Raw genomic sequence first — 57,671 nt, forward strand, 5'->3', positions numbered from 1 at the left:
TTACATTATTAAGCGGTCGTTTTTGAGGAAATTTTTGCAAATTTATCTTCAAAACCGACCGCTTACTTTTTATGGCGTTTCATTATAAAATAACGACCTTTTATAACCTTGAGGATTTATTTTATGACATACCCTGTTTGCCCTAAATGCAAGAGCGAAAATACTTATCACGATTCCATCCAATTCGTTTGTCCAGATTGTGCGTACGAATGGAACGGCGAAGAAATTGAAGAACAAGATGAAGACCAATTAATCGTTAAAGACAGCAACGGCAATTTATTAGCTGACGGTGACGATGTACTTTTAATTAAAGATTTGAAATTAAAAGGCTCGTCCGAAGTATTAAAAAAAGGCACTAAATTCAAAGGTATCCGCTTAGTAAACGGTGATCATAACGTAGATTGCGGTAAAATTATGCTTAAATCGGAATTCCTGAAAAAAGCCTGATTTACTCGTTATTTCGACTCATTTTAAACGCTCACTTCGGTGGGCGTTTTTCTTTCATTGCTTATACTTATCATTGAGATAGTTATTATAGATTAAAACTATTGACCAAGCTCAAAAAATATATCGCTCTTTTTAGGGATAATGTAATCTCGATTTCAAGGAGATTTATTTATGAAAAAATATTTACTTTCGGCAATTGCCGCCGCCGGCATCGGCTATTTTTCACTTGTGGGCTACGCCTATTGGTTTGATAAAGAGCAAGCGCCAAAATTATTAGCGTCCGCAGACTTACCCGAATCGCATAAAGCGGTCGCAGGAGTCATGTTTGAAAACGGCTGCCAATATTGCCACTCGGCTAATGCGGAATTACCGGCTTATGCCAAGTTACCAATCGCAGACCAAGTGATGGCTGAAGATATTGAAAAAGGTCTTAAGTTCTTCCGTCTTGATCATCTGATTGAAGGAATGAAAGATCCGAGCAAACTTTCAGAAGCCGATCTTGCTAAATTAGAACAAGTAATTCGCAATGACGAAATGCCGGTTGCTAAATATATTCATATCCACTGGGGTTCTCGTCCTGACGAAGCTCAGAAAAAAATTATCTTAGATTGGATTACCGCACAACGCCAAGCACACTTCTTACCAAAAGCGGAAGGTGCGGACGCTACTCGCTTGGTTCAGCCGATTCCTGATCAATTACCGACCGATCCGCATAAAGTAGCTTTAGGTGAAGGGCTTTATTTTGACGGACGTTTATCTGATGACGGTACGATTCAATGCCATACTTGCCACCAATTAGCGCAAGCCGGGGTCGATAACTTACCGGTATCGGAAGGGATTAACGGCTTAAAAGGCGGTATCAACGCGCCTACGGTGTTTAATGCGGCATTTAATAAATGGCAATTCTGGGACGGTCGTGAGAAAACCTTAGCGGATCAAGCGGGCGGCCCACCGGTAAACCCGGTTGAAATGGGTTCAAAAAACTGGGATGAAATTCTCGCCAGACTAAGCAAGGACGAAGAATTTATGAAACGTTTCCACGAGATTTACCCGACTCTTACGCAAGCGAACGTCACCGATGCAATCGGTGAATATGAAAAAACGCTTATTACGCCGAACAGTGCATTCGACCGCTTCTTAAAAGGCGAGCAAAATGCGCTAACCGATGTACAAAAACGCGGTTACGAGCATTTCAAAAATGCGAAATGCGATACTTGCCATACCGGTACGGCAATGGGCGGACAATCATTTGAATATATGGGCTTATATGCCGATTACTTCAAAGATCGCGGTACGGAATTAACCGAAGCGGATCACGGTCGTTATGCGGTAACTAAGGATCCAAGCGATATGCACCGTTTCAAAGTGCCGACTTTACGTAACGTGGCGTTAACTGCACCATATATGCACGATGCAAGTGCGAAAGACTTAAAAGAAGCGGTTCGTATTATGGGTATTTACCAAAGCAATAAACAATTCTCTGAGACAGAGCTTAATGAGCTAGTTGCTTTCTTAGAATCACTGACCGGTGAATATAAAGGCAAATTACTAACTAATGAAAAAGTGAAATAATTTCACATAAACAAGCGGTGGGATTTCTGCAAAATTTTGCAAACATCCCACCGCTTTCTATTTATTCACAGCAATGCTTCAATTTCCTTCGGAATTAATTTTGGCTCTGGCACAAACAATTGTTTATGTCGTTGTAATTCGCCTTTTTCTAACACAATACTGCTTTTGGGCACTTTAAATAGCTTACTCAAATATTTCAGCAAATGCGCATTTGCTGCACCGTCAACTGGCAGGGCAGTGATGGCAATTTTGAGCTCGTTATCGTGTAAGCCGACAATTTGATCGCGACTTGCCTTTGGTTGTAAAAAAATCCGCAGGCGGATGCCACACGGATTTTCAATACGTTCTACCGCTTCCATATTAAGCAATCGCCCAAAGCACGCCAAATACGCGATAGAAAAGGTTATTGAGCAGAATTAAGCCGAAACCGAGTACCATCACCGAAAAATCTAACATACCGGTACGCGGTAATAATTTACGGATAAAGCCTAATACCGGCTCGGTAATTTGTGCCACCATATAATCTAACGGGTGATCACCACGTGTGACCCAACTCATTAAGGCACGAATTAAAGTGGTGAAAAATAGGATCTTACCGAAGGTTTTCACGACACCTAGTAAGCCGGCTAATACAGCCATTGCAACGGGTACGCCTAGCACAAATTTCTCGAATGCAAGCAATAGTAACGCAATCAGTAATGCAGCAAAATTGATGTTTTTTACGGTCGGGATCACTTTACTTACCGGATTCACTAAGGGTGAAGTAAGGCGTAAAAGTGATTGTGATAACGGCATATAAGGATCGACTCGGCAGAATTGCAGCCAAGTACGCAAAATTAATACGAAGCTGAAAAAGCCGATAATGATTGAAAGAACAGGGGCTAGAAATTCCATCTATCTTCCTCTTATAAATATCTCTATAAACTATTCGGGCGGGAATACACCCGCCCTCATGATAGAAAGCGGTCGGATTCTGCAATTTTTTTGCAAAATTTAACCGCTTGTCGCTAAAGCATTAGCCTTGAACCGGGTAGTCCCACCAAATGTCGAATAAATCGCTGACTTCAACTTGAGTTAAGCCATTGTTTTCTAACCAAGTTTTTACTAATTGCTGGTGAGATTCATCACATTTGCCTAATTTTTCTAAGCAAACTAAACCTTCCCAATGTAAGTAACCGCTACCTTCATAAGCTAAACCGTTTGGTTTAATCACTTCTGCGATGAAACGATCTACGGTTAAATCAATTTGATCAATACCTGTGTTTTCCGCAAATTGGAATTTTACTAAGAAGCCTAATTCTTGGAATTCTGCTAAGTGCATTTTTTTACGCTGACGCGCGTTACGTTGAATAGCCATTTGTATCTCCCCTTATTTAATGAGAATGGATAGTTAAAATCAATCGTTAAACCAATTATGCTTGTTTAACGAAATATAAGTCCCACACACCGTGTCCAAGGCGATGACCACGTTCTTCAAACTTGGTTAAAGGACGGAAATCCGGGCGTGGAATAAAATCGTTAGTTTCTGAAGTATTGCGTAGTTCTTTATCGAATTGACGTAACACTTCCAACATATGTTCTGCGTAGTTTTCCCAGTCTGTTGCAAAATGAATAAAACCATTATCGCCTAATTTAGTCAGCACTCGAGTGATAAATTCCGGCTGTACGATCCGGCGTTTATGGTGTTTCGCTTTTTGCCACGGATCCGGGAAATAAAGTTGTAAACCGCCAAGTGAACCGTCAGCAATCGCATCACGTAAGATTTCCGTTGCATCATGGCAAATCACACGCAAGTTTTTCACGCCTTTTTCTAATGCATAAGCGATGCAAGCGCCGACACCCGGCGTATGTACTTCAATACCGATATAGTTACGATCCGGATTTTGTTCCGCCATTTCAACCAATGAACGTCCCATACCGAAGCCGATTTCTAACACGACCGGATTGTTGTTACCGAAGATCTGCTCAAAATTAAACGGCGTATTTTGATAATCCAAACCGAGATTCGCCCAGTTATTATTCATCATATCACGTTGGTAATCGCTCAAACGTCCGGTACGTAATACGAAACTACGTACTTTACGAAGATAGCGACCGTCTTCGGTGAATTCGGCTTGTTCTACCGTTTTACGTTTTTTATCTGCAAAAGTTTGTTTTTCTGACATTTGTAAAAATTCTATCTTTTTTGACCGCTTGTTAGAAACGAGATTGGTTAAAAACGAACAAGAGCGGAACCCCAAGTCCAGCCGCCGCCAAAGGCTTCAAGCAACAATAATTGACCGCGTTGAATACGTCCGTCACGCACCGCTTCATCTAATGCAACAGGCACGGTTGCAGCACTGTTATTACCGTATTTCTCAACGGTCAATACCACTTGCGACATATCCATTTCGAGTTTCTTCGCTGTTGCGGCAATAATACGAATATTCGCTTGGTGAGGAACTAGCCAATCTAAATCCGATTTTTGTAAGTTATTGGCTTCAAGGGTTTCTTCCACCACACTTGAAAGCTGACCTACCGCCAATTTAAAGGTGGCGTTTCCTTGCATTTGAATAAAGCCGGATTTTTCATCACCACGCTTTTGTGCCGGTAAAGCAAGCATATATTCAGTATCGGAAGACGAATGTAAATGAGTCGAAATAATACCCTGCTCTTCACTTGCTTCAAGAATAACCGCACCGGCTCCATCACCGAATAACACCACGGTACTGCGATCGGTTTCATCTAATGCGCGAGAATTTAAATCCGAACCGATGACCAACGCTTTTTTTACTTTGCCGCTACGTATAAACTGATCGGCAACACTCAACGCATACACAAAACCGGTACAAGCGGCGGCAACGTCAAACGCAATCGCATCTTGGATATCTAACATACCTTGAATTTGGCAAGCCGCACTCGGATAGGCGTGAGAGTTGGTTGTAGTTCCCACAACAATCAGATCAATTTCATTGTGATCGATATTCGCTATTTCCAGTGCATTTTTAGCCGCTTGCGCGCCCATTGTCGCAACCGTTTCATCTGTGGCGGCAATACGACGCTCTTTCATACCGGAACGAGTAAAAATCCACTCATCGCTAGTATCGACCATTTTTTCTAAATCAGCATTAGTACGAATTTGAGCGGGTAAATAACTACCCGTTGCTAGAATTTTGCTGTACATATTTCGATTCTCTATAAATTTTGATGTAATCTGTTTAAACCTTGTGAAATTTTATCAGGAATTCCGCTCCGAATCTGCCCGATTGCGTGATCTATCGCATAAAAATATGCATTTACCCCTGCTCCGCCATGGCTTTTTACCACAACCGAAGATAATCCGAGTAAAGTTGCGCCGTTATGACGATCCGGATTGATTTGCTGTAATTTTCGGTAATAACGATAGAAAATCGCACGCAATAAATAACGTTTGGCCGTTTGGCAAAGATGAGAATCGGGCGTCGGCTTTTTTAATAACGAAAGAATATTTTTAGCCGCACCTTCCAAAGCTTTTAAGGCGATATTACCGCTAAAACCGTCACAAATAATCACATCCGCAAAATGATTCATCAACTTATCGCTTTCAATAAAGCCGATATAGTTTAAATCATACCGTTGCTTAAGCAGCTGATGCGTATCACGAATAATTTGATTACCTTTATTCTCTTCGGTACCGATATTTAATAATGCCAAGCGAGGATGAACCAAATCCAACATCACTTCGGCAAAAATATTGCCCATTTCCGCAAATTGACATAATAATTGACTGTCAGCTTCCACATTGGCACCGAGATCCAACATCACGCTCGATTTGCCGTTCATACTGGGAATTAAGGTCGTTAATGCGGGGCGTTCAATATTCGGCAAAGGCTTTATCAATAGTTTTGCCAGCCCCATCAATGCTCCGGTGTTTCCGCCGCTTACGCAACCTTGCGCCTCCCCTCTCGCTACGGCTTCCAACGCCAGTCTCATCGAACTGCCTTTACTCTGACGTAACGCTTGCGTAAAAGGAATATCCGCCTCGATAATACGAGAAGTATGCACAAAAGTAATTCGTTGTTGCTGTGTTGTCGGAAGAGAATTAAATAATGGGGAACATTGGCTCTGATCGCCGAATAGAACAAAAGATAACATTGGATTCTTTTCCAATGCTAAAGATAATGCCGGGATAGTAATACGGGGACCAAAGTCCCCGCCCATCACATCTAACGCAAGGGTTAGACGATTCAACTGATACCTCGAAACTAACCGAGATTATTTGTTGATTACTTTACGACCACGGTAGTAACCGTCAGCAGTTACATGGTGACGTAAGTGAGTTTCACCAGTTGTTTTATCTACTGAAACTGCTGCTGTTGTTAATGCATCATGTGAACGACGCATATCACGACGTGAACGAGATTTTTTATTTTGTTGAACAGCCATTGGCTATACTCCTAGATCTAGTTTTTCTTTAAATTAGCTAATACAGCGAACGGGTTAGGTTTTTTCGCCAATTCTTCAGGCAATTCGCCAAACACCTGTTCACTCACGGACACTTCACAGTGTTCTTCACTATGCATCGGGACTAGAGGCAATTCGATGATAAATCCATCTTCGATCATATCTAGTAAATTTACTTCACCGAACTCGTTTACTTCGATTGGTTCATAAATTTCGGGCAAATTGTCCGCCTGATCCATATTGGACACCGGACTGAAACAAAACGAACAGTCAAGCGTTTGTGTAAACGGGTTACCGCATCGTTGGCAATCGAATTCCACTTCCACTGTCGCCGTACCTTTAATAACGGTTAAGCGTTGCGGATCGATATATAACGAGAGAGTAACTTGTGCATCGCTTAGCACATTGCTCACAGATTCACCCAAACGATTAAGCAGACTACGTGAGATGTAGCCTTCGTAATCCATTCGACGCTGAGCGTCTTTATATGGGTCAATGGTGAGGGGTAGTTTTACCTTTTGCATAGGGTGTGCATATTACAGATAGAAAGCAAAATAGTCAAAGAGAAAATCGGATTTTTAAAAAATATCTCATAAGCTAAACTAAATAAACCGAACCGGTTTGATATAAGGTAAACTTATAGAAATTTTTCACGTCTAACCATAGCAAAAAAGCGATAAAACTGGTAATTTGACTATTCGTATCTGAAAACTATTCTTATTTTTAATTTAAACGGGATGACAATGTTATTTGCGATTTTAGCAATGCTGGCTTATGCTGCCGCATTATTATGGGTTACCCCCACACTCGTCAATTTAGAAAACCAAACCGGTGATAAAAAACCGAATCTTAAAGCGGTTTTTGGATTCGGCTTACTTGCCGTATTCTTTCACGCAATCAATTTATCGCAAGAATTGGTGCTGAGCGAGGGCGGTCAGAATTTCTCACTTTCTAACGTAAACTCAATGATGAGCTTATTGCTGACGGCTGTCGCAACACTTGCCTTACCGCGTTGGAAAACCATTTGGTTTCCGTTAATGGTGGTTTATACCTTCGGCATTTGTAGCGTAGCGGCATCCGCATTTGCCAGCGGTAACTTTATTAAAAATATTGCGCAAAATACCGGTCTGATTTTCCATTTAGGTATTGCGATTTTTTCCTACGCACTCTTTTTCTTAGCGTTAATTTATGCGTTCCAATTAAAATGGTTGGATAATAAACTGAAAAGCAAAAAAGCCGTGTTTTGCAGTATGTTACCGCCGTTAATGACGGTAGAACGCCACTTTTTTACGCTGACGTTAGCCGCTCAAGCGTTATTAACGATAACCCTGATTTCGGGAATGATTTATTTACATAACTTTTTCGCACCGGAACAAATCCATAAGGCAATATTTTCTTTCCTTGCTTGGATTGTTTACAACATCCAACTTTTAGGGCAATGGAAATTCCGTTGGCGTGGAAATCGGGTGCTAATTTATTCGATTTTAGGTACAATGTTATTGACCATCGGTTATTTCGGTAGTCATGTGATCTAAATATCACCTTAGGAAGCGGTTGGATTTTCAGCGTTTTTTGCAAATTTTTATTCAAATCCGACCGCTTAATTATCCACTTACATAGGACATTTATTTTGGACAGTATTCCCCTGAGTACTCTTTTTATTTCACTCGCAATTCTCTTATTCCTTTCTGCGTTTTTCTCAAGTTCCGAAACGGGACTAATGTCGCTCAACCGCTATAAAATGCGCCACCTTGCCGAAAGCGGTCATAAAGGGGCGAAACTTGCGGAGAAACTCCTTAACAAAACGGATGTTTTACTTAGTCTTATCCTTATTTGTAATAACTTAGTCAATATCGCCGCCTCCGCGATTGCTACCATGATCGGTATGCGTTTAGCCGGCGATGCCGGTGTGGCGATTGCCACCGGTGCGCTGACTTTTGTGATGCTGGTTTTCTCGGAAATTCTGCCTAAAACCATTGCGGCGATTTATCCGGAAAAAATCGGCTTTTTCGCCAGTTATATCTTAACGCCGTTAAAAAAATTATTAATGCCGCTTGTGTTCTTGATGAATTTAATCATCAGCGGCTTAATGAAATTATTACACGTTAAAAAAGATGAAAATACCGGATTAAGTGCGGAAGAATTACGGGGCGTAGTATTGGAAGCGGGCAAATTTATTCCGACCGAACACCAAGAAATGCTAATTTCCATTTTAGATATGGAGAAAGTGACGGTTGAAGATATTATGGTGCCGCGTAACGATATCGGTAGCATTGATATTGATGACGATTGGAAATCGATTATGCGCCAACTTAACCACGCCGCTCACGCCCGAGTCGTGCTTTATAAAGGTAATATGGATAAAAACATCATCGGTATGCTGCGCGTACGAGAGGCGTTCCGTTTACTTTTAGAAAAAGACGAGCCGAGTAAAGAAACGCTGATTCGAGCGGTTGATGAAGTTTATTTCATTCCCGAAGGGACACCTTTAACCACCCAATTAATGAATTTCAAAAGTAATAAAGAACGTATCGGTTTAGTGGTGGACGAATACGGGGATATTAAAGGCTTAGTCACTTTGGAAGACATTCTTGAAGAAATCGTCGGCGAATTTACTACCTCGACCGCACCGACGATAGAAGAAGAAGTCAAACCGCAGTCCGACGGCTCGGTGATTATTGAAGGTTCGGCAAATTTACGTGATCTGAATAAGCTATTTGATTGGAATCTGCCTGTTGATGAAGCCAGAACCTTTAACGGATTGATCCTGGAACATTTAGAGAAAATTCCGGACGAAGATACTCAGTTTAGCTTATATAACCTGAAAATAACGATTCTTGAAGTGAGCGATAATATGGTTAAACAAGCGAAAGTCGAGCCTATACAAAATTAATCCTCGTCTTATACAAGCGGTGGAATTTGCAAAAAATGTTGTAAATTCCACCGCTTTTTTATTAACCAGAAACGATTAAAGCATATTTTTTAATCAAACAAGTTTAACGCGATTATGCTAATTTAATTAAACGGCATTGATACAAGAAACTACCTAACAGATAAAAATAGTTTTTTAAACTAAATTATCAACATAAACATAGAATAAAATTCTATTAACACCTCTATAAAAGCCTCCTTAATTTTATTTTTCTCTATTTACTTCCCAATAAATCTTAGGCATATTCACACCGTATTAACCTATTCTTGATGACATATTTTCATTGCGAATAACTCTTACAAATTTAGATAAAATAAAATTATATTTGAGGTATATCTCATGTCTTCCAACACTACATCTACCGTAAAACGCGCTACATTTTCCGGTCGAAACGCCTTTATCATTGCCGCAATCGGATCTGCGGTCGGCTTAGGTAATATTTGGCGATTCCCCTACACAACTTATGAAAACGGCGGCGGTGCATTTATTATTCCTTATATCGTTGCGCTTTTAACCGCCGGTATTCCGTTATTATTTTTAGATTTTGCAATTGGGCATCGTCACCGTGCGGCGGCTCCGCTTTCTTTCCGCCGCTTAAATCAACATTTTGAAGTTTTCGGCTGGTGGCAAGTTTTAGTCAATGTCATTATCGGCATTTATTATGCCGTCGTACTCGGCTGGGCAGCCGTTTATACCTACTTCTCTCTGACGAAAGCTTGGGGGGATAAACCGGTTGATTTCTTTGTCGGAGAATTTCTTAAAATGGGGGATATTGCTAACGGTATCAGCTTTGATTTTGTCGGTATGGTTGTCGGTCCGCTTATCGCCGTATGGATTATCGCCTTAATCGTATTGGCATTAGGAGTAGAAAAAGGGATTGCGAAAACATCAAGTATTTTAATGCCGGTTTTAGTCGTGATGTTTATTATCTTGGTGATTTCGTCGCTATTCTTACCGGGAGCGACCAAAGGTTTAGATGCGCTATTTACTCCGAATTGGGAAAAATTGGCGGATCCGAGCGTATGGATTGCCGCATACGGGCAGATCTTCTTCTCGCTCTCTATTTGTTTCGGAATTATGATCACTTATTCGTCTTACTTGAAAAAGGATTCCGATCTTACCGGCACCGGTATGGTGGTAGGGTTTGCCAACTCCAGTTTCGAGGTATTGGCAGGAATCGGCGTATTCGCCGCTTTAGGCTTTATGGCGTCCGCATCCGGTCAAGAAGTCAGTGAAGTCGCAAAAGGCGGTATCGGCTTGGCCTTCTTCGCCTTCCCGACTATCATCAACGAAGCACCGATGGGAACCTTACTCGGCGTATTATTCTTCGGTTCATTAACTTTTGCCGCTTTAACCTCATTTATCTCGGTAATTGAAGTGATTATTGCAGCGGTTCAAGATAAATTAAAATTAGGGCGTATTGCTTCAACCTTTACGGTCGGTTTACCGATGATGTTGGTGTCCGTTATCTTATTCGGTACCACAACGGGGTTACCGATGTTGGATGTAATGGATAAATTTGTGAACAACTTCGGGATCGTAGCGGTTGCATTCGTTTCGTTAGTGGCAATTATTGCCAAAGGTAAACTAAGTACGCTCGGACATCATATTAATAAAACCTCTTCGCTCAAAGTCGGCACACTATGGCGTTTATGCGTCATTATCACTACCGGTGTCTTGGCATTTATGTTATTCAGCGAAATTATTAAAGTCGTTCATGAGGGCTATGAAGGCTATCCGAGCTGGTTTATTAATATTTTCGGCTGGGGAATGGCAGTCAGCTTAATCTTAGTCGCCTTCTTACTCTCTCGGTTGAAATGGCAGAATGAAACCGAATTTAAAGTAGAACAATAGGAGAAAGCAAATGAGTACTTCAGCAGTTATTATGATGTGTGTTGCGTTAATCATTATCTGGGGCGGATTAGCCCTTGCCGTAAAACGATTACCGAAAGAATAACTTTCTCATATCTATATCTTCAAACGAATACCGTTATTCCTTATAAGAATAGCGGTATTTTTTTGTGTTTTACTCACTTCACTGCAGATAATTATTTTTATAAGTAAAGTTAATGAATTGTATAGATTTGGTTATATAACATACAAAAACATCTTTTAAATGAGATACTGATCACAATTTAGAAAATTCACAATTGTTTTGTGTAAATTTTTATCTAGAATTTACTCCGATTTTCACTCTATTTGAAAAAACAGTTTCTAAAAAATCCCATTAAGGAGTAAAAAATGAGTATTGCTATTATCATAGCAACCCACGGTGTCGCCGCTGAACAGCTGCTCAAAACGACCGAGATGCTGATTGGTGAACAGTCCGATGTTGCTTATATAGATTTCGTACCCGGTGAGAATGCTGAAACCATTATGGGGAAATACCAAGCTAAACTCGCTAACGAATTGGCACACTGTGATGAAGTATTATTTTTAGTCGATACATGGGGCGGCAGTCCGTTTAATGCGGCAAATCGAACTATCGACGGTAAACAAAATATGAATATCGTTACCGGTGTTAATGTGCCGATGTTAGTCGAAACCTTTATGGCGCGTGATGACGGTCCGTCTTTAGATGAGTTAGTAGAAATCGCTTTAGAAGCCGGTCGTTTAGGCGTTCGAGCATTAAAAGAGCAAGAACAAACGGCGGTAGAACCGGAAGTTAAACCCGCTCCGGTCGCTCAACCGACAACGGTACAAAATAACGGAGTCGGGCATTTAACAATCGGCTTGGCTCGTATTGACGACCGATTAATTCACGGACAAGTTGCAACACGTTGGACAAAGGAAAGCAGAGTCACTCGCATCGTTGTCGTTAATGATGATGTGGCTAAAGATACGGTACGTTCAACCATGCTGAAAAGCGTTGCGCCTCCCGGGGTAACCGCACACGTAGTACCGGTCGATAAAATGATTCGAGTGTATAACAATCCCGAATATGCCGGCGAACGTATGATGTTACTTTTCACTAATCCGACCGATGTCGTACGTTTGTCGGATGCCGGCGTTACGTTCGAATCGATCAATATCGGCGGTATGGCGTATAAAGACGGTAAAAAAATGATAACTTCCGCAGTAGCGGTGGATGATCAAGACATTGATGCCTTCAAAACATTAGACGCTAAAGGCATTGAGCTGGATGTGCGTAAAGTGTCAAATGACGCTCGTCAGTATATGATGGATTTATTAAAGAAAAACAGCTTAATCTAAAAGGAAACTAAAATGGAAATTTCAACTTTACAAGTCATTCTTGTCTTCCTCGTGTCCTGTATTTGCGGTGCGGGCTCTATTCTTGACGAATTCCAAACGCATCGCCCGTTAATCGCTTGTACCTTAATCGGTTTGGTATTGGGTGATGTAAAAACCGGCGTTATCGTCGGCGGTTCTCTGGAATTATTAGCCTTAGGCTGGATGAATATCGGTGCGGCATTAGCACCGGATGCGGCACTCGCGTCGGTTATCTCAACCATCTTAGTCATTGTCGGCGGACAAGATATTGCAACCGGTATCGCCGTCGCCATTCCGTTAGCGGCAGCCGGTCAAGTTTTAACGTATGTGGTTCGCGCCATTACCGTCGGTTTCCAACACGCCGCCGATAAGTCGGTATTAGACGGTAATCTTAATCGCTTAGACTGGATTCACTTCGGTGCATTAATGTTACAAGCGATGCGTATCGCTATCCCTGCGTTAATCGTTGCATTAACCGCTGGTACCGATGTCGTACAAACCATGTTAAATGCCATTCCGGAAGTCGTGACCACCGGTCTGAAAATTGCAGGCGGATTTATTGCGGTCGTCGGTTACGCCATGGTCATCAATATGATGCGCGCCGGTCATTTAATGCCGTTCTTCTATGCGGGATTCGTCATTGCAGCATTTACAGACTTCAACCTAGTTGCGCTCGGCGTACTCGGTACGATTATGGCCGTGCTTTATATTCAAATTCACCCTAAATATAACAAAAGCCAACAAGTCGTCGTTGCGGCAAACCAAGATAACGACCTTGATAACAGATTAGATTAATGGAGAAAATAAAATGACAAACGAAATTAAAAAAGTAACGCAAAGCGATTTAAATGCAGTTGTTCTCCGTTCTAACCTGTTCCAAGGTTCATGGAACTTTGAACGTATGCAGGCACTTGGTTTTATGTATTCCATCTCACCGGTGATCAAACGTTTATATCCGGATCCGAATTCGCAAGAGCGTAAAGATGCGATTAAACGCCATCTCGAATTCTTTAATACTCAGCCTTTCGTTGCCGCGCCGGTATTAGGGGTGACCATTGCAATGGAAGAAGAACGAGCTAACGGTAAAGCGATTGATGATGCAGCGATTAACGGTATCAAAGTCGGTCTTATGGGACCGTTAGCCGGTGTAGGCGATCCGATTTATTGGGGAACCGCCCGTCCGGTATTCGCCGCACTCGGTGCGGGTATTGCCTTAACCGGTAGTATTTTAGGTCCGATTCTATTCTTCGTACTCTTTAACCTTGTCCGTTTGGCAACCCGTTATTACGGCGTGACTTACGGCTATAAAAAAGGTTTGGATGTCGTACAAGATATGAGCGGCGGCTTATTACAGAAATTAACCGAAGGGGCTTCTATACTAGGTTTATTTATTATGGGTGCGCTTGTTCAGAAATGGACCAGTATAAATGTTCCGCTTGTCGTATCCACGATTAAAATGCAAGACGGTGTCGAACAAACCACGACAATCCAGCAAATCCTAGATAGCTTAATGCCGGGATTATTACCGTTACTTCTAACGTTCGCTTGTATGTGGTTATTACGTAACCGTGTAAACGCACTTTGGATTATCCTTGGTTTCTTTGTCATCGGTATCTTAGGCGCAGCGACAGGCGCATTAGCTTAATAAATATCTAAACCACTAAGCGGTCATATTTTTATCAAATTTTGCAAATTTTTGACGAAAAATGACCGCTTGTTTCTTTTTATTTTCGGATCGCACAAATGACAAATTTTATTCTTTTGGTGGGTATTATTGCCGTGATACTGTTCGCTATCTACGATCAAAGTATTATGCCTAAGTTAAAAGGTGAAACCAAACTTGCCGTACGCTTACAAAAACAAGTTAAAGCCGATGCATGGATCCTAATCGGTTTGATTATCTTGCCGATCATTTACGGTATTCAAAACGGGATTGAAGCATTAACCATTTACTTGTTAGCCTTTTCGGTTATACTCTGTATCTATACTGCCTTTTTACGTTCGCCTTATTTGCTATTAAAAGAGAGCGGCTTCTTCTTCGGCAATATCTTTTTCGAGTATAAAAATATCGTACAAATTAATCTGGCTGACAATAATATCTTAGTCATCGATTTAAAAAGCGGTAGACGTTTACTCGCGCGTATTCAAGAGAAAGAAGATATTGAAAAAGTCGTGAACTTCTTTGGAGGATATAAACAATGATTTTTAAACTAAAAGGGAAATTTCAGCATTATGTTTGGGGAGGTATGAACTTTATCCCGAATTTCCTTAAGTTATCCGATCCCGATGACAAACCTTATGCCGAATATTGGCTGGGTGCGCATCCCGTTGCCCCTTCCGAAATCCTGTTTGAACAAAATTGGCTTCCTCTGGATAAAGTGATTGAAACGACACCCGAATTACTCGGGGAAAAAATTCGCACCCAATTCGGCGACACATTGCCTTATCTATTGAAAATTTTAGATATAAAACAACCGCTTTCCATTCAAGTTCATCCGACTAAAAATGAAGCCGAGTACGGATTCGAACAAGAAAATCTGCGTAATATTCCGCTTAACGCACCAAATCGAATTTATAAAGACGTCAATCATAAACCTGAAATGATGATCGCATTATCGGATGTCTGGGCGTTGCACGGCTTCAAACCGATTATCGATATTCAAGCCGCGCTTCAAGTACACGACTCGCTCAAACCGATTGCTCAAGCCTTGGAAGAAAAAGGGCTGCCGCTTGTGTATGCGGATATTATGCAAGCCGATAAACAGCAACTTGCCCAATGGATTTTACCGGTCGTCGAAGCCAAACGCGAAGAATATCAAGCGGATAAACTGAAGTTGGATAATCCCGATTATTGGGTGTGTTACATTGTAGAAAATATGCAATCGCCGCTTGAAGAAATCGACGGCGGTTTAATTTGTTTCTATTTCTTCAATATCGTGCATATGAAAAAAGGCGAAGGTTTATATCAAGGAGCCGGTTTACCGCACGCTTATTTGCGCGGGCAAAATATTGAATTAATGGCAAATTCGGATAACGTTATCCGCGGCGGCTTAACTCCGAAATATATTGATGTGCCGGCGTTATTACATTCGATAGATTATCGCCCGATTACCCCGAAGATTATTCCGCCTTATCAAGAAAACGACGGTTTCATTCATCTTTATCCGACGCCTGAAGCGAAAGATTTTGCATTGCAACATATGCAATTCAACGCATTTGACGAAGAAAACTTTACGGCCGACTGTGCAAGTATCTTATTGGTGATGAAAGGCAGTATCTATATCGACCTCGGTGAAGAGTCCATTTATCTCCAACAAGGCGAAGCGATTTTCATTGCGGCGGAAAGCCAAGTCGAGATTATTGCCGAATCGGACGGTTATGCGGTCATTGCAACTGTGCCGTAAATCTGACAATATATAGCGTAATATATCAAGTCGGCTTTTAGCTCTCATTACGAGGTGAATTATGAAACACATTAAATTACTTAGCACGGCGGTAGCATCATTCTTTTTAGCGTTTAATGCTCAAGCTGAAGGCAATAAAATTCAACCGACGGTTGAACATAAATCAGTAACGAAAAATGCACCTCTTTCGGCTAAAGAAAAACGCCTTAAACAATTTAATGACAGTATCGGGTTACGTTTTTTCGGTTATGAATTGGCTAAAAATAAAGAAGGGCAGCCGATGGTTAGCTTTAAATACAGTATTGAAAATAAAACCAAACGCAATATTCGTATCGTTCAATGGGCGGTAAACTATGTTTACAATGATAAAGTTATCCTCACGCAAGATGCGCCCGTTACCTTTAAAGATAACTTAAAACGCCAAACCACGGCGGAACTTGCCTTTGCCGTACCGGTTTCAGACTTACCGCAAGAAGCACAAGCCGTATTTCTAAACCCGCAAGCACAGCTCTCCGCTCAATTTGAAGCTCGTCAGATCGTATTTTCTAACGGTGCTAAAATTATTGTAAATAAATAGTCTTTTACAAACGACAAGCGGTCATATTTCATACGTTTTTTGCAAAAAAGTAAGAAAATATGGCCGCTTGTTTTATCTGCTTTAGCGTTCTCTTAAACTCTCCGAAACGGATTCTTCCAACGGACTGAGTAAATAACTAATAACGCTACGTTCTCCAGTTTTAATTTCCGCCGTCACACTCATACCTGATCCAAGTTCAATTTCTTTGCCGTCTTTGCCGGATAAAGTTTTTCTATCAATAGAAATAATCGAGTTAAAAACTAGACCGAGTTGCGGATGTTCGATGGCTTCCAGCGTGATATTTTTTACTTTACCCATTAAATAGCCGTAACGAGTATAAGGAAAAGTTTCTACTTTAATCACCGCATCCTGACCGACCTCGATAAAACCGATATCCTTATTTTGAATTAACGCCGTTACCTCTAAAACATCATCTTCCGGAGCAATTACCATCAAGGTTTCGGCAGTCGTCACGACGCCGCCTACCGTATGGGTTTTAAGTTGCTGAACCGTACCGGAAACCGGCGCACGAATCACCGAAGCAATTTGACGCTGCTCATTTTTTTCTAATTCGAGCGAAAGCTGTTTCTCCGCTTCAACATTTTGTTTCAACTTCTCCAGAATATCGGCTCTAAACAACTGAGTTATTAAATGTATTTCCTCTTTGGCTTGACGTAAGTCACTTTCCACTTCATTCAACCGAGATTTATACACCGCCAACTCATTTACCGCTTCGATATGACGATTTTCTTGAGTCAAGACATCATGTTTAGAAGTCGATTTCGAATTAAATAATTTTTTAAGATCTTTTAATCTTTCATTTTCAACTCGACTGATTCCCTCATATTTACGAATATTAGCTAGAACCGTTTGTTTTTCTGCTTCTCTACGTTGCAAAGCTAATTCTTTTTGATACTTTTGCTTTTGCCAAGCTTCAAATTGCTCGGTGATCAAATAGCGAATTCTGGTTTTATCTTCTTCCGTAGCATGTTTAAATTCATCCTTTGTCAGTTCAATGAGCGGCAACCTATCCGCCGCAACCGCCTCTAATAAAATTTCATAACGATAACGTTCCAATTTAGTCAGCGATAACGAACTTTTGGTTTTTTGTTGATCCGCATCGGCTCCCAATGCGGTCAAGTGTAACAGCAACTGATCTTTCTCAACAAATTGTCCGTCTTGCACAAAGATTTCTTTAACCAAGGCGTTTTCAATCGGCTTAATTTCTTTGCTACGTCCGCTAAACGCTAATTTACCCGTTGCGGTCGCCACAATTTCTACGTGACTGACAATTGAAATAACTAATGCCAAAAATAGGAACAGCATAATTAAATAAGCGATCAATCTCGGTTTTTTTGACACCGGTGTTTCAATCAGCTCTAAGTGTGCAGGTAAAAATTCATTTTCATCCTTTTCTCGATCCGGCGTATCCAATTGATGACGAATTTTCCAGATCTCCGTCCAAACCGTTTTATAGCGTTGGAAAAACTCATATAAACCCATTAGCCATGTTTTCATAAGTCCTCCTATTCCGATTGTAATTGGTGTAAGTAGTGATATAAGCCGTTTGGATCAGCAAGCAGCTCTTTATGCTTACCTTGTTCCACAATCTGACCTTTTTCCATCACAATAATACGGTCGGCATTTTTTACCGTAGATAAACGGTGTGCAATGATAATTACCGTTCTCCCTTTACAAATCTGGTGCATATTGCGCATGATAATATGCTCGGATTCATAATCTAATGCGCTGGTCGCTTCATCAAAAATTAAGATTTTCGGGTTATTCACCAAAGCGCGTGCAATCGCAATACGTTGGCGTTGCCCGCCAGATAGCCCCGCACCTTGCTCACCAACAATCGTGTTATATCCCTCACGCAATTCAGAAATAAATTCATGTGCGCCGGCTAATTTTGCCGCATGGACAATTTTTTCCATTGGCATACCCGGATCCGCTAAGGCAATATTATCTCGAATACTACGATTTAATAGTACGTTATCTTGTAATACCACCCCGACTTGACGACGTAGCCAGTTCGGATCCGCCAATGCTAAATCATGCCCATCTATTAATACCTGACCGTTTTCCGGAATATAAAAACGTTGAATTAATTTCGTTAAGGTGCTCTTCCCTGAGCCTGAACGTCCTACGATACCGATCACTTCACCTTGCTGAATCGATAAATTCACATCATTTAAAATCACCGGCGCATCCGGTTTGTAGCGGAAGCGTATATTACGGAAGGTAATATCGCCTTTAATTTCCGGTAACGCCAATTTTCCTTGATAGCTCTCGGTCGGAGAGTTTAAAACATCACCTAAACGCGTTACCGAAATTCCCACTTGTTGGAAATCTTGCCAAAGTTGCGCTAAACGAATCACCGGTGCAATCACTTGACCGGATAACATATTAAATGCGATTAATTGTCCGATACTTAAATCGCCTGAAATCACTAAATGTGCGCCTAGCCATAAGGTAATAACCATCACGACTTTTTGAATAAATTGTACACCTTGCTGTCCGATAGTAGCTAATGTGGTTACACGGAATCCCGCCGATACATAGCTGGCTAATTGCTTATCCCAGGTATTAGTCATTTGAGGGGTAACCGCCAACGCTTTAATCGTATTGATTGCAGTCACCGATTCCACTAAGAATGACTGATTGTCCGCACCACGTGCGAATTTTTCATCTAAACGGCGACGTAAAATAGGGCTGATAAAAATCGACCACCCCATATAAAACGGTAACGAGCCTAAAATCACAAGAGTAAGTTTAGGGCTGTAATACCACATCACTGCAAAGAAGATAAAGGAAAACATTAAATCCAACACGGAAGTAAGTGCCTGCCCGGTTAAGAAGTTACGAATTTGATCGAGTTCTCGTACACGAGCCACCGTATCGCCGACTCGACGATTTTCAAAATAAGAGATTGGGAGTGCTAATAAATGTCTGAATAATCTTGCTCCCAACTCCACATCAATACGGCTGGTACTATGCGCAAAAATATAGGTACGTAAACCGTTTAGCACAATTTCAAACAGCACGACGATCGCTAATGCCACCGTAATCACATTTAAGGTTGAAAAACCTCGGTGTACCAAGACTTTATCCATCACGACTTGGAAAAAAAGCGGTGTAATTAGTGCGAAAATTTGCAAAAAAATTGAAACAATTAACGTTTCAATAAAAATCTTACGATACTTAATTACCGCCGGTATAAACCAAGTGAAGTCAAACTTTGCCAGCTTACCTACGATGGAAGCTCTTGATGCAACTAAAATCAGTTTTCCTTGGTATAAGCTCTCGAATTCCGCTTGTTCCAAAATGCGAGGATTATGCGTTTCCAAATCAAAAATTAAATATTTTTTTGCTTCATTATCAATTTTAGTCAAAATAAAATGTTTACCGTCTTCTCGCCATACAAGTGCCGGTAGTGCGATAAACGCCAAACGATCAATCGCTTTTTTTACTTGTTTTGCTTTAAGTTCTAATGATTTTGCGGCTAATAGCCAAGCGGTTAGATCTAAGCCTTTTCCTTCAAGGTCGAATTTATGTTTTAGTTCTTCCGGATTTACAGCAATATTATGGTACTGGGCTAAAATCGTCAGTGCGTATAATCCGTAGTCTTCTTCCCGATAAAAATCCATTTGCTCCTCCATAAATAAAATAGCAATCCTACACACCTAATATATATAGGATTGCTATTTATCATCTAAAAATAACTATCTTAAGCTGCTTGTGCTAAAGAATAACTCAAAGAATTTGCTACATTGTTAGCTGAGTTATTATAGACTAACGGTCCGCCTGAGCCTACAGATACTTTTCCGTGATCACCGGTAAATGCACCCGTAGATGAAATGATTTGTTCAATATCTTTTCTGAGTTGAGGAAGTGCATTATATCCTTCTCCATAATACAATTTTTCTTCTAACCCATTAAAGTAATTGATACCTCTTCCAGGAGCTGTCAGTTCAGTCAGATATTGGCTTAAAACATAAGCTCCATCTTTATCAACGATTTTTTCAATTTTATTATTTTGTCCTTCTTTACCTTCCTTGAACCAATCTTTAATCGTGAGCGCATTCCCATTGTAATCTTCATGGTAATACAGTGTTCCTCCGATTCTTTTATTCACAAGAAGATCATCACCGATTCTGATAAATCCTACATCTTTAAAACTAAGATCCGATAACAATAACGTATCATCATCACCGCCTTTCTCAATAATGATATGACGACCGTACTCCTTACTGTAGCGATAAATATCCTTACCTAAACCACCGTAGATTTTGTCATTGCCTACACCACCGTCAAATAAGTTAGTACCATCGCTGCCATACAGAATGTCATTACCCGCACCACCTAATAATACGTTGTATTGACCCTCAAAGACCTGCAACTCATCGTCACCATCACCGCCATTAAGGAAATTATTACCTTTTCCGCCGATTAATCGGTCGTTTCCGTTACCACCAACAAGATGGTCGTTACCGTCACCGCCATGGATTACATCATTACCGTCGTCTCCGTATAAGATATCGTGGCCGTCATTACCGTAGATTTCATCATCGCCTTTCGCACCATGGAAAATATCGGTAAAGCGACTACCAAAGAATTTGTCTTTACGATTACTACCGATAATTTCTTCAACAGAATGTAATTCATCTTTAGCTCTGATACCGTTCCCAAGTTCGAATGGGCTTAACTCATAATCACGATATTCTAATTTTTCACTGCGTTTTCCAACTGAAATATCCTGAGTTTTAACCACTTCTTTTAAAACTTTTACATCAGCTTTAAGTTCTTTAGTGACAATATATTCACCGGCTTTCTGTGCACTTTGTCCGTCAAATGTTAAGTAACCTGTATCGGTTTTATCGTAATATGCTACATCATGTCCGTTACCCGCATATACGATAGATGAACCGGATGAAAGATATATACGATCATTTTTCTCACCCAAATGAGATTCAATGGTCACTTGACGTTTTTCACCTTTTTTATCTATCGCTAATTGGATAAGATTCGTATAGTCATAAATCGCATTATGTGACTGCACACCGGTTACCACCCATTTTTCTTTACCTTTAACGAATAATTCGGTCATATATTCGTATTTACCGGTTTGCTTACGCTCACGAATCTCTTCACCTGCGGTAAAGACCGGCGTAACAAATTTCAATAAAGTGGTTTTGTTAATTGAAGAAAGGTCGATTTTACCTTCAAGCGGATCAAACACTTTTTTATCAAAACGATCCGGTTCTTTCTCTAAAAGTTTTCCTTCTTCAAAGAAATCAACGTAAGCTTTACCGCTTTTCGTATCAGAACCTTTGCGAGTAATGCCGGCAAGTTCACCGATATTGACATCCCAACGCTGTTGCGTAATAGCAACGACACGCTCTACCGAATACTCTTTATTGTATTGTGATAACAATTCAAAGGTATCTTCTAAGAATGCGGAATGGCGGGCGTCATAACCGTTTTCAAAATAGTTTTTACCGTGTTTTTTCTCCCATTCGTCAATCTTATTCGCTAATTTCGTTGCAACTCGTTCGAAGATTGCCTGTTTAGAAGCATCTAAAATACCTGAAATAATACCGGTGATTGCACTAACTAAAGCTGCTACCGGCGCACCGACTAATGAGCCGGTTGCAGCAGCCCCAACACCTGCGGAAGCCGCACTTAACACACTGTTAATCGTGGTTAATGCCGCTTCAATCGCACCGGTTTCACGGTAGAATGAAGCTAATAAACTATCACCTTCATAACCGAACTTTTTAAAGCGCTCCGAATATTGTTCAAGCTGTTTCGCACGTTCAAACTTATCCGCAACATTTAAGAACGAAAGCGGGCTAATCGCTAATGCTACGACCGAACCGATTAAACCACCGGTTGCCGCAGTTGTGGATAAGCCTGCCGCCACACGTTGCGCAATAATATATTGAGAAACCGCTTTACCGATATTGCCTAAGATTTTAGTTGAGATTTCAATACCTGCCGCCGCTTTTGTACCTGCATCGGCATCTTTATTACTTAAAATGAATGAAGCCGAAACAACAGATAAGATACCTGATACGGCATCAAACCCAGGTCCTGCAAGGCTTAAATCTGGAAGGTTATTTAACTTACTTGCTAAACCGCTTAAGCGAGTGTTAGATAAGGCATTGCCCAATTTACCTAATTGTTCGGCAAACGCATCCACCGTACCCGTTGCACTTGCAATGTTATCCACTAACTGAGCGGCTAGATCCACACCTGCTTTAGCTAATTCCGAACCACTGACGTCCTCACCGTTTCTACGGCGACGAAGCAGGCTATCAAGATCCATACCCGCAATAGCCGTACCTAAGAAACTTTGTAAGGCTGAAAGTGCCGTTTGCGTTTTATTTAAACGTTGTCCTAATGCTTCCGATGAACCGCCGAGCGATTTACTTAATTTTTGGTTCTTATTCAGTAACTTATCAAACTGAGGTGCAAATAATGCGATGCCTCGTTCCGAGAAACCTAATAGTTTTTCCGTTGTACCGAATAATTCTTTCGCTAGTGCGGTACCGTTTTTTTCCGAGCGATGTACTTCGATCCCTAAAGCCTCCGCCGCTTTCACTAAATCATTAAGACTTGAGCCGGTACTAGCTTGATAATCTTTCGGAATATATAAAATTAATTTCTGCCCTGCTTGCTTCACCTGTCCCAAACCATTTTTTAATGCGCCGGCACCTGATTTAGCTGCACTTTTTGTATGTTGATTAAGTGAATCAATCAATCCTTTGACTCTATCGAGCTGAGAGTTAGCCATGTTGTCTCCTTAGCTATTTACTAATGAAAATTTAAAATTTTGTTTATTTTTTAGCTCACTCATTAATTCAAAGTGATATTGTTGAAAAATTTTACTTGCCAGTTTCTTATCAATTTTTCCTCCATGAAATTCTGAAATTTTCCCTACTCGAGAGTCCGGATCAACTCGAATAGCCCTAAACAGCTCATTCGGGAAGTTATCTCGCATATGTTTGTATAATGCGGCACTGTCTCCGAACGGTGCTATCCAATCTATAAACCATCGACGATCGCCGGAAGTCCAATCATCCGCAACTAGCGAGGCAACATCATCAAGGTATTTAATTTCATTTTCCAAATTCAAATTTGCCCAGCTACAAAATGCAATAGGAAAACCGTCACGCTTTAACAAAACATATTGATTACTCTCAATCGCAGGTAGCACATTAATTGCTAACAAAGAAAGCGGCCACTTTCGATGTAAAGGAGAACTTGCCCATAACCATGCCACCTCTCCTAAAACCTCAAATCCATTAATTTTTTTACTCATTCATCCCCCCAGATTTATAACAATATTGCCGTTTGTCTGACTTGATTGTAAATACTTACCGATAAAAATAAAAAAAAGTAAGTTTTTTGATTATTTATATAATTTACCAATTCATTACAAATGAGGTTTACATTATGATTTTATAACAATATCGCTCATTAATCTCGTATTTTGTGAACTGCTTCACGGTATTTTTTATTCAATTACGGTAAATTAGTTCCAATAAGAAAAATGCTTTCGATTATATTCGCGGCATTTTGTTGATTTATGCTCAATATGAGGCTTTGATTATGAAATTTGGAAAACTTTCTTTAGCGGTTTCAACCGCATTACTTGGTGCGGGCTTAATGTTCAGTTCGGCGGCTCAGGCAAAAGGACGTTTAGTGATTTACTGTAGTGCGACCAATGTGATGTGTGAGAATGCGGCAAAAACATTCGAACAAAAATATGATGTGAAAACCTCTTTTATCCGAAACGGTTCCGGCAGTACCTTTGCAAAAATCGAAGCGGAAAAAAATAATCCGCAAGCGGACGTTTGGTACGGCGGTACTTTAGACCCGCAATCGCAAGCGGGTGAATTAGGCTTATTAGAAGCGTATCGTTCGCCGAATATCGATCAAATTATGCCGAAATTCCAAGATCCGGCAAAAGTAAAAGGCAATTTAAGTTCTGCAGTATATATCGGTATTTTAGGCTTTGCGGTAAATACAGAACGTTTGAAAAAATTAGGCATTGAAAAGATTCCGCAATGCTGGAACGATTTAACCGATCCGAAATTAAAAGGTGAAATTCAAATTGCCGACCCGCAAAGTTCAGGTACAGCCTATACCGCTATCGCAACTTTCGCTCAACTTTGGGGCGAAGATAAAGCGTTCGATTACTTCAAACATCTCCATCCGAATATTTCTCAATATACCAAATCAGGTATCACACCGGCACGTAATGCTGCTCGTGGCGAAACAACAGTCGGTATCGGCTTCTTACACGACTATGCATTAGAAAAAGAACAAGGTGCACCACTTGAAATGGTTGTGCCGTGTGAAGGTACTGGTTATGAATTAGGCGGTGTAAGTATCTTAAAAGGTGCGAGAAACTTAGATAACGCTAAATTATTCGTTGATTTCGCGCTTTCTAAAGAAGGTCAGGAAACCGCATGGAAAAAAGGTCAAGCGTTACAAACGCTAACCAATACCACGGCTGAACAATCTCCGCTTGCTTTTGATCTGACTAAACTAAAATTAATTGATTACGATTTTGAAAAATACGGTGCAAGTGACGAACGTAAACGCTTAATAAATAAATGGGTTGATGAAATAAAATTAGCGAAATAATTATTCGCCTTTGATAAGCGGTCGTTTTTCGCAAAAAATTTGCAAAAAATCAGCGAAAACGACCGCTTGCTTTTCAATATTTTTATTAGTTGTTGTGAGGCTATATGGATTCTATTACAAATAAAAGATCGCTGTTTGAATCTAGCCACTTTTGGATTCTGCTCTCACTTATTGCATTTATTGCTCTCCCGTCCAAAGCTCTAGATTACGGCTTATTGGAGAGTACCGCAGATGAATTTCTCGATGCGATGGGTTGGTCTTCCGTCAATCTGACGATACTTTGGTTTTTACCTTTGATCGGTTTTTGGCTACTGCCTTCTTTAAAACTTTCGACCGAAACGCAAGCAAAAGTCGAATTAGGTTTAATTTCTTTCATACTATTATTCGCCTTTATTTCGGCAACGATTTATAAGGTCAGTATGGGCTATTCGGTTATCGTATTAATTGCCACCTTAACCGCACTTGCCACCTTTGCTTTTGCTAAACTCAAAATGATGCAAGGCGATAAATTTATTATTGCCGCATTGCTCAGTATCATCTTGCTGATTTTCTTTTTTATCGTTTATCCGACCGTTGCGATTTTTATTTCGATGTTTTATGACGGAGAAACGTTCGCACCGGAACAAGTGGTCAGAATTTTAGGGCAGGGTTATATTGTTCGAGTAATCAGTAACTCTTTATTCCTTTCCGGCTTTGTCGGCATTGTTTCAACCGTTTTCGGTTTAGCGTTTGCGCTTTATACTACTCGTATCGCTCACCGTACCGCCTTTATCGGGAAAATTTTCTCAATCCTACCGATTGTGACACCGCCGTTTGTGGTGGGTCTTGGCGTAACTTTAATGCTTGGTCGTTCGGGCTACGTGACCGAATTTTTAGATACCTATTTCGGCTTTAAAGATCATAACTGGCTGTATGGTTTTAACGGGATTGCGATTGCTCAGATTCTTGCTTTCGCCCCGATTTCATTTATGATTTTAGACGGTGCGTTAAAATCAATTCACCCTTCGATTGAAGAAGCGTCTTATACGTTACGAGCAAACCGCTATCAAACTTTCTACAACATTATTTTCCCGTTATTACGTCCGGCATTGGCAAATTCATTTTTAATCGTGTTTATCCAATCGCTCGCCGACTTCAGTAACCCATTGGTTTTAGGCGGTAGCTTTGACGTAATCGCTACTCAAATTTATTTCTATATTGCCGGCTCACAATTAGATTATGCTTCGGCAAGTACCTTAGGTTCGATGTTGCTGATTTTCTCATTACTGATCTTTATCGTTCAGTATATGTGGATTGGTAATCGCTCTTATGTGACCGTTTCCGGTAAATCTTATCGTGGCGATGTGCAAGATTTACCAAGCGGTTTGAAATATACCATTATTGTAATGTTGGGCTTCTGGGTCGTCTTTAACTTTGCGTTATACGGCAGCATTTTCTACGGTAGCTTCACGGTAAACTGGGGGGTAGATTACACCCTAACCTTAAATAACTATGCGATGTTATTCGGGCAAGGTTTAAGTGACGGGGCGTGGCCGTCTTTAATCAATACCATGATTTACGCCGGTATTGCCGCACCGCTCACTGCGTTATTCGGTTTATTAATCGCTTATATTGTGGTGCGTAAAGATTTCCAAGGTAAGAAAACTCTTGAGTTCTTAACTATGCTGTGCTTTGCCGTACCGGGTACGGTTGCCGGTGTGTCTTATATTCTCGCCTTTAATGATGCGCCAATGTATATTACCGGCACCGGTATCATCATTATTATTTCAATGGTAATGCGAGATTTACCGATCGGTATGCGTGCGGCAATTGCGGGACTTGGGCAGTTGGATAAATCATTGGATGAAGCCTCATTATCATTAAAAGGCAGTTCGTTAAAAACCATTTGGTTTATCGTCTTCCCATTATTGAAACCGGCATTGTTATCCGCATTAGTGACCAGTTTCGTACGTGCGATGACAACCGTGAGTGCGATTGTGTTCCTTGTGACCGCAGATACTCGTGTTGCAACCGCTTATATTTTAAACCGTGTGGAAGACGGTGAGTACGGGGTGGCTATCGCATACGGTTCAATCTTAATTGTTGTGATGATGGCGATCATTTTATTCTTCGACTGGATTGTCGGGGACACTCGTATCGCAAAATCAAAAGCGAAAAAAGCAGATTAATTCGTCCCGGGCGGTATTGTCGCTCGTGTATAAAAGGCAAAATATTATGAACAACGATTTCTTAGTACTGAAAAATATTACCAAATCTTTCGGTAAAGCAACGGTAATTGATAATTTAGATTTAGTGATTAAACGTGGCACGATGGTCACTTTATTAGGGCCATCCGGCTGCGGTAAAACCACCGTATTACGCTTAGTGGCAGGGCTTGAGAACCCGACAAGCGGTCAAATTTTTATTGATGGCGAAGATGTAACCAAATCTTCGATTCAAAATCGAGATATTTGTATTGTGTTCCAATCTTATGCACTATTCCCGCATATGTCGATTGGCGATAACGTCGGTTATGGTTTACGTATGCAGGGCGTAAGTAACGAAGAGCGTAAACAGCGTGTGAAAGAGGCATTGGAGCTGGTGGATTTAGCCGGTTTTGAAGATCGATTCGTTGATCAAATTTCCGGTGGTCAGCAACAACGTGTTGCATTGGCTCGTGCCTTAGTGCTAAAACCGAAAGTGTTATTATTTGACGAGCCGTTAAGTAACTTGGATGCCAACTTACGCCGTTCGATGCGTGAAAAAATTCGTGAATTGCAACAACGTTTAGGCATTACCTCGCTTTATGTTACGCACGACCAAACCGAAGCGTTTGCGGTTTCGGATGAAGTTATCGTGATGAACAAAGGCAAAATTATGCAAAAAGCACCGGCAAAAGATCTTTATTTACGACCGAATTCTTTATTCCTTGCGAATTTTATGGGCGAATCAACCATTTTTGACGGTAACTTAAATCAAGGTACGGTATCTATCGGCGATTATCGCTTCCCGTTACATAACGCCGCTGATTTTAGTGTTGCGGACGGTGCATGTTTAGTCGGCGTACGTCCGGAAGCAATCCGACTCACCGCCACAGGCGAGACCAGCCAACGTTGCCAAATTAAGAGTGCGGTTTATATGGGTAATCACTGGGAAATCGTAGCGAATTGGAACGGTAAAGACGTATTAATTAATGCGAACCCGGATCAATTTGATCCCGATGCCACAAAAGCATTTATCCACTTTACCGAGCAAGGCATTTTCTTACTGAACAAAGAGTAAGTAACAGGAAAACAAGCGGTCATTTTTGCGAAAATTTTTGCAATGACACCACTTTAAGATATTGTAGGGCGGGAATATCCGCCCTACTCGTTAAGCTTTCAATGCTTGTAGCAATTTCTGATGAATTCCACCAAACGCACCGTTACTCATCACTAAAATATGGTCCGTCGGTTTCGCTTCTTCCACAATCATTTTGACCAATTCATCTAAATCCGCCGACCATTTGGCAGGTTGGGTTAAATTATCGGTAATCACTGAAACCGCCCACGGAATCGTGTCCGGTTGGTAAACGAATACCGCATTCGCATCAACTAAACTCGGTGCAATTTCTTCTTTATGCAAGCCCATTTTCATCGTATTGGAACGGGGTTCAAGCACCGCCAAAATACGTTGTTCTTTGCCGACTTTGCCACGTAAAGCGTTAATTGTTGCGGCAATTGCGGTCGGATGGTGAGCAAAGTCGTCATAGACGGTAATGCCGTTCACTTCGCCTTTTACTTCTAAACGGCGGTTTGCATTAATGAATGAACCGAGCGCATCGCAAGCACCTGCTACCGATACGCCGGCGTGATGTGCCGCGGCAATCGCCATTAGTGCATTATGCATATTATGCGCCCCGATAATATTCCATTTGACTTCGCCGGCTTTTTCACCTTTGTGGAATACTTCAAAATGCGAACAATCGGCAGAAATCGGTTTGGCAAACCATTGTTTATCTTCGCCGATAAATTGCAGCTCGCTGTAACTACCCATTTTTAGCGTATTTTGTACATTCTCATCCGCTGCCGCCGAAAGAATACAACCGCTACTCGGCATGGTACGTACTAAATGATGGAATTGGCGTTGGATTGCTTTTAAGTCGTCAAAAATATCGGCGTGGTCAAACTCAATATTATTGATAATTAACGTTTTCGGCGTGTAATGCACAAATTTAGACCGCTTGTCAAAGAATGCCGAATCATACTCGTCCGCTTCAATTACAAAGAATTTGCTTGAGCCGGCACGCGCCGAAATACCGAAATTACCGGCAACCCCGCCGATTAAGAAACCGGCATCAAGATTATTTTGATCTAAAATCCAAGCCAGCATACCAGTGGTGGTGGTTTTACCGTGCGTACCGGATACGGCTAACACCCAGCGATCTTTTAACAGATGATCATGTAACCATTGCGGACCCGAAGTGTAATTTAGCTGATTATCCAATACATATTCTACGCAAGGATTGCCCCGGCTCATTGCATTCCCAATTACCACTAAATCCGGTGCAGGTTGCAACTGTGCGACATCGTAATTCGGGATAATATCAATACCGTGGCTTTCTAAAAATGTACTCATCGGCGGATAAACGTTAGTGTCCGAACCCGTTACTTTATAGCCGAGTTCTCGAGCAATCATTGCGACACCACCCATAAATGTTCCGCAGATTCCCAAGATATGAATATGTTTTTGTCTCATAAATTCACCTTCATGTAAAAAATATGTGATCAATGTCACAAAATTGTTGTACCTTATTAGAGGTAACATCGGTTTATCTCTATAATATTACTTACTATTCTAGCATAGCCCAAGGAGAAATTATGAAAACACTCGGCGAATTTATTATTGAAAAACAAGCGGAGTACCCGGAAGCGAAAGGCGAATTAAGCGGTATTTTATCGTCTATTCGACTTGCCGCTAAAATTATTCACCGAGAAATTAACCGCGCCGGTTTAAGCCAAGATATTTTAGGCGTAGCCGGTTCGGAGAATATTCAAGGCGAAGCGCAAATGAAATTAGACGTATTCGCTAACGAAACGATGAAAAAGGCGTTACTGGCTCGTGAAGAAGTTGCCGGTTTTGCATCCGAAGAAGACGATAATTTTGTCGCATTTGAAAATGATCGCGCTAAAAACGCTAAATATATTCTGATGACCGATCCGTTGGACGGTTCTTCCAATATTGACGTAAACGTTTCGGTCGGTACGATTTTCTCTATTTATAAACGCGTCTCGCCGATCGGCTCGCCGGTGACGATGGAAGACTTCTTACAAGAAGGACGTAAACAAGTAGCGTCGGGGTATGTGACTTACGGTTCATCAACGATGTTGGTATATACCACCGGTAACGGGGTAAACGGTTTCACTTACGATCCGTCGCTCGGTTTATTTATCCTTTCACATCCGGATATGAAAATGCCGACGGAAGGTAAATACTATTCGATTAATGAAGGACAATATGTGACATTCCCGATGGGCGTGAAAAAATTCATTAAATATTGCCAAGAAAGTGACGAAGCGACTAAACGTCCGTATTCATCACGTTATATCGGTTCGTTAGTATCGGATTTCCACCGCAACCTTTTAAAAGGCGGTATCTATATTTATCCGACTTCAACCGTTTATCCGAAAGGTAAATTACGTTTATTGTATGAAGGTAATCCGATGGCATTCTTAGCCGAACAAGCCGGCGGTATGGCAACAGACGGTTTTAATCCGATTTTGGATATTAAACCGAGCGAACTGCATCAGCGCGTGCCGTTCTTTGTCGGTTCGACCTCAATGGTTAAGCAAGCGGACAAATTTATGCAGGAATGTGCAGAATAATACCGAGATAAAACAAAAAACCGAACGCTTTAAAACGTTCGGTTTTTTTATATTAAGCGGTTAATTTTGCCGCATAGTAGACAAAAAGGTTGGTATTTTGTCGAACTATGCCTCTATTGGACAAAAGGGTTGGTAATGATTATGTTTAGAAATTTTTACCGACTCTTTTTATTTAAAAAGTCCTGTATAAACAATATCTTATGCTTTCTCGTTAATCCGCTATGTGGGCGTAATTTGTCTTTTAATTCTTTAAATAATCCTTCTATTCGATTTGTCGTCTTTTCAATATTTAACTCAGGATACTTTTCATACGTAAAAATATAATCCATATAACGTTTTATACTTGTATAAGCACTTCTCACATTACGATGTTTATAAGGATATTTTCCTTTTTCATTCGGTTTATCTGACCGTTCCTCTAAAAAGGCTTTATGTTTTATTTTCCAGTGATGTATTTTTAAATAAAATTCATTTTTTGAACTGACTTTTAACGTCTTTATTATCGTTTTTAATTCTCTTCCTGCGTGCGATTGATGCTTTTTTCTTAATGCTCTCATCACGATTGCTACTAAATGAAATTGGCACATTTGCGTGCGCGTATTCATTAAATCTTTCAATAAGCCACGCCTGCCATCACAGGTAATTGATTGAATGATATAGCCTTTTTCTCTTAAATGATTGGTGGCTTTCTTGTAATAAATATCTTTTTCCGTTTTCACAATTTGGTGATAAACCACTTTGGTTGAAAGGCTATCAATAAAAACCATCACGCCAAAATCACGATGAAAGAAAGTAGTATCAATAATTAAGTTTAAATATTTATTTTGAGGGGCTTTTAAGAAGGCTTTAGGAGCCTTTTCTAAATATCGTTGAATCGTTCTTACTGAACACTGATATTTATTAGCGAGTTGTTGATATGTTTGTTTTCCAACAGAATAATCCAACCAAATTTGGGTCGAATTTAATTTAGATGTTAAGGTAAATATTTTATTGCAAGCTGAACATTTATAACGTTGAAGCTTATTTTTAAAGCCATACTTTTGTGTTTTGGAAGATTGACAAAAAGGGCAAGTTTTTATTCATATTTCAAAAAGGTAGGTTAAAGCCTTGTACTATAAGGCTTTAACCCACTTTTTACCAACCTTTTGGTCTACTATGCCAATTTTGCCGATTATTTTGTAAAATATGCGGCTAAATCGTCGCTACCGCCGATGTATTTACCGCCGATGAATACTTGCGGAACCGATGTTTTACCGGTAATCGCACGTACGGAAATTGTTGAAGCGTCGCGACCTAATACGATTTCTTCAAAAGTATAACCTTTCTCTTTTAATAACGCTTTGGCTTTCGCGCAGAAAGGACAGCCCGGTTTAGTGATGATTGATACCGATTCTTTCGGCGCCCAACCTTGGACTAAATATTTCATCATGGTATCCGCATCGGATACTTTGAACGGATCGCCCGGTTCTTGCGGCTCGATGAACATTTTTTCAACTACGCCGTTTTTCACGAGCATAGAATAACGCCATGAACGTTTACCGAAACCTAAGTCTTCTTTACCGACCAACATACCCATGCCTTCGGTAAATTCACCGTTACCGTCCGGAATTACCGTAACGTTTTCAGATTCTTGGTCCGCTTTCCATGCGTTCATTACGAATGTATCATTAACAGACATACAGATAATGTCATCGACACCCGCCGCTTTAAATTCGCACGCTAATTCGTTATAACGCGGTAAGTGAGTTGATGAACAAGTCGGGGTAAATGCGCCCGGAAGTGAGAAAACGATAACGGTTTTATTATCGAATAATTCCGCTGTGGTTACATCGACCCAAGCATCGCCTTGACGTGTGTGGAAGGTTACGTTAGGTACTTTTTGACCCGTCATATCTTTTAAAGACATAAAAATTCTCCTATTTTACATAATGTTTTTCAAAAACCGCACGCATTCTACACCTAAATATGCCATAATTCATCCTATTTAATTAATAGGAAAACAGTCATCCTTTGATCTCATGAGGAGTAGTTGTGAATATTAGAGATTTAGAATATTTAATCGCTTTAGCAGACTATAAACATTTCCGCCGAGCGGCGGACGCCTGTAACGTCAGCCAGCCGACACTAAGCGGTCAAATTCGCAAACTAGAGGACGAATTAGGTACGGTATTACTTGAACGTACCAGCCGTAAGGTATTATTTACCCAAGCCGGTTTAACTCTTGTCGAACAAGCGAAAGCCGTCTTACGTGAAGTAAAAGTGCTAAAAGAGATGGCAAGTAACCAAGGGAAAGAAATGTCCGGACCGCTGCATGTCGGCATTATTCCGACCCTTGGTCCGTACCTTTTACCACTTGTATTGCCGGCATTGAAATCGACATTCCCCGAGTTGGAACTCTATATTTATGAGCTGCAAACCACGCAACTGGTTGATCAACTTGAATCCGGACAACTGGATTGCGGAATTTTAGCTTTTGTCAAAGAAAGCGAACCCTTTATCGAAGTGCCTATTTTTAACGAACAAATGCTTTTAGCGGTTTCAGATAAACATGAGTGGTCGCATAAAAGTAAGATGGATATTTCATACTTAAAAGATAAAGAATTACTCTTTTTAGACGACGGGCATTGCCTACGTACGCAAACGCTTGATTATTGCTTATCCGTCGGTGCCAAAGAAAGCACGCACTTTAAAGCGACCAATCTTGAAACGTTACGTAATATGGTGGCGGCGAACGTCGGGATGTCACTTATTCCGGAATTAGCGGCGAAGCCTTGCGAGGGGCTGAATTACCTCACATTTGATGAACCTAAACCTTATCGCACCGTCGGCTTAATTTATCGTCCGGGTTCACCGCTACGTATTCGTTACGAACGTCTTGCAAAAGAAGTTTCCAAGATTATGAAACAAGAGAAAATTCATGAGTAATATCGGTATCCGCGCCCAACAAAAAGAGAAAACGCGTCGTGCATTGGTGGATGCGGCTTTTAACCAATTAAGTGCGGAAAAAAGTTTTTCTAACTTGAGTTTACGCGAAGTGTCCAGAGAAGCCGGTATTGCGCCGACTTCATTCTATCGCTATTTTAAAGATATGGACGAATTAGGATTGGCGATGGTGGACGAATCGGGATTACTCTTACGTCAATTAATGCGCCAAGCGCGCAAGCGTATTGCGACCGGCGGAAGCGTAGTCGCCGTTTCGACCGATACTTTCTTCGAGTTAATTGCCGATCGCCCGAATGTGTTCCGCTTACTGCTACGAGAAAGTTCCGGTACTTCGCAAGCGTTTCGTACCGCGGCATCGCGCGAGATTCAACATTTTATTGCCGAGCTGACCGATTATATTATGGCGAAAGATCCGAACAGCAGCCGTGAAATCGCCTATATCCAAGCCGAAGGCTTAGTGACTATCGTATTTACCGCCGGCTCTTATGCGCTTGATATGAATACGCAAGAGCGAGAAAAATTAAAAAAACGCGTGATTATGCAATTAAGAATGTTAGCCAGAGGAGCGGCTTCTTATACTTATAGCCACGACAAGGAACACCAATAATGCAGAACAAATACGCTATGCTTTCACGTTTCGGTAAAAACATTTTTTTCTACGGATTAATGTTTATCGTGCTAAGTACCGTGATTGATTGGTATCGTAAACCGAGTGCGCCGAACCAATTTGCGCAACAAGTTTTATATGATTTACAGCACCAGCCGAAAATGATCGCCCAACTTAGTCACGACCGACCAATGTTACTGTACTTTTGGGGCAGTTGGTGTACCTATTGCAAATTCACTTCGCCGGCAATTCAACAATTTGCCGATGAGAATGTTCCCGTTTTAAGCGTTGCACTTAAATCCGGTACGCCGCAAGATGTCGTCGATTACCTCAAACAAGAAGATTACCGCTTCCCCGTTATCAATGATCCTGACGGCGTAATCTCCAAAAGCTGGGATATTCAAGCGACTCCGACGGTTCTCATCATTAAAGACGGCGAAATCGTTCAACATACAACAGGGCTTACGAGTTATTGGGGACTTAAAGTCCGCCTTTGGCTCAGTAACTTAACTTAATTCGAGCGGTCTGATTTGTAAATTTTTCTGCAAATCAGACCGCTTTAACATATATAAAGAGTACATTATGATAATTGATCCGAATTACCAACAAGAAAGCGAAAAGTACGAAAATCCCGTACCGAGCAGAGAATTTATTTTACAAACCATTCGAGCATTCGATGCGCCGATGAGTCGTGAAGAATTACTCGAAGCTTTCCATATTTATGATGAAGAACGTATCGAAGGCGTTCGCCGTCGCTTACGAGCGATGGAAAACGACGGGCAATTAATTTTTACCAAAGGTAAACGTTATGCGTTACCGGAAAAAATGGATTTGCTGAAAGGTACGGTTATCGGTCATCGTGACGGCTACGGTTTTCTGCAAGTGGAAGGCGGCGAAAAAAGTGACGATTGGTTTATTCCGAATAGCCAAATGACACGCGTGATGCACGGTGACTTCGTGCTTGCCCAACCGAACGGCACCGATCGCCGAGGTCGCCGTGAAGTACGAATCGTTCGCGTATTGGAAGCACGTAAAAAACAAATTGTCGGTCGTTTCTTCCTTGAAAGCGGTATCGGCTTCGTAGTACCGGACGATAGCCGTATCAGCCAAGATATTTTAATTCCCGACGAACACCGTATGGGTGCAAGAATGGGACAAGTGGTTGTGGTCGAACTGCAAGAACGTAAAGCCGGTTTTACTCGTCCGGTCGGCTTTATTACCGAAATCTTAGGCGATAATCTTGCACCGGGGATGGAAATCGAAATCGCTCTACGTAACCACGACATTCCGCACGTTTGGCCGGAAGGCGTAGAAAAACAAATTCGCCAATTCAGCGAAGAAGTGCCGGAAGAAGCGAAAGCTGGCCGTGTAGATCTGCGTGATTTACCGTTAATAACGATTGACGGGGAAGACGCACGAGATTTTGACGACGCCGTCTTTGCCAGAAAAGAAGGCGACGGTTGGCGTTTATGGGTAGCGATTGCCGATGTGAGTTATTACGTTCGTCCGAAAACCGCACTGGATTTGGAAGCGGCGAATCGCGGCAATTCGGTTTACTTCCCGAATCGAGTGATCCCGATGTTACCGGAAATTCTGTCAAACGGTTTATGTTCATTAAATCCGCAAGTGGACAGATTATGTTTGGTGGCGGAAATGACCGTATCGAAAAAAGGCGAACTGACCGGCTATCAATTCTATCAAGCGGTAATGAACTCGCACGCCCGCTTAACTTATACTAAAGTTTGGAAAATATTAGAAGGTGACGAAGCGTTACGTGAGCGTTATGCAACACTGGTACCGCATTTGGAAACTTTAAATGAGATGTTTAAAGTGTTGCAAAACACTCGTCGTCATCGAGGTGCGATTGAATTTGAAACGATTGAAAACCAATTTATTTTCAATCCGCAAGGCAGAATCGAACGTATCGAGCCGCTAATTCGTAACGATGCGCACAAAATCATCGAAGAATGTATGATTTTAGCGAATATTGCCGCCGCTCGTCTTGTCGAAAAAGCCAATGAACCGGCGTTATTCCGTATTCACGATAAACCGAGCGAAGAAAAGCTCACTAGTTTTAAATCCTTTATCAAAGAATGCGGACTCACTTGGGACGTCGTGCTTGATCCGACACCAAAAGATTATGCCGTATTACTCGAACAACTCGCCGAACGTCCGGATCGCGAATTGATTCAAACTATGTTACTGCGCTCGCTCAAACAAGCTGTCTATTCAGCGGATAACGTCGGACATTTCGGTTTGGCTTTAACCGAATACGCTCACTTTACTTCACCTATTCGCCGTTATCCGGATTTGCTGTTACACCGTGCAATTAAATACTTGATTGAAAAGGGAAAAGGCAATACCAGACATTATACCGATTGTGGCGGTTATCACTATAAATTGGACGATATCGACCAATTCGGCGAGAAATGTTCGGCGGCCGAACGTCGGGCGGACGAAGCGACCCGTGAAGTGGCGGATTGGTTGAAATGCGAATTTATGCAAGATCATCTCGGCGAAGAGTTTGAAGGTGTGATTTCAAGCGTAACCGGTTTCGGTTTATTCGTTAAAATCAACGAGTTATTGATCGACGGCTTGGTGCATATTTCAACATTAGACAATGATTACTATCATTATGATGCGGACAGACAACGTTTAGTCGGCGGCAGCGGTGTGATTTACCGCTTAGGTGATCCGGTTAAAGTGAAAGTAATCAATGTGAATTTAGACGATAAGAAAATTGACTTTGCTTTAATCGATAATCTGCGTAAAGGCATTGCCGTCGGTAAAACCGCCAAACAAAAAGCAAAGAAAAATGCCGGCGATAAACCGATTTTTAAAGAGCCTAAAACAATCAAATCGGCAAAAGGTAAATCTAAAGCTAAGGGAAAAGCGACCAAAACAGCCAAGAAATCGTCCGGTCGCCAACGTAAAAAATAGCGAATAAGCGGTCAAATTTGCAAAACTTCTTACAAATTCTACCGCTTCCCAAATTCTCCGTTTAAACTAATATAGCCTATTCTTTTAGGCTATTTTTATCGGGATTTCATCATATGACTAAATTTAAATTGATTTTATTAACATCAACACTAACGTTTTTATTTGCCTGTACTTCTTCCGTGCCGAAGAAAAAAGCAAGAGCCGATTACTTAAAAGACAATATCAGCCAGGCGGAATTATCTAACGGTACTCACTATAAACGTTATTTCTACACTTGCAGTAACCTTGAAACCGGTGCAAATTCTCATTTATCCACGTATTTTCCGCTTTCAAAAGAAAGTCGTATGAAAGATAACTTCGGTTTCTACTTTCAATTGGACGGCGGCAAAGTCGAACCGTTTGATCACCTTGAAAATAAAACACTTAACGCCCGCGGCACTCGTTTTGAAGTCACTTATAATTCATATTATCCGATTCAAGGAAATTATGTGGATTTAGTCGCTCGCGAACAAGGTTCGACTTATTATAAAAATATCAACGGCATACGTGTTCCATGGTTAGCTTGTCGAGAAAGTTAAAATTACAAAATATGTGCTCAAAGCTATCGTATGTAACTTTTTCATCTATCTTAGACTTTTTAGTGCTTGCCTGAACTTTTCAAAAGGCTTATTATTTTAACTATTCAAATGATAAAGATTCTCATTTGTAAGAAATTGTAAAGACCATTGCTTAACTAGATGAGAATTATTATCATTAACTCACTTCAAAAATAATAGGTAATCACTCCAACTCTTACGCCTCATTCCCCCACAAAATGAGGCGTTTTTTTTCGTCTATTGCCGATTAAACCTTATCAATTCCAATGTATCCCGTTATAATAGAAGTTATTTTCATATTTAAGACAAGATATAAGGAATCATAAATGGCTCAATCTATTGAAACGACATTAGCCGAATTGAAACGCGGTGTTGAAAATATTTATTCTGAAGAAGATTTAATTGAAAAGTTAAAGGAAAATCGTCCGTTACGCATTAAATTAGGCGCAGACCCTACAGCACCCGATATTCATTTAGGTCATACCGTTGTTTTAAATAAGCTCCGCCAATTCCAACAACTTGGTCATGAAGTGATTTTCTTAATCGGCGACTTTACCGGTATGGTCGGTGATCCGTCAGGCAAAAACTCAACTCGCCCGCCGCTCACTCGTGAAGACGTGTTACGCAATGCGGAAACCTATAAACAACAATTATTCAAAATCTTAGACCCGAATAAAACGCGTGTGGTCTTCAACTCCGAATGGTTGGGTAAATTAGGGACGGAAGGTATGATTCGCCTTGCCTCTAATTATACGGTTGCCCGTATGCTTGAGCGTGACGATTTCAAAAAACGTTTTACCAATAATCAATCTATCGCAATCCACGAATTTATTTATCCGTTACTTCAAGGTCATGATTCTGTTGCGTTAGAAGCGGATGTTGAGTTAGGCGGTACAGACCAAACCTTTAACTTATTAGTCGGTCGTGAGTTACAAAAATCAGCAGGTCAAAAACCGCAGGTAGCAATGACATTACCATTACTTGTCGGCTTAGACGGCGAGAAAAAAATGTCGAAATCACTTGGTAACTATATTGGTGTAACCGATGCGCCGAGCGATATGTTCGGTAAAGTGATGTCGATTTCAGACGAGTTAATGTGGGATTGGTACAATCTACTTTCATTCCGTCCGTTAGATGAAATCGCTCAATTGAAAGCGAACGTTGCGGAAGGTAAAAATCCGCGTGATGTGAAGATTCTTTTAGCGAAAGAGTTAATTGCTCGTTTCCACGATCAAGCGGCGGCGGATTCGGCGGAACAAGAGTTTATCAACCGTTTCCAAAAAGGCGCAATCCCGGATGAAATGCCGGAATTTACGTTTGAAGGCGAAATCGGTTTAGCGACTTTATTAAAAGAAGCCGGTTTAGTCGCATCAACTTCCGAGGCGATTCGTTCCGCACAACAAGGCGGGGTAAAAATCGACGGCGAAAAAATAGAAGACGTTCGTCAAAATGCACAACAGGGTACGTTCGTTTACCAAGTCGGTAAACGTAAATTTGCCCGTGTAACGGTTAAATAAGTCTTAGATATAAACGAAAAGGAAGCTTAGGCTTCCTTTTTTATGCTTTGGACAAGCGGTTAAATTTGTTAATTTTTTTGCAAATTCGACCGCTTGTCATAGAAATAAAAATGCCCAAGTTTAACTCGCTTGGGCATTTTTATTTCTCTATTCTAGTCGTCTAAGAAACTACGTAAAGTTTCCGAACGGCTTGGGTGACGAAGTTTGCGTAACGCTTTCGCTTCAATCTGACGAATACGTTCACGCGTTACGTCAAACTGTTTACCGACTTCCTCAAGCGTGTGGTCTGTGTTCATATCAATACCGAAACGCATACGCAATACTTTCGCCTCACGCAGCGTTAAGCCTTCCAACACTTCATTCGTTGCTAAACGTAAACTTTCCGCAGTTGCCGAATCTAACGGTAATTCAAGGCTTTCGTCTTGAATGAAATCACCTAAATGCGAATCGTCGTCATCGCCAATCGGCGTTTCCATTGAAATCGGCTCTTTGGCAATCTTCAACACTTTACGAATCTTATCTTCCGGCATTCCCATACGTTCCGCTAACTCTTCCGGCGTCGCTTCACGTCCCATTTCTTGTAAACATTGACGAGAAATACGGTTCAGTTTATTGATGGTTTCGATCATATGTACCGGAATACGGATGGTACGTGCTTGGTCGGCGATTGAACGGGTAATCGCCTGACGAATCCACCAAGTCGCATAAGTAGAGAACTTATAACCGCGACGATATTCGAATTTATCGACCGCTTTCATCAAACCGATGTTACCTTCCTGAATTAAATCTAGGAATTGCAAACCGCGGTTGGTATATTTTTTCGCAATTGAGATTACTAAACGTAAGTTCGCTTCCACCATCTCTTTTTTCGCACGGCGAGCTTTTAATTCACCGTTTGCGATACGCCCGCCGATTTCACGAATTTGTGCGATAGTCAGACCGGTCGTTTGCTCCATACGTTGTAAATTATCGATATTTACGCGAATTTGGTCGATATAGTTCGCCAATTTAGGCGCGGCGCCTTTTTTCGCATTAATTGCTTTTTCAATCCATTCTTCCGACGTTTCATTACCTTGGAACAATTTTAAGAAGTCAGCCTTTTTCATTTGTGCATATTCAACCGCATAACGTTGAATTTGGCGCTCTTCCGAACGTACTTGTTTCATCATTTTTTGCATCGATTCGACAAGTAAATCAAATTGTTTCGGTACTAAACGGAACTCACGGAAAATATCCGAAAGTGCTTGGATCTGCTCTCTTGATTTTTTATGGCTACGACCGTGTTTTTGAATCGCTTGTAAGGCTTTTTCGTGTTGCTCGCGTAACGCATAGAATTTTTCGCGAGCAAGTTCAGGATCGATTGAATTGTCATCACCGGTATCCGCATTGCCGTCGCTTTCTTCCTCTTCGCTCTCGTCATCTACATCCGCAACATCTTCCGCTTCTTCTTCGTCATCAAGATCTACGTCCAAATCTTCCAACGCTTCGTCCGCTTGGATATTCGGATCAACGAAAGCGGTAACAAGATCCGATAAACGCATCGTACCTTCTTCAACTTGCGCATAGAAACCGATTAATTCGGTTAAGGCTTCCGGATATTCTGCAACCGCACATTGCACTTCATTGATACCTTCTTCAATACGTTTCGCAATATCAATTTCGCCTTCACGGGTAAGCAATTCCACCGTACCCATTTCACGCATATACATACGTACCGGATCGGTTGTTCTACCTAATTCAGATTCTACCGTCGAAAGCACTTTAGTCGCTTCTTCCACGACATCTTCATCAGCGATATTTTCCGCGAGCATTAACTCGTCGGTATCCGGGGCGGTTTCTAAAACTTTAATCCCCATATCGTTGATCATTTGAATAATATCTTCGATCTGCTCCGCATCAACCAACTCTTCCGGTAAGTGGTCGTGCACTTCCGAAATGGTTAAATAACCTTGTTCACGCCCTTGGGCAATCAGAAGTTCTAATTGAGATTGCTGTTCTAATTGTTGTTCCATAATTGTATCCGTTTTGTGTGCGCGCAAAAATAGTATTGGATTATACCATTAATTAAAATTTTCTTGATAGTTTTGCAAAAAATTTCTCAAAAATGACCGCTTAATCATTGTACAATCAACATGACCAACTCTTGCTTTTCTTCCGCGCTTAGTCCTAGGCTGCGATCTTTGGCAATTAATACTTCGATTCGCTTTTCCACCAATTTCGCATAAAGAAAATCAAGCGTTTCAATAAAAGTCGTTTCGATGTTTTCCGATGTGACCAAATGTTCCCAATCGGCTAACAGTTCAAGAGTGCGGTAATTCGGTTTATCTCGCCAATGTTCGAGTAATGCGCCCATTGAGACACCGACTTTTTGCCGGCAAACCTCAACCAGCTCAAGTAATAATTCAAAGCCCGGTTCTTCCAGCGTTTTAAGCGCGGAAATATCCGGCACGAATTTAACCAATTCGGGGTTTTGCAATAATAAGGCGATTAATAAACGCATCGGCGTTCGCTTAATTTGCGGCGTTCGCACCGCCTTTTTTTGTACGGCTTGCGAACGACTCGGCAACATTGCTTCCAATTGCGCCGGATCTAAAATACCGAGCTTTTGTCCGAGAATATTGCGTAAATAAACTCGCAGCATTTCACCCGGAATACGATTAATCAACGGTATTGCTAATGCCGCCAGTTTCGATTTACCTTCTTTGCTTGAAAGATCAACCTGTGCAATAAGCGAATCGAATAGAAAATCACTGAGTGACATCGCATTTTGCAAGTAGGCTTCAAAGCCTTGCTTGCCCTGTGCGCGTACAAAACTGTCCGGATCTTCGCCGTCCGGCAAGAAAATAAATTTCAGTTGTCGTCCGTCATGCAAATACGGTAATGCGTTCTCAAACGCCCGCCATGCCGCCTCTCGCCCCGCTCTATCGCCGTCATAGCAACAAATCACTTGTTCGGTGACACGGAACATCTGCTGGATTTGCTCGCCGGTAGTTGCCGTACCGAGTGACGCCACCACGTTATCCACCCCGAATTGCGCCAGTGCGACCACATCCATATACCCTTCGACCACAACGAGTGAGGTAGGATTTTCATTCTGTTGTAACGCTTGAAATAAACCATACAGTTCATTACCTTTATGATAAGTCGCTGATTCCGGTGAATTCAGATATTTAGGTCGTTCATCCCCCATGACTCGCCCACCAAAGGCAATTACCCGCCCGCGTTTATCACGAATCGGAAACATTACTCTATTGCGAAATTTATCGTAAATTCGACCGCTATCATTTTGCGTAATCATACCCGTATCGAACAATTTCTGTACTTCATCACGATTCGTGCCGAATTTACGTAGCACGGAATCCATCGAATTATATGCAAAACCAATTTCAAAACGTGCAATGATTTCCGGTGACAGCCCACGGCTTTGTAAATAGCTTTGACTCGGAATATCTTGAGTTAAATTTTGTTGATAAAACCGACTAATCGCTTCTAACAGCTCATATAAATTACGCTTAGTTTTGTAGCTCGCCTGAGGCTTACCGTCACGAGCCATCACATTCTCACGCGGTACTTCCAAACCTTGCATCGCGGCAAGTTCTTCAATCGCCTCGGGAAATTCCAGTTTATCGTAATCCATCAAGAAGCTAATCGCATTACCGTGCGCACCGCAACCAAAGCAGTGATAAAACTGTTTAGATTGACTGACGGTAAACGAAGGACTTTTTTCGTGATGAAACGGACAACAGGCTTGATAATCTCGTCCTGCTTTTTTGAGTTTGACTCGACTATTGATGAGTTCAACAATGTCGGTACGAGCAACAAGATCATCAATAAACGAACGAGGAATTGTGCCTTTCATTGATTCTCCTTGTCATAGCGGCAAGCGGTTAGATTTACGCTAAATTTTGCAAAATTTATTGAAATTTGACCGCTTATTTACTAATAGGTTACATAGGGGTTCACTAGAAACACTAAAACCGTGATTCCAAAAGGTTTCACGGTTTTAGTTAATTTAAGCCTAAATAGCAAGACTGCTAATTAGTATAAACGAGTGTTACGTGCATTTTCACGAGCATTACGTTTAGCGTGACGTTTAGCTAAAGATGCTTTTTCACGTTTACGAATTGTAGTTGGTTTTTCATAGAATTCACGAGCGCGAACTTCTGCTAATAAACCTGCTTTTTCGCAAGAGCGTTTGAAACGACGTAATGCAACGTCAAATGATTCATTTTCACGAACTTTAATTACTGGCATATGCCATCACCTCAGGAAATATATGTTTAAATAAAGTCGCACACAATTTTGGCGACATAGAACTAAAAAAGGTAGTACATTTTACCCCAGCCGGCTTATAAAGTAAAGGGCAAATTGCATAGTAAGTTACTCTAGCCCTATAGGATTAATAAGCTCCTTCTCGGCTCCTTAATACATTGATAGTTTTAAATAAAATAGCAATATCGTTCCAAAGAGACCAGTTTTTTACATACCAAGCATCGAAATATACTCGAGTCTTATAATCAACATTATTTCTTCCACTAACCTGCCAAAGCCCCGTCATTCCTGGTTTTGCCATTAAATAATAATCAACATCTTCCTGATAATATTCCAATTCATCGGAAATAATTGGACGAGGACCAACAAGACTCATTTGTCCAGCTAATACGTTAAAAAGCTGAGGAAGCTCATCCAAACTTGTACGACGTAACCACTTACCAATAGAGGTAATTCGAGGATCATTTCTCAGCTTAAAATCCTTTTCCCATTCTACTTTTGCTATCGGATCACTTTCTAAAAGCTTTTCTAATACTTCATCAGCATTAACCACCATTGAACGAAATTTTAAACAGTTAAACTTTTTACCATTTTGTCCAATCCGAGGGTGTCCATAAATTGCATACCCTCCATCTTTTCTAACTAACCAATATATTAAGATTAATAATGGTAATAATAAAATTATCAATAATAATGAACCTAAAATATCCATTATTCTCTTTAATATACGAGATGATCTTTTCGCTAAGTTATTATTTACCCGTAATAAAATCATTTCATAACTAAATAGAAAAGACATATCCGTACTATATAGTGGTAAGCCTCTTAATGTAGGAATAACGGATATTGAACGATAATAATTTTTTGAAAAGAATCTCAACCATTTATCTCTTTCTTCTATCTCATCTTCTTCTAAAGCAATAATAAATTGATCAGATTTATTTGTAACTAATTGCCAGATACCTTTCCGCTCTTCATTTATTATAGGGATACTCAATTCCTTTAATTTTTCTGAAGGATTTAATGCAATAAAATATTTTACTTTTAACCCTAAATAAGACTCACTAGTTAAGGCTTTATAGGCATCAATCGCATTATTCCCTCCACCAATAATAACTGTATTCTTAATATATAGTCCCGTATCAATTAAGATTTTTTTAGTTAAAATACGAACAATAGGAACAAAGAAGAATGTAACACCCCAAGTTAAACCCCATAAATAGCGAGAAAAATAAAGCTTTGAAAAGGCTATAGTAGCTAGCTCAATAATAGCAAGAATAATAAGTGTTCTGATCACTTCTTTTAGTTCAAACCAAAAGGGTTTACGATAAGTATAGTGGCGAAGCCTAATCCAAAACCATATAACACCTATAAAACCTAACGATAAGTGGATAATCATTCTTTCTCTAACTTGATCAAGTGGGAGATAAGCATCAAACCTCTCAATTGAATAATTTAATAATACTAAAGATAGAATAAATGATAGAGAAAAACTAATAAAATCACTTATAGCTAACGTATATTTAGATAATATCTGCCTTTTCATGATTTATTTCCAATAGTTCTTATGCATACTAAATTTTATACATAACCATCTAGGTAATTTCTCATAATTCAAACCTAATTTAAACCCTAAAAACTTAAACATAGTGTGAAATATAGCTTTCGACAATAGTAAAAAATTATTCTTCAATAAATACTTAATCTCAGAACATACAAACTTTTTACCCTCATTATTTGCTTCACCAAATTCTTTTCTAATCCAAGATTGCTCTTTTTGGAATACTCCAGTATCAAAATATCTCTGAAACTCTTGAATCAAAGAATAGTTATGGGAATGATAGACTTTTGCCTCCGCATTATAAACAATTTTATAACCATTCAAGATTATCTTAGCAGCCAAGTACATATCTTCCGCTAAAATCGTTTTCTCAGGAAAACCTCCGAGTTCTTCAAAAATAGAACAGCGGTATGCGGCAAAAGAATTAGAGATAAATGCTGTTTTTAATCCTAACTCCGAAATACTCTCTTTCGACTTAATTATACTTTTAGGAGGATAATTAAATAACCTGGCATGGGCAGCTAATAGAGTCGCATCTTTGTGAGGTAACTGCCTACCATAAACAGCCCCTACTTCAGGATCTTGGAAAGGTTTTATTAATTCTTCTAGAGAATCTGAACTTGCAAATAAAGCATCTTGAGTTAAAAAAACTAAAATTTCCGTATCATCGGAAGTAAATTCTACTGTTAAGTTGCGTGTTCCACCATGATCAAACTTTGATTTTTCAATTTTATATACAAAAAAATCCGCTTGCTCAGCTAAAGCCGCTGTTTGATCCGTTGAAGACGAATCAATAACAATTACCTTTTCAGCTTTTATAGCTTGATTTTGATAAGCCTCAATCCATTCCTGCCAAGATAATCCTGCATTATAAGTTGGAACAACAAGCGAATATTTCATTTAGAAATTTTTCCCTTTTTATTATATATACCATCTTTTATAGCTTTGAAAAAATATTTGAGATACTCCATCCGATTCTTACAATAAAGTAAAATAATAAATTGATGCAAGAAAGAAAAAATAATTTCTCTTATTGCTAATATCTTAGGGAAATGCTTATATCGTAATAAAAGAAAATTATTTCTTACTCGATAATAGCGTCTTAAAGGAGAATGTACTGGTATTTTTATTGATTTCAAGTTAATAAATTGATCTCCAATTGTATGCTCCATTACTGCCTGCGTAACAACTAATGTTACAAATCCTTTATCATTAGCTCTTAAAAACCACTCAGTATCAACATGATCGATAAATAATGAACCATCCATTTTTCCTACAATATTAAATACCTTACTATTAACCATACTTCCTGAGGAAATTGCGATATTAGTAGTAAAATTACCCATCTCCATATGAGGTATAATTCTTGTTCGAAATCCTATCTTATTACATTTAATAATCTGATAAAAAAAGTTACCGCTTATATTTTTATAAATTGGTACAGAAATGCTTGTATACCCAGATTCAATTGGTCGATAAAGGAACTGAATAAGATTATCTGGAATAATTGAATCTTGATCGAAAAACACAATAGCCTTGGCATTTAAAGCTAAGGCTAAATCAATACCTATATTTTGTGCATCTGCAATACCAACATTCTTTCCTAATTTTTTATATACATATCCACTACCGGTAAAATCCAGAAAGATCCTTTCTGAATTATCGATAATAATAGGATATACATTCTGCTTAATTAGAGAGTTGATTAAAAAAAATATTTTCTTAGTTGGTTCATAACAAACAATAACAGAACAAATGGGATTATTCATCTAAATTTTTACTAATTGATTCCGTTGGATAATTATTTACATCATAAGATATAAAAGAGAGTAATAAATGAATTCCTACTAAAATAAACAATGCAGAAATCATAATGGTTCCTGTTGGTGTTTCTATATTATTAATTGCATTAGCAATCCAATTATATAGTCCAAATAATATTCCGAATAATGACATTACTGTACCAAATACTAATTCAACAGAAGCAACATTAAAATCTTGCAAGAAATATTTATAGAAAATTCTCTTTGAAAAATTAGATAAATTTCCTTTTAGAAATGGAAAGAATATTTTGCTAATTTTTAAATTGGATACTTCATCTCCATATACTGCAACCATTGGCACATCTAATACTTTAGCTGAGATCATATTCAATCGGAATAATATATCACTTTCAAAAAAGTAACGCTTTTGAATCTTGTCTAAAGCCAACATTTTTAGTACTTTAACACTAATTGCCGTATAACCATTTGTCGGATCAAAAATTTTCCAATAACCAGATGATGCTTTGGTTAAAAAAGAAAGAGCAATATTACCAAAAAACCTCACTTTCGGCATATCCGCTACGTCTGAAAGGTTAAAGAATCGATTTCCTTTTGTATAATCTGCATCTCCATTAACAATTGGTAAAATAAATTTTTCAGCCAAATAAGGATCCATTTGGTTATCACCATCAATTTTAACCACTACATCCATCTGATCGATAATTGCTTGTTTATAACCAGTAATAACAGCTCCTCCAACACCTTGATTCACTTCATGAAAAAGCACTTTTACTCGAGAATCCATAATATGTTCTTGAACAAATTTACCACTACCTTGATCACATTTATCATCCACGACATAAATCATATCAAAATACTCGGGTATTCTTTTCAAAACGGTTTCAATCTGAGCAAGCACTCTAAAAGTTGGAATAACTGCTGCAATTTTCTTATTCTGTAACATATCTATCCTTAGTTATTTATAAACCCATTTATTTGATAAAATGAAAGTAACTACTGCAATGATAGGCAAGGTAATAATCTTTGCTATTACAATATCTATACCGAATTGTATTTGCAATTTTATTAAACCTAATGTAAGTAGATAATTAATCAATACTACTATTAAATATTTTATAACATTTGATTTTGTTGCTGACTTTTCAAAAGTAACATATGTATGGCAAAGATAATTAAAAATTAGCCCCAAAATAAAAGCAATAGAAACAGATAAACTTTCATTAGTTAGAATAATCTTGCTCAATACATAAAGACTACCTACATCAATAATAGCTGAACACCCGCCTACTATTAAAAATATCAATATTTTCTTCATTTTTTAATATCTAGCTAAGTAAATATCTATAATTTATTGCTGAAATAGTGAGAATACCAGAATAAATAAGTGATATTAGTACAAGTATATTGGCTATTTGATACTTTTTGCCAACTATAGTTAACATAGAAGTAAATCCTAAAACTAGAGGTATAAAATACCTTCCTTGCACACCATGGATTATCTGTTCTGTAACTGGAGTCCATGTCAAAAGTAATAGAAAATATGTTAATAAAATACCTGAAATCAAAATAAATATATTAAAAAAAAGATTTTTATTATCAATAACTTTTCTTAATGATAAAAGCAAAATCATGCTTCCAAAAAATAGTAATACGAGATACTTTTCATAAGAAAATGAAGTATCTAACCATCCCAGTACTCCGATAAATTGTTTAATATGAGAACCTATCAATTCTGATGAACTAAATGTATTTATAAAAATTTGTAAAAATTCATTTTTATGCTCTAAATAATACTTTAGTTTTCCTCCTACACCTAATCCTCCTTGAGAAAAATTTTCACCTGAAAGAAAGCTAGAGTATGCAAATAATAACCAACCTAAAATAAATGTTAATGTTATCAAAAAAAATCTATAACCACATCTTAATTTCCGATAATTGCATATTAATAATAATAATAATATCATAGGAAATAAATTAATTTTCATTGTACTAATGATGAAGAATACAAAACAAATCAACATAAAGTAATATATTGAAAATGAATTTTCTGCATTCAATCCCCTTGCAACAATGCACCCAAATAATAGAGATAGACTAAAAACCATACCATCAGGTGTTGTAGATGAAATCTGAAAAATTACCATAGGAAGTGATAATATGAAATATCCTATAGGAGTAATTGGATATATTTTATTTGCAGTAAATAGTAAAATTAAACAATTTAGAATCCCCATTAATTTAGCTAATCTATATGAATCATATATAGGAAAATCTAAGTATCGACCAATACTAATTCCTATAGCCTGTGGAATATAAGGAATAGGAAAATATACAGCAGTATTAACTAATGATATATTATGCTCCTCATTAGCCCAATGTATATTCCTAGCTTCATGCTCTAATTGTATAGTATTTTTCTTCTCGTATTTAAAAGGGAATGCTTTATAAAAATGCTCAAAATTAGTTAAATTTTTATCTATATTTCCATTTCCTTTATCATCCAAGAAAAACTGCCCATTAGAAATAGTATATGCACGTTCAAAATGAGCAAATTCATCAGGTGACTGAAAAGGAGGTGTCAGTATCGACACCACTAATACTATAATCGCAAAACCAAACATAAATAGTCGATTAAAACTATTATTTTCTAGATTAAGATTTTTAAACATATTCTTACAATTTAAATAATTGAATCAATTCATTCTTTTGTTCTTCAAAAGTTGCAATATGCATTTTTTCTAGCAAAATTTCTTCTTTCGGATCTCTTGCTTCATACGTATTGATAACATTTTGAATCGCAACTGCCAGTTGTTTATAATCACTATCAAAAGGAATAATATTACCATTTACTCCTTCAATAATACCTTCAACAGGTCCGCCTGCATCTGTAGTAATTACCCATACATTACGTATAATAGCTTCTCTTACCGTTAAACCAAAACTCTCCTTCCACTGCGTTGGAAATAAGAGAACATCAATGCTATTAAAAAATTCATCAATATTATCCTGCGTATAAGCTGGTAAAATTTCATATTTAAGAATACCATCAAAATCACTTTCAGGATAAGATTTCTGACCTAAATTAAGTAAGTTATCTACTACCACTAACTCCGCATTCTTAAATTTATATTTTTTAAATGCTTCAAGAATAAGATGAATTCCTTTGATATTTGTTCGTCCTCCAACATAGCCAAATCTAATGATTTTATTCTTAAATTTTGGTAATACTCTAATAGGTTTTTTAATCCCATTTTTATTTACCATCACTTTTTTATTTAAGTTTACTTGGTATAGATCCGTGAAATATTGGCTCGGAGCTAATAACAAATCAGCTTTATTTAAACTATTTAATAATTTATTACTACGATATAAATATTCTGATGTACTACCAATACATTTTATACATTCATTTTTATCAATTTTATATTGATGACAGAACTTACCATCAGCTTTAATCATAAATTGGCGAGGGCAAATCCACCAAGCATCATGTAAGGTTACAGCAGTCTTTATATTTCGTTGTGTGCATGCATCAACAACACCAACGCCTAAGCCTTGAATACAATGAATATGGGCTAAATCAGGATTTACTAACTCAAGGATATCGGAAACAATATTGTAAATATTCTTATTTTCATAATTCTCCATTTCTTCATTTGGCACACAAATACCAAAAATAGTTGTATTATTCAACTCATATCGCATAACGCTATATGCTGTCATAAAACTACTTGGAGGCATTGTGGTTACGACAAATACTTCATATTCATTTGAATCAGCAATTAAATCGTTAATTTGCTCAGCAACAATCGTGGCACCACCAAAAGAACGTGGTCGATAGAATACATTGAATGAAATTAATCGTTTTTTCTTTCTTTTTTCTAGTGTAGTAGGTAAAAACTCATTTAATTGAGTCGCAATAAATTTAGGTGCGTAACGTTCTAATACAAAATTATAAGCCGTATTAGCTAATTGATTACGATAATCTACATTATTTATTAGTTTCGTAAATAATTCATACCATTCAGAACTATTATTTGCAATTAAACCGTTTTTACCTGATTCAATAACAGAAACAAATGCACTTAATGGCGAAGAAATAGATGCAGCTTTAACAATTGATGCCTCTAAATATTTAATATTACTTTTTGATTCATTAAAAATATAATCTTCTAATGGAGCAATACTAATGTCACATTCAGATAAATAACGTAAATACTCTGGATATTTACAAAACTCTATACGTTCAATTTGTTTTTCTAATCCATTAAAATAATCCGGCAAATCAAGCATACCAATAATGCGGAAAATGACATTTGAATTTTCTTTTAAAACTTTGGCAATCGCAGGAGCAGCTTCTTCAAAATCAATATTATGGGTAGATGTTCCTGAACCATAGACAATTCTAATTTTATTATCATTAGTTTTTGATGGTTTAGATAAAATTTCTTTTGCAGTTTCTAATGTTTGTAAATCTAATGCATTCTCTACAATATAAGCATTTTTTAGTCCAGCTTTAAGCATTTCTTTGGCTAAACCCGGAGTTGAAGCAACACCTTCCCCACAAGCTAACATTGCTTCTCGATACAATCTTGCTCCTTCTAAAAGTGAATTAACCGTGGCAGTATCAAGAGAATTAATTGTCCGGCTTTCTTTTAAAACCTTTTCATCAAAAATTAAATCATCAACTTCCCAAAAAGTTCTAATATTCAGGCGTTTACACTCACCAATTAATGATAAAACTGAATCATACGCAGGCACACGATAGAAAATGACTAAACTGCTTAACGAAATAAGGTGTTTAGAACGTATATAATCGGTCCAAGAGACAATCTCACTCTTAATACCTAATGACTCAAACAATTCTTGCTTTTGCTTCACTCGATATTTTGTGCACTGCGGAATACTCATCTCCGCAATGATAAGTATTCTTTTCTCAAAAAGTTCATTTGGATTCTTAGTGATATGAAATAAAAAATCAATGTCTTCAGGTTGAACATTCTGAGATGAATGAAAAGCATTTTCTGACTGTTGATGTGCTGTAAATGTCCGAATTGCATATTGAAGGTTTTTTAACCCTCCTTGACGTAATTTTGAATAAAATAATTTAGCAAAATTAACTAAGCCACCTTTTTTCTTAATTGCAATAGGAAGAAGCGTTAGTAAATTATGTACCCTTCTTAAGAGAATACCCGTAATACGTGCGTATTTTGTCATTTTCCAAGAACGACTATTTTCCATTAAGAAAATTATACGCTCTAACTCTTGAACCCTATTCTCAGAATGTAACTTGATTTCTTTTAATTCTATAATCTCTTTACTTAAACTATCTTGAGTTTCTTTAAACTCCTTTGATAAATTAAATAATTCATAATTTAATAACTTATTCTTTTCGATAAGTTCTTCATATTCTTTTTTCATATAATTCATAGTAATAGTAAATAATTAAATATTAGTAAGGTAATTTTCAGAAACCTCTTGGATATTGCCTTTGGCTTTAATTTCCCCCTTATCTAGCCAAATTGCCTTTTGACAGAGCTCCCTTACTTGCTCAATTGAATGAGAAACAAATAAAAGTGTTGTTCCCCCATTCAAAAGTTCTTCCATTCTAGCTTTACATTTCATTTGGAAACCGATATCACCTACGGCTAAAACTTCATCAACAATTAGAATATCTGGTTTTGTTACAGTTGCTATTGCAAATCCTAAACGAGCAGCCATACCTGATGAAAAATTCTTAATTGGTACATCTAAAAAATCTTGTAGTTCTGCAAATAAAACTATTTGTTCGAAATGCTCATCTAAAAATTTTTTACTATAACCAAGTAAAGCACCATTTAGATAAATATTTTCTCTTGCCGTAAGCTCAGGATCAAATCCAGCTCCTAATTCAATTAACGGAGAAATACTCCCACTTACTGTTATGCTACCTTGATATGGTTTTAAAATTCCACTAATCAATTTTAATAATGTAGATTTACCTGAGCCATTATTCCCAATTAATCCCCAAGACTCTCCTCGTTTAACCTGAAAATTAATATTTCTCAAAGCAAAAAACTCTTGAAACATAAGCTCATCTTTAACTAACTTTATAATATATTCCTTTAATCCAGTAATATTTTCAGAAGCTTTGTTAAAGCGGACTGTTACATTATTTACATCAATAATATAATCACTCATAATATAACTATTAAATAAACAAAATAAATTGATCTTGTTTCTTTTTAAAAACAGCAATACCAATAAAGAACATAACTATAGCCCAAATACTACCTTGCATCAGTAAATCTAATGGCAGTATATGTCCATTCAACACTACCTCTCTAAATTGTTGAATATAACTATACATAGGATTAAAATTTTCATATGCCCAACGATATTCATCAGGAATAATAGATTCAGGATAAATAATTGGAGTTAGATACATCCAAATAGAAATAAACACCCCCCAAAGATATTGTATATCTCTAAAAAACACTGCCATTGAAGCTAATAGTAGACTTAACCCTAAGCTGAATAAATACACCTGTAAGATCACAATTGGAAATAGTAATATATTCCAGGTAACAGTAACTTGTGTGACGATCATCACTAAAACAAGAGCGATCATAGAAAATAATAGATTAACTAAAGAACTAGTGACTTTTGATAATGTGAAAATATACTGAGGAACATATGCCTTTTTCAATAATGCTGCATTTCCTGTAATTGAACTTACGGACATAGATGTAGCTTCTGCTAGAAAGCCAAAAATTACTTGCCCCGTCAATAAATACACTGCAAAATTCGGAATATCAAATTTGAATAAATTTGAAAATACTACAACAAGAACTATCATCATCAACAAAGGATTTAGAATGCTCCAAATATAACCTAAATAACTTCTACGATATTTAAGCTTAATATCTTTCATTACAAGTTGATGAATTAACTCTCGATATACCAATAATTCAGAAATACCTTTTTTCTTATTCATAATTTATCATTCTTATTCAAAGATAACTGCATCCGCCAATGCCCTACCAGCTAAATCCTTTGCTGATAAGCTCGGCTCACCATTAAGATTCCAATCAATCGCTATTGTTGGATCATTCCAAATCAATGAATGTTCTGCTTTCGGATTATAGTAGTCTGTACATTTATAAGTAAATTCAGCAGTGTCCGTTAATACATAAAAGCCGTGGGCAAAACCTTCAGGCACCCAAAGTTGACGTTTATTTTCGGCAGATAAAACTTCTCCAACCCATTGCCCAAAAGTCGGTGAACTTTTACGTAAATCTACCGCTACATCAAACACTGCACCCTGTACTACACGCACTAACTTACCTTGTGTATTTTCCGTTTGATAATGTAAACCTCTCAAAACACCCTTAATAGATTTTGAATGATTTTCTTGCACAAAAGTACGATCAGCAACATTTTGTTTAAACCATTCATCTCGAAAAGTTTCCATAAAGAAACCACGCTCATCACCAAACACTTGAGGTTCTAAGAGTTTTACATCCGGAATATTTGTTTCAATAATTTTCATTATACATATGCCTTAATATTTTTTAATGCTCGTTGCCAATCACTTGGTTTAATACCAAAAACCGCATCAATTTTAGTTAAATCTAAACGGGAATTTGCTGGTCGTTTTGCTGGTGTTGGATAATCACTCGTAGAAATAAAATTAACAAGCGGTGCTTTTTCTAATACTTTTTGTGAAACAGCTTCATTAAAAATAGTATTAGCGAAGTCTGCCCAACTCACATAAGGCTTTCCAGTAAAATGGTAAATACCAAATGCATCTTGCTTACCATTAAGAATAGTATTCGCTATCTGAATCAGTGCGTTAGCAATGTCTCCTGCGTAAGTCGGTCCACCGAATTGATCGCTTACGATCCCTAAAGATTCCCTTTCTTTTCCTAAACGGAGCATTGTTTTAACAAAGTTATTACCATGTTCGCCAAATACCCAAGCTGTACGCAAAATGATATGCTTTTTATTCGCCTGTTGAACTACCCTTTCACCTGCCAATTTTGTTTTACCGTATACACCTTGTGGATTTGGCTTATCATCTTCTTTATATTCACCGGAACCTGTACCTTCAAAGACATAATCCGTTGAAATATGTAAAATGACTGCATCAATCTCATTGGCTGCTTCTGCAAGATATTGTGGGCCTTTCACGTTAATCGCTTCAGATAGTTCGATTTCACTCTCAGCCCGATCTACAGCAGTATGTGCTGCAGCATTAATAATAACATTGGGATTAAACTCTCTAACGATTTTAAATACTGCATCTCGATTTGTTATATCAAGCTCATCACGATCTACTGCTAAGACATCTGCTTTGCTTTGTAATTGCTTAGTAAGGCAATATCCAACTTGGCCCTTCGCTCCCGTAATTAAAAAACGTGCCATTATTTTGTTCCTTTTGCTAAACGTAACAAATATTGACCATATTCATTTTTCGCCATCGGTTTTGCTAATGCTTCAAGTTGTTCAAGTGATAACCAGCCATTGTGATAAGCAATTTCTTCTAAGCATGCTACCTGTAAATTCTGTAGATTTTGTACTGTTTTCACAAATGCCGCCGCATCATGTAAACTATCATGCGTACCGGTATCCAGCCAAGCAAAGCCTCGCCCTAATAATTGTACATTGAGCGAACCATCATTCAGGTACATTTCATTTAGTGTAGTAATCTCTAACTCGCCACGTGCAGATGGTTTAACCTGTTTAGCAAATTCTACTACTCGGTTATCATAGAAATATAAGCCGGTTACCGCCCAATTTGATTTAGGTTTAGCCGGTTTTTCCTCGATAGATAATGCCCGGAAATGCTCATCAAATTCCACAACACCAAAACGTTCCGGATCTTTTACTTGATAGCCAAATACGGTTGCACCTTTCGTTTCTACCGATTTTGCCGCCTCTTGGAGAGATTGAGTAAAATGCTGTCCGTAGAAAATATTATCGCCAAGTACTAAACACACACTATCGTTGCCAATAAATTTCTCACCGATTAAAAAGGCTTGTGCTAAACCATCTGGGCTAGGCTGAACGGCATAAGAAAGCTGGATACCAAAATCCGAACCATCGCCTAATAAACGTTTAAAACTCTCATTATCCTCAGGCGTTGTGATAATTAATACCTCTCGGATACCAGCAAGCATCAGCACTGATAGCGGATAATAAATCATCGGCTTATCGTATACTGGTAAGAGCTGTTTTGATACACCTCGAGTAATAGGATAAAGGCGAGTACCTGAACCGCCCGCAAGAATAATACCTTTCATTTTGTAAACCTTTTAAAAAATTGACCCGCTTATAATAATATTAATTTGAACCTAAACGTTCACGATTGTAAGAACCATCTAATACTCGACTCCACCATTCTGTATTATTCAAATACCATTCAACTGTTTTACGAATACCGGTTTCAAATGTTTCCTGTGGCTGCCAGCCTAATTCACGTCCGATTTTTGTAGCATCAATTGCATAACGAACATCATGTCCTGGGCGATCCGTCACATAGGTAATTAAATCTTCATATTTTTTCACGCCAGCCGGTTTATTTGGTACAAGTTCTTCTAATAGACTACAAATAGTACGAACAACATCAATATTCGCTTTTTCATTATGTCCGCCTATATTATAAGTTTCTCCAACTTTACCTTCCGTTACAACTTTGTACAACGCTCTAGCATGATCTTCTACAAATAACCAGTCACGGATTTGTTGCCCATTACCATAAACCGGTAATGGTTTGCCCTCTAAAGCATTTAAAATCATCAAAGGAATTAATTTTTCAGGAAAATGGAACGGACCATAGTTATTTGAACAATTGGTCACAATCGTAGGCAAACCATAAGTACGAAGCCAAGCACGGACTAAGTGATCACTTGACGCTTTAGAGGCTGAATATGGGCTAGAAGGAGAATATGGTGTAGTCTCTGTAAATAAATCATCTGTACCTTCCAAATCACCATATACCTCATCCGTAGAAATATGATGAAAACGGAATAATGATTTTTTATCAGTATCTAAACTATTCCAATAAGCACGAGCAGCTTCTAGTAAGGTATAAGTACCTACAATATTAGTTTCGATAAAGGCAGCTGGTCCATCAATGGAGCGGTCAACATGACTTTCTGCAGCTAAGTGCATAACTGCATCAGGTTGGTACTGTGCAAATACACGCTCAAGTTCTGCTCGGTTACAAATATCCACATGTTCAAAAATATAGCGAGAATGATTTTCTACCATTTGCAAAGACTCTAAATTACCTGCATAAGTCAATTTATCTACGTTTATTACACTATCTTGTGTATTATTTATAATATGACGCACTATTGCAGAACCAATAAAACCTGCACC

At 38.9% G+C, this 57,671-nt stretch carries 53 protein-coding genes (1 of these 53 only partly in view); 22 read left to right on the forward strand and 31 right to left on the reverse strand.

Translation table 11 applies throughout. The features are described from left to right. Positions 1–123: 123 nt before the first annotated feature. Both DRF63_RS07545 and DRF63_RS07550 read left to right on the forward strand, forming a co-directional pair. Complete coding sequence (locus DRF63_RS07545) at positions 124–447, forward strand: zinc ribbon domain-containing protein YjdM (RefSeq protein WP_005598532.1); 324 nt, start codon at positions 124–126, stop codon at positions 445–447. 171 nt (positions 448–618) lie between these two features. Then, complete coding sequence (locus DRF63_RS07550; protein WP_005598534.1) at positions 619–2,019, forward strand: cytochrome c peroxidase; 1,401 nt, start codon at positions 619–621, stop codon at positions 2,017–2,019. 65 nt (positions 2,020–2,084) lie between these two features. Here DRF63_RS07550 and yggU read toward each other — a convergent pair whose 3' ends face one another. The 8 genes from yggU to yceD form a co-directional block, all read right to left on the reverse strand. Continuing rightward, positions 2,085–2,378, reverse strand: a complete 294-nt coding sequence (gene yggU / locus DRF63_RS07555) for a DUF167 family protein YggU (RefSeq protein ID WP_005598536.1) — start codon at positions 2,376–2,378, stop codon at positions 2,085–2,087. 1 nt (position 2,379) lies between these two features. Next, entirely contained in the window at positions 2,380–2,913 is a 534-nt protein-coding gene (locus tag DRF63_RS07560; protein ID WP_005598538.1) for a YggT family protein, read from the reverse strand. A gap of 121 nt (positions 2,914–3,034) precedes the next feature. Beyond that, positions 3,035–3,376, reverse strand: coding sequence for a YggL family protein (locus DRF63_RS07565; RefSeq protein WP_005598541.1), 342 nt, complete (start codon positions 3,374–3,376; stop codon positions 3,035–3,037). A 55-nt stretch (positions 3,377–3,431) separates the two neighbouring features. Next, the gene (gene trmB / locus DRF63_RS07570) at positions 3,432–4,184 is read right to left on the reverse strand and encodes a tRNA (guanosine(46)-N7)-methyltransferase TrmB (protein ID WP_005598543.1); all 753 of its coding nucleotides are present in this window, start codon (positions 4,182–4,184) and stop codon (positions 3,432–3,434) included. Positions 4,185–4,231: 47 nt separating this feature from the next. Beyond that, positions 4,232–5,182, reverse strand: a complete 951-nt coding sequence (locus DRF63_RS07575; protein WP_005598545.1) for a beta-ketoacyl-ACP synthase III — start codon at positions 5,180–5,182, stop codon at positions 4,232–4,234. A gap of 11 nt (positions 5,183–5,193) precedes the next feature. Next, complete coding sequence (gene plsX / locus DRF63_RS07580; protein WP_005598546.1) at positions 5,194–6,228, reverse strand: phosphate acyltransferase PlsX; 1,035 nt, start codon at positions 6,226–6,228, stop codon at positions 5,194–5,196. Positions 6,229–6,252: 24 nt separating this feature from the next. Further along, entirely contained in the window at positions 6,253–6,423 is a 171-nt protein-coding gene (gene rpmF, locus DRF63_RS07585; RefSeq protein WP_005598552.1) for a 50S ribosomal protein L32, read from the reverse strand. A gap of 17 nt (positions 6,424–6,440) precedes the next feature. After that, on the reverse strand, positions 6,441–6,965 hold the full coding sequence (gene yceD / locus DRF63_RS07590) for a 23S rRNA accumulation protein YceD (RefSeq protein ID WP_005598555.1): 525 nt from the start codon (positions 6,963–6,965) through the stop codon (positions 6,441–6,443). A 219-nt stretch (positions 6,966–7,184) separates the two neighbouring features. Here yceD and DRF63_RS07595 point away from each other — a divergent pair, with 219 nt between their 5' ends. The 10 genes from DRF63_RS07595 (at position 7,185) to DRF63_RS07640 (ending at position 16,585) form a co-directional block, all read left to right on the forward strand. After that, complete coding sequence (locus tag DRF63_RS07595) at positions 7,185–7,976, forward strand: cytochrome C assembly family protein (RefSeq protein ID WP_005598557.1); 792 nt, start codon at positions 7,185–7,187, stop codon at positions 7,974–7,976. 95 nt (positions 7,977–8,071) lie between these two features. Continuing rightward, a complete protein-coding gene (locus DRF63_RS07600) occupies positions 8,072–9,334 on the forward strand; it encodes an HlyC/CorC family transporter (RefSeq protein ID WP_005620489.1) in 1,263 nt (420 codons plus the stop codon). Between the two features lie 378 nt (positions 9,335–9,712). After that, a complete protein-coding gene (locus tag DRF63_RS07605; protein WP_005598562.1) occupies positions 9,713–11,227 on the forward strand; it encodes a sodium-dependent transporter in 1,515 nt (504 codons plus the stop codon). Positions 11,228–11,237: 10 nt separating this feature from the next. Beyond that, positions 11,238–11,330: a methionine/alanine import family NSS transporter small subunit gene (locus DRF63_RS07610; RefSeq protein WP_005618985.1), complete on the forward strand. Its 93-nt coding sequence runs from the start codon at positions 11,238–11,240 to the stop codon at positions 11,328–11,330. Between the two features lie 284 nt (positions 11,331–11,614). Continuing rightward, positions 11,615–12,586 (forward strand): PTS mannose transporter subunit IIAB, encoded by a 972-nt coding sequence (gene manX, locus DRF63_RS07615; RefSeq protein WP_005598564.1) that lies wholly within the window; start codon positions 11,615–11,617, stop codon positions 12,584–12,586. Positions 12,587–12,598: 12 nt separating this feature from the next. After that, positions 12,599–13,399 carry a PTS mannose/fructose/sorbose transporter subunit IIC gene (locus DRF63_RS07620; protein WP_005598566.1) on the forward strand — a complete coding sequence of 267 codons (801 nt, stop codon included), beginning with the start codon at positions 12,599–12,601 and terminating at the stop codon, positions 13,397–13,399. 13 nt (positions 13,400–13,412) lie between these two features. Next, complete coding sequence (locus tag DRF63_RS07625) at positions 13,413–14,249, forward strand: PTS mannose transporter subunit IID (RefSeq protein WP_005598569.1); 837 nt, start codon at positions 13,413–13,415, stop codon at positions 14,247–14,249. A 98-nt stretch (positions 14,250–14,347) separates the two neighbouring features. Beyond that, positions 14,348–14,806 carry a DUF986 family protein gene (locus DRF63_RS07630; protein WP_043991878.1) on the forward strand — a complete coding sequence of 153 codons (459 nt, stop codon included), beginning with the start codon at positions 14,348–14,350 and terminating at the stop codon, positions 14,804–14,806. Beyond that, positions 14,803–16,008 (forward strand): mannose-6-phosphate isomerase, class I, encoded by a 1,206-nt coding sequence (manA, locus tag DRF63_RS07635; RefSeq protein WP_005598573.1) that lies wholly within the window; start codon positions 14,803–14,805, stop codon positions 16,006–16,008. Before DRF63_RS07630 ends, manA begins: the two co-directional genes overlap by 4 nt. 61 nt (positions 16,009–16,069) lie before the next feature. After that, positions 16,070–16,585, forward strand: coding sequence for a hypothetical protein (locus DRF63_RS07640; protein ID WP_005598575.1), 516 nt, complete (start codon positions 16,070–16,072; stop codon positions 16,583–16,585). Positions 16,586–16,666: 81 nt separating this feature from the next. Here the strand turns inward: DRF63_RS07640 and apxID are convergent, their stop codons facing one another. The 4 genes from apxID to apxIC all read right to left on the reverse strand — a co-directional run bounded on the left by apxID (position 16,667) and on the right by apxIC (position 23,912). After that, on the reverse strand, positions 16,667–18,103 hold the full coding sequence (apxID, locus tag DRF63_RS07645; RefSeq protein WP_005618983.1) for an RTX toxin T1SS ABC transporter adaptor subunit ApxID: 1,437 nt from the start codon (positions 18,101–18,103) through the stop codon (positions 16,667–16,669). A gap of 8 nt (positions 18,104–18,111) precedes the next feature. Then, positions 18,112–20,235: an RTX toxin T1SS ABC transporter permease/ATPase subunit ApxIB gene (gene apxIB / locus DRF63_RS07650; protein ID WP_005618982.1), complete on the reverse strand. Its 2,124-nt coding sequence runs from the start codon at positions 20,233–20,235 to the stop codon at positions 18,112–18,114. Positions 20,236–20,315: 80 nt separating this feature from the next. Beyond that, on the reverse strand, positions 20,316–23,384 hold the full coding sequence (gene apxIA / locus DRF63_RS07655) for an RTX family hemolysin ApxIA (RefSeq protein ID WP_005598583.1): 3,069 nt from the start codon (positions 23,382–23,384) through the stop codon (positions 20,316–20,318). Between the two features lie 9 nt (positions 23,385–23,393). Further along, positions 23,394–23,912 (reverse strand): RTX toxin-activating lysine-acyltransferase ApxIC, encoded by a 519-nt coding sequence (gene apxIC, locus DRF63_RS07660; protein WP_009875272.1) that lies wholly within the window; start codon positions 23,910–23,912, stop codon positions 23,394–23,396. 290 nt (positions 23,913–24,202) lie between these two features. On the opposite strand from apxIC, the gene DRF63_RS07665 reads away from it, so the two are divergent. The 3 genes from DRF63_RS07665 (at position 24,203) to fbpC (ending at position 28,504) form a co-directional block, all read left to right on the forward strand. Then, complete coding sequence (locus tag DRF63_RS07665; RefSeq protein WP_005598587.1) at positions 24,203–25,243, forward strand: ABC transporter substrate-binding protein; 1,041 nt, start codon at positions 24,203–24,205, stop codon at positions 25,241–25,243. 104 nt (positions 25,244–25,347) lie between these two features. After that, positions 25,348–27,411, forward strand: a complete 2,064-nt coding sequence (locus tag DRF63_RS07670; RefSeq protein WP_009875275.1) for an ABC transporter permease — start codon at positions 25,348–25,350, stop codon at positions 27,409–27,411. Positions 27,412–27,457: 46 nt separating this feature from the next. Beyond that, the gene (fbpC, locus tag DRF63_RS07675; protein WP_005598589.1) at positions 27,458–28,504 is read left to right on the forward strand and encodes a ferric ABC transporter ATP-binding protein; all 1,047 of its coding nucleotides are present in this window, start codon (positions 27,458–27,460) and stop codon (positions 28,502–28,504) included. A 90-nt stretch (positions 28,505–28,594) separates the two neighbouring features. Here fbpC and mpl read toward each other — a convergent pair whose 3' ends face one another. Then, a complete protein-coding gene (mpl, locus tag DRF63_RS07680) occupies positions 28,595–29,959 on the reverse strand; it encodes a UDP-N-acetylmuramate:L-alanyl-gamma-D-glutamyl-meso-diaminopimelate ligase (RefSeq protein WP_005620477.1) in 1,365 nt (454 codons plus the stop codon). Between the two features lie 122 nt (positions 29,960–30,081). Here mpl and fbp point away from each other — a divergent pair, with 122 nt between their 5' ends. After that, complete coding sequence (fbp, locus tag DRF63_RS07685) at positions 30,082–31,086, forward strand: class 1 fructose-bisphosphatase (RefSeq protein ID WP_005598591.1); 1,005 nt, start codon at positions 30,082–30,084, stop codon at positions 31,084–31,086. Positions 31,087–31,241: 155 nt separating this feature from the next. On the opposite strand, the gene DRF63_RS07690 is transcribed toward fbp, so the two are convergent. Together DRF63_RS07690 and DRF63_RS07695 are read right to left on the reverse strand one after the other, a co-directional pair. Continuing rightward, positions 31,242–32,165, reverse strand: a complete 924-nt coding sequence (locus DRF63_RS07690) for an IS256 family transposase, variant Zn-binding type (RefSeq protein WP_420313771.1) — start codon at positions 32,163–32,165, stop codon at positions 31,242–31,244. Positions 32,166–32,257: 92 nt separating this feature from the next. Then, positions 32,258–32,992, reverse strand: coding sequence for a glutathione peroxidase (locus DRF63_RS07695; RefSeq protein ID WP_005598717.1), 735 nt, complete (start codon positions 32,990–32,992; stop codon positions 32,258–32,260). Positions 32,993–33,117: 125 nt separating this feature from the next. On the opposite strand from DRF63_RS07695, the gene oxyR reads away from it, so the two are divergent. The 6 genes from oxyR to tyrS all read left to right on the forward strand — a co-directional run bounded on the left by oxyR (position 33,118) and on the right by tyrS (position 39,689). After that, the gene (gene oxyR / locus DRF63_RS07700; RefSeq protein WP_005598715.1) at positions 33,118–34,011 is read left to right on the forward strand and encodes a DNA-binding transcriptional regulator OxyR; all 894 of its coding nucleotides are present in this window, start codon (positions 33,118–33,120) and stop codon (positions 34,009–34,011) included. Then, complete coding sequence (fabR, locus tag DRF63_RS07705; protein ID WP_112871322.1) at positions 34,004–34,636, forward strand: HTH-type transcriptional repressor FabR; 633 nt, start codon at positions 34,004–34,006, stop codon at positions 34,634–34,636. Before oxyR ends, fabR begins: the two co-directional genes overlap by 8 nt. Continuing rightward, positions 34,636–35,151, forward strand: a complete 516-nt coding sequence (locus DRF63_RS07710) for a protein disulfide oxidoreductase (RefSeq protein WP_005618991.1) — start codon at positions 34,636–34,638, stop codon at positions 35,149–35,151. The genes fabR and DRF63_RS07710 overlap by 1 nt, the downstream gene beginning before the upstream one ends. 67 nt (positions 35,152–35,218) lie before the next feature. Further along, positions 35,219–37,576, forward strand: a complete 2,358-nt coding sequence (gene rnr, locus DRF63_RS07715; protein WP_005598710.1) for a ribonuclease R — start codon at positions 35,219–35,221, stop codon at positions 37,574–37,576. A gap of 113 nt (positions 37,577–37,689) precedes the next feature. After that, entirely contained in the window at positions 37,690–38,154 is a 465-nt protein-coding gene (locus tag DRF63_RS07720) for a hypothetical protein (protein ID WP_005598709.1), read from the forward strand. A gap of 344 nt (positions 38,155–38,498) precedes the next feature. Continuing rightward, positions 38,499–39,689, forward strand: coding sequence for a tyrosine--tRNA ligase (gene tyrS, locus DRF63_RS07725; RefSeq protein WP_005598708.1), 1,191 nt, complete (start codon positions 38,499–38,501; stop codon positions 39,687–39,689). A 152-nt stretch (positions 39,690–39,841) separates the two neighbouring features. On the opposite strand, the gene rpoD is transcribed toward tyrS, so the two are convergent. From rpoD to rffG, 16 genes are all read right to left on the reverse strand, one after another. Next, the gene (rpoD, locus tag DRF63_RS07730) at positions 39,842–41,704 is read right to left on the reverse strand and encodes an RNA polymerase sigma factor RpoD (RefSeq protein ID WP_258167533.1); all 1,863 of its coding nucleotides are present in this window, start codon (positions 41,702–41,704) and stop codon (positions 39,842–39,844) included. Between the two features lie 101 nt (positions 41,705–41,805). Continuing rightward, positions 41,806–43,548 carry a DNA primase gene (dnaG, locus tag DRF63_RS07735; RefSeq protein WP_005598705.1) on the reverse strand — a complete coding sequence of 581 codons (1,743 nt, stop codon included), beginning with the start codon at positions 43,546–43,548 and terminating at the stop codon, positions 41,806–41,808. Between the two features lie 179 nt (positions 43,549–43,727). Next, entirely contained in the window at positions 43,728–43,943 is a 216-nt protein-coding gene (gene rpsU, locus DRF63_RS07740; RefSeq protein ID WP_005598703.1) for a 30S ribosomal protein S21, read from the reverse strand. Between the two features lie 145 nt (positions 43,944–44,088). Beyond that, a complete protein-coding gene (gene wbaP / locus DRF63_RS07745; RefSeq protein ID WP_005598702.1) occupies positions 44,089–45,507 on the reverse strand; it encodes an undecaprenyl-phosphate galactose phosphotransferase WbaP in 1,419 nt (472 codons plus the stop codon). A gap of 3 nt (positions 45,508–45,510) precedes the next feature. Beyond that, the gene (locus tag DRF63_RS07750; RefSeq protein WP_005598701.1) at positions 45,511–46,422 is read right to left on the reverse strand and encodes a glycosyltransferase family 2 protein; all 912 of its coding nucleotides are present in this window, start codon (positions 46,420–46,422) and stop codon (positions 45,511–45,513) included. Continuing rightward, a complete protein-coding gene (locus DRF63_RS07755) occupies positions 46,419–47,291 on the reverse strand; it encodes a rhamnosyltransferase (protein WP_005598700.1) in 873 nt (290 codons plus the stop codon). Before DRF63_RS07755 ends, DRF63_RS07750 begins: the two co-directional genes overlap by 4 nt. Further along, positions 47,284–48,249 carry a glycosyltransferase family 2 protein gene (locus tag DRF63_RS07760; RefSeq protein WP_005598699.1) on the reverse strand — a complete coding sequence of 322 codons (966 nt, stop codon included), beginning with the start codon at positions 48,247–48,249 and terminating at the stop codon, positions 47,284–47,286. Before DRF63_RS07760 ends, DRF63_RS07755 begins: the two co-directional genes overlap by 8 nt. 12 nt (positions 48,250–48,261) lie before the next feature. Next, positions 48,262–48,621, reverse strand: a complete 360-nt coding sequence (locus DRF63_RS07765) for a GtrA family protein (RefSeq protein ID WP_043991889.1) — start codon at positions 48,619–48,621, stop codon at positions 48,262–48,264. 10 nt (positions 48,622–48,631) lie between these two features. Continuing rightward, entirely contained in the window at positions 48,632–49,975 is a 1,344-nt protein-coding gene (locus DRF63_RS07770; protein ID WP_005598697.1) for a DUF2142 domain-containing protein, read from the reverse strand. A gap of 4 nt (positions 49,976–49,979) precedes the next feature. Next, complete coding sequence (locus tag DRF63_RS07775) at positions 49,980–52,727, reverse strand: glycosyltransferase (RefSeq protein WP_237590517.1); 2,748 nt, start codon at positions 52,725–52,727, stop codon at positions 49,980–49,982. 24 nt (positions 52,728–52,751) lie between these two features. Then, complete coding sequence (locus DRF63_RS07780) at positions 52,752–53,486, reverse strand: ABC transporter ATP-binding protein (protein ID WP_005598694.1); 735 nt, start codon at positions 53,484–53,486, stop codon at positions 52,752–52,754. A 10-nt stretch (positions 53,487–53,496) separates the two neighbouring features. Next, the gene (locus DRF63_RS07785) at positions 53,497–54,282 is read right to left on the reverse strand and encodes an ABC transporter permease (RefSeq protein ID WP_005598692.1); all 786 of its coding nucleotides are present in this window, start codon (positions 54,280–54,282) and stop codon (positions 53,497–53,499) included. A 12-nt stretch (positions 54,283–54,294) separates the two neighbouring features. Then, a complete protein-coding gene (rfbC, locus tag DRF63_RS07790) occupies positions 54,295–54,837 on the reverse strand; it encodes a dTDP-4-dehydrorhamnose 3,5-epimerase (protein WP_005598689.1) in 543 nt (180 codons plus the stop codon). After that, positions 54,837–55,712: a dTDP-4-dehydrorhamnose reductase gene (gene rfbD / locus DRF63_RS07795; RefSeq protein WP_005598688.1), complete on the reverse strand. Its 876-nt coding sequence runs from the start codon at positions 55,710–55,712 to the stop codon at positions 54,837–54,839. Before rfbD ends, rfbC begins: the two co-directional genes overlap by 1 nt. Continuing rightward, positions 55,712–56,590, reverse strand: coding sequence for a glucose-1-phosphate thymidylyltransferase RfbA (gene rfbA / locus DRF63_RS07800; protein WP_005598687.1), 879 nt, complete (start codon positions 56,588–56,590; stop codon positions 55,712–55,714). The genes rfbD and rfbA overlap by 1 nt, the downstream gene beginning before the upstream one ends. Before the next feature lie 40 nt (positions 56,591–56,630). After that, positions 56,631–57,671: the 3' portion of a dTDP-glucose 4,6-dehydratase gene (gene rffG / locus DRF63_RS07805; protein ID WP_005598686.1), read on the reverse strand. The gene runs 21 nt beyond the window's last position; 1,041 of the gene's 1,062 nt are visible here — the last part of the coding sequence; the start codon falls outside the window, past its right edge; it ends in the stop codon at positions 56,631–56,633.

The organism is Actinobacillus pleuropneumoniae (assembly GCF_003290385.1).
GTDB lineage: Bacteria > Pseudomonadota > Gammaproteobacteria > Enterobacterales > Pasteurellaceae > Actinobacillus > Actinobacillus lignieresii.

Coding starts and splice junctions, on each gene's coding strand:
- dnaG (WP_005598705.1), bottom strand. CDS start 43,548: ATGAAAGGCACAATTCCTCGTTCGTTTATTGATGATCTTGTTGCTCGT.
- yggU (WP_005598536.1), bottom strand. CDS start 2,378: ATGGAAGCGGTAGAACGTATTGAAAATCCGTGTGGCATCCGCCTGCGG.
- rfbC (WP_005598689.1), bottom strand. CDS start 54,837: ATGAAAATTATTGAAACAAATATTCCGGATGTAAAACTCTTAGAACCT.
- rpmF (WP_005598552.1), bottom strand. CDS start 6,423: ATGGCTGTTCAACAAAATAAAAAATCTCGTTCACGTCGTGATATGCGT.
- apxID (WP_005618983.1), bottom strand. CDS start 18,103: ATGAAAACATGGCTAATGGGTTTATATGAGTTTTTCCAACGCTATAAA.
- DRF63_RS07625 (WP_005598569.1), top strand. CDS start 13,413: ATGACAAACGAAATTAAAAAAGTAACGCAAAGCGATTTAAATGCAGTT.
- apxIB (WP_005618982.1), bottom strand. CDS start 20,235: ATGGATTTTTATCGGGAAGAAGACTACGGATTATACGCACTGACGATT.
- DRF63_RS07595 (WP_005598557.1), top strand. CDS start 7,185: ATGTTATTTGCGATTTTAGCAATGCTGGCTTATGCTGCCGCATTATTA.
- wbaP (WP_005598702.1), bottom strand. CDS start 45,507: ATGAAAAGGCAGATATTATCTAAATATACGTTAGCTATAAGTGATTTT.
- apxIA (WP_005598583.1), bottom strand. CDS start 23,384: ATGGCTAACTCTCAGCTCGATAGAGTCAAAGGATTGATTGATTCACTT.
- DRF63_RS07560 (WP_005598538.1), bottom strand. CDS start 2,913: ATGGAATTTCTAGCCCCTGTTCTTTCAATCATTATCGGCTTTTTCAGC.
- fabR (WP_112871322.1), top strand. CDS start 34,004: ATGAGTAATATCGGTATCCGCGCCCAACAAAAAGAGAAAACGCGTCGT.
- DRF63_RS07755 (WP_005598700.1), bottom strand. CDS start 47,291: ATGAATAATCCCATTTGTTCTGTTATTGTTTGTTATGAACCAACTAAG.
- DRF63_RS07550 (WP_005598534.1), top strand. CDS start 619: ATGAAAAAATATTTACTTTCGGCAATTGCCGCCGCCGGCATCGGCTAT.
- tyrS (WP_005598708.1), top strand. CDS start 38,499: ATGGCTCAATCTATTGAAACGACATTAGCCGAATTGAAACGCGGTGTT.
- DRF63_RS07785 (WP_005598692.1), bottom strand. CDS start 54,282: ATGAATAAGAAAAAAGGTATTTCTGAATTATTGGTATATCGAGAGTTA.
- DRF63_RS07545 (WP_005598532.1), top strand. CDS start 124: ATGACATACCCTGTTTGCCCTAAATGCAAGAGCGAAAATACTTATCAC.
- rfbD (WP_005598688.1), bottom strand. CDS start 55,712: ATGGCACGTTTTTTAATTACGGGAGCGAAGGGCCAAGTTGGATATTGC.
- DRF63_RS07605 (WP_005598562.1), top strand. CDS start 9,713: ATGTCTTCCAACACTACATCTACCGTAAAACGCGCTACATTTTCCGGT.
- fbp (WP_005598591.1), top strand. CDS start 30,082: ATGAAAACACTCGGCGAATTTATTATTGAAAAACAAGCGGAGTACCCG.
- DRF63_RS07710 (WP_005618991.1), top strand. CDS start 34,636: ATGCAGAACAAATACGCTATGCTTTCACGTTTCGGTAAAAACATTTTT.
- mpl (WP_005620477.1), bottom strand. CDS start 29,959: ATGAGACAAAAACATATTCATATCTTGGGAATCTGCGGAACATTTATG.
- DRF63_RS07620 (WP_005598566.1), top strand. CDS start 12,599: ATGGAAATTTCAACTTTACAAGTCATTCTTGTCTTCCTCGTGTCCTGT.
- rfbA (WP_005598687.1), bottom strand. CDS start 56,590: ATGAAAGGTATTATTCTTGCGGGCGGTTCAGGTACTCGCCTTTATCCT.
- DRF63_RS07720 (WP_005598709.1), top strand. CDS start 37,690: ATGACTAAATTTAAATTGATTTTATTAACATCAACACTAACGTTTTTA.
- rpsU (WP_005598703.1), bottom strand. CDS start 43,943: ATGCCAGTAATTAAAGTTCGTGAAAATGAATCATTTGACGTTGCATTA.
- manA (WP_005598573.1), top strand. CDS start 14,803: ATGATTTTTAAACTAAAAGGGAAATTTCAGCATTATGTTTGGGGAGGT.
- DRF63_RS07695 (WP_005598717.1), bottom strand. CDS start 32,992: ATGTCTTTAAAAGATATGACGGGTCAAAAAGTACCTAACGTAACCTTC.
- DRF63_RS07665 (WP_005598587.1), top strand. CDS start 24,203: ATGAAATTTGGAAAACTTTCTTTAGCGGTTTCAACCGCATTACTTGGT.
- DRF63_RS07765 (WP_043991889.1), bottom strand. CDS start 48,621: ATGAAGAAAATATTGATATTTTTAATAGTAGGCGGGTGTTCAGCTATT.
- DRF63_RS07770 (WP_005598697.1), bottom strand. CDS start 49,975: ATGTTTAAAAATCTTAATCTAGAAAATAATAGTTTTAATCGACTATTT.
- DRF63_RS07750 (WP_005598701.1), bottom strand. CDS start 46,422: ATGAAATATTCGCTTGTTGTTCCAACTTATAATGCAGGATTATCTTGG.
- yceD (WP_005598555.1), bottom strand. CDS start 6,965: ATGCAAAAGGTAAAACTACCCCTCACCATTGACCCATATAAAGACGCT.
- rnr (WP_005598710.1), top strand. CDS start 35,219: ATGATAATTGATCCGAATTACCAACAAGAAAGCGAAAAGTACGAAAAT.
- DRF63_RS07630 (WP_043991878.1), top strand. CDS start 14,348: ATGACAAATTTTATTCTTTTGGTGGGTATTATTGCCGTGATACTGTTC.
- fbpC (WP_005598589.1), top strand. CDS start 27,458: ATGAACAACGATTTCTTAGTACTGAAAAATATTACCAAATCTTTCGGT.
- DRF63_RS07775 (WP_237590517.1), bottom strand. CDS start 52,727: ATGAAAAAAGAATATGAAGAACTTATCGAAAAGAATAAGTTATTAAAT.
- DRF63_RS07760 (WP_005598699.1), bottom strand. CDS start 48,249: ATGTTACAGAATAAGAAAATTGCAGCAGTTATTCCAACTTTTAGAGTG.
- manX (WP_005598564.1), top strand. CDS start 11,615: ATGAGTATTGCTATTATCATAGCAACCCACGGTGTCGCCGCTGAACAG.
- trmB (WP_005598543.1), bottom strand. CDS start 4,184: ATGTCAGAAAAACAAACTTTTGCAGATAAAAAACGTAAAACGGTAGAA.
- DRF63_RS07780 (WP_005598694.1), bottom strand. CDS start 53,486: ATGAGTGATTATATTATTGATGTAAATAATGTAACAGTCCGCTTTAAC.
- DRF63_RS07565 (WP_005598541.1), bottom strand. CDS start 3,376: ATGGCTATTCAACGTAACGCGCGTCAGCGTAAAAAAATGCACTTAGCA.
- DRF63_RS07640 (WP_005598575.1), top strand. CDS start 16,070: ATGAAACACATTAAATTACTTAGCACGGCGGTAGCATCATTCTTTTTA.
- DRF63_RS07610 (WP_005618985.1), top strand. CDS start 11,238: ATGAGTACTTCAGCAGTTATTATGATGTGTGTTGCGTTAATCATTATC.
- DRF63_RS07670 (WP_009875275.1), top strand. CDS start 25,348: ATGGATTCTATTACAAATAAAAGATCGCTGTTTGAATCTAGCCACTTT.
- DRF63_RS07575 (WP_005598545.1), bottom strand. CDS start 5,182: ATGTACAGCAAAATTCTAGCAACGGGTAGTTATTTACCCGCTCAAATT.
- apxIC (WP_009875272.1), bottom strand. CDS start 23,912: ATGAGTAAAAAAATTAATGGATTTGAGGTTTTAGGAGAGGTGGCATGG.